50 protein-coding genes, 8 tRNA genes, 6 rRNA genes and 2 pseudogenes (2 of these 66 only partly in view) are annotated in these 57,671 nt (G+C 43.1%); 38 read left to right on the forward strand and 28 right to left on the reverse strand.

Annotation, left to right across the window (positions count from 1 at the left end):
- The 8 genes from C3Y93_RS12175 to rrf (C3Y93_RS12210) form a co-directional block, all read left to right on the forward strand.
- Positions 1–517, forward strand: partial view of a 23S rRNA (adenine(2030)-N(6))-methyltransferase RlmJ gene (locus C3Y93_RS12175; protein ID WP_026438537.1) — the 3' portion only. Its footprint begins 341 nt before the window's first position; only the last 517 of its 858 coding nucleotides appear in the window; the start codon falls outside the window, past its left edge; it ends in the stop codon at positions 515–517.
- Between the two features lie 43 nt (positions 518–560).
- A complete protein-coding gene (gene pssA / locus C3Y93_RS12180) occupies positions 561–1,385 on the forward strand; it encodes a CDP-diacylglycerol--serine O-phosphatidyltransferase (RefSeq protein ID WP_104853048.1) in 825 nt (274 codons plus the stop codon).
- Positions 1,386–1,425: 40 nt separating this feature from the next.
- Positions 1,426–2,508, forward strand: coding sequence for a DUF6670 family protein (locus tag C3Y93_RS12185; RefSeq protein WP_104853049.1), 1,083 nt, complete (start codon positions 1,426–1,428; stop codon positions 2,506–2,508).
- Positions 2,509–2,966: 458 nt separating this feature from the next.
- Positions 2,967–4,504, forward strand: a 16S ribosomal RNA gene (locus C3Y93_RS12190).
- 61 nt (positions 4,505–4,565) lie between these two features.
- Positions 4,566–4,642 (forward strand) — tRNA-Ile (locus C3Y93_RS12195).
- 55 nt (positions 4,643–4,697) lie between these two features.
- A tRNA-Ala gene (locus C3Y93_RS12200) sits at positions 4,698–4,773 on the forward strand.
- A gap of 406 nt (positions 4,774–5,179) precedes the next feature.
- Positions 5,180–8,073, forward strand: a 23S ribosomal RNA gene (locus C3Y93_RS12205).
- Positions 8,074–8,273: 200 nt separating this feature from the next.
- Positions 8,274–8,388, forward strand: a 5S ribosomal RNA gene (gene rrf / locus C3Y93_RS12210).
- Together the 16S, 23S and 5S rRNA genes with 2 tRNA genes alongside form the textbook arrangement of a ribosomal RNA operon.
- 164 nt (positions 8,389–8,552) lie before the next feature.
- On the opposite strand, the gene C3Y93_RS12215 is transcribed toward rrf (C3Y93_RS12210), so the two are convergent.
- Positions 8,553–9,932, reverse strand: a complete 1,380-nt coding sequence (locus C3Y93_RS12215; protein WP_104853050.1) for a dihydrolipoyl dehydrogenase — start codon at positions 9,930–9,932, stop codon at positions 8,553–8,555.
- A 153-nt stretch (positions 9,933–10,085) separates the two neighbouring features.
- Here C3Y93_RS12215 and C3Y93_RS14595 point away from each other — a divergent pair.
- Positions 10,086–10,178, forward strand: a pseudogene (locus C3Y93_RS14595) (hypothetical protein); the annotation flags it as partial.
- A gap of 2,060 nt (positions 10,179–12,238) precedes the next feature.
- On the opposite strand, the pseudogene C3Y93_RS12225 reads toward C3Y93_RS14595, so the two are convergent.
- A pseudogene (locus tag C3Y93_RS12225) lies at positions 12,239–12,656 on the reverse strand (beta-lactamase hydrolase domain-containing protein).
- Positions 12,649–12,984, reverse strand: coding sequence for a TIGR01244 family sulfur transferase (locus tag C3Y93_RS12230; RefSeq protein ID WP_019838040.1), 336 nt, complete (start codon positions 12,982–12,984; stop codon positions 12,649–12,651). Before C3Y93_RS12230 ends, C3Y93_RS12225 begins: the two are co-directional and overlap by 8 nt.
- A 124-nt stretch (positions 12,985–13,108) precedes the next feature.
- Between C3Y93_RS12230 and C3Y93_RS12235 the strand changes: the two genes are divergently transcribed.
- The 3 genes from C3Y93_RS12235 to C3Y93_RS12245 are packed head-to-tail and all read left to right on the forward strand — an operon-like array spanning position 13,109 to position 14,911.
- Positions 13,109–14,005, forward strand: coding sequence for an alpha/beta hydrolase (locus tag C3Y93_RS12235; RefSeq protein WP_104853052.1), 897 nt, complete (start codon positions 13,109–13,111; stop codon positions 14,003–14,005).
- Positions 14,006–14,437 (forward strand): thioredoxin TrxC, encoded by a 432-nt coding sequence (gene trxC / locus C3Y93_RS12240; RefSeq protein WP_104853053.1) that lies wholly within the window; start codon positions 14,006–14,008, stop codon positions 14,435–14,437. It begins immediately after the preceding gene.
- Between the two features lie 27 nt (positions 14,438–14,464).
- Positions 14,465–14,911, forward strand: a complete 447-nt coding sequence (locus C3Y93_RS12245) for an acyl-CoA thioesterase (RefSeq protein WP_218618957.1) — start codon at positions 14,465–14,467, stop codon at positions 14,909–14,911.
- 79 nt (positions 14,912–14,990) lie between these two features.
- On the opposite strand, the gene C3Y93_RS12250 is transcribed toward C3Y93_RS12245, so the two are convergent.
- Positions 14,991–15,500 carry a DUF4442 domain-containing protein gene (locus tag C3Y93_RS12250; RefSeq protein WP_104853054.1) on the reverse strand — a complete coding sequence of 170 codons (510 nt, stop codon included), beginning with the start codon at positions 15,498–15,500 and terminating at the stop codon, positions 14,991–14,993.
- Positions 15,501–15,512: 12 nt separating this feature from the next.
- On the reverse strand, positions 15,513–16,001 hold the full coding sequence (locus C3Y93_RS12255; protein WP_004976234.1) for a YajQ family cyclic di-GMP-binding protein: 489 nt from the start codon (positions 15,999–16,001) through the stop codon (positions 15,513–15,515).
- A gap of 92 nt (positions 16,002–16,093) precedes the next feature.
- On the opposite strand from C3Y93_RS12255, the gene C3Y93_RS12260 reads away from it, so the two are divergent.
- A complete protein-coding gene (locus tag C3Y93_RS12260; protein ID WP_004976235.1) occupies positions 16,094–16,408 on the forward strand; it encodes a rhodanese-like domain-containing protein in 315 nt (104 codons plus the stop codon).
- A 79-nt stretch (positions 16,409–16,487) separates the two neighbouring features.
- Here the strand turns inward: C3Y93_RS12260 and mnmC are convergent, their stop codons facing one another.
- The 4 genes from mnmC to C3Y93_RS12280 are packed head-to-tail and all read right to left on the reverse strand — an operon-like array spanning position 16,488 to position 19,837.
- Entirely contained in the window at positions 16,488–18,395 is a 1,908-nt protein-coding gene (gene mnmC, locus C3Y93_RS12265; RefSeq protein ID WP_104853055.1) for an FAD-dependent 5-carboxymethylaminomethyl-2-thiouridine(34) oxidoreductase MnmC, read from the reverse strand.
- 37 nt (positions 18,396–18,432) lie between these two features.
- Positions 18,433–18,888, reverse strand: coding sequence for a hypothetical protein (locus C3Y93_RS12270; RefSeq protein ID WP_104853056.1), 456 nt, complete (start codon positions 18,886–18,888; stop codon positions 18,433–18,435).
- 5 nt (positions 18,889–18,893) lie between these two features.
- Positions 18,894–19,196 (reverse strand): YciI family protein, encoded by a 303-nt coding sequence (locus tag C3Y93_RS12275; protein WP_004976238.1) that lies wholly within the window; start codon positions 19,194–19,196, stop codon positions 18,894–18,896.
- A 29-nt stretch (positions 19,197–19,225) separates the two neighbouring features.
- The gene (locus C3Y93_RS12280) at positions 19,226–19,837 is read right to left on the reverse strand and encodes a septation protein IspZ (protein WP_004976239.1); all 612 of its coding nucleotides are present in this window, start codon (positions 19,835–19,837) and stop codon (positions 19,226–19,228) included.
- 45 nt (positions 19,838–19,882) lie between these two features.
- Between C3Y93_RS12280 and C3Y93_RS12285 the strand changes: the two genes are divergently transcribed.
- Positions 19,883–20,737, forward strand: coding sequence for a PHP domain-containing protein (locus C3Y93_RS12285; RefSeq protein WP_104853057.1), 855 nt, complete (start codon positions 19,883–19,885; stop codon positions 20,735–20,737).
- Between the two features lie 51 nt (positions 20,738–20,788).
- Here the strand turns inward: C3Y93_RS12285 and C3Y93_RS12290 are convergent, their stop codons facing one another.
- Positions 20,789–21,697, reverse strand: coding sequence for a bestrophin family protein (locus tag C3Y93_RS12290; protein ID WP_070153846.1), 909 nt, complete (start codon positions 21,695–21,697; stop codon positions 20,789–20,791).
- 68 nt (positions 21,698–21,765) lie between these two features.
- Positions 21,766–22,464, reverse strand: a complete 699-nt coding sequence (gene radC, locus C3Y93_RS12295; RefSeq protein ID WP_104853058.1) for a RadC family protein — start codon at positions 22,462–22,464, stop codon at positions 21,766–21,768.
- A 113-nt stretch (positions 22,465–22,577) separates the two neighbouring features.
- On the opposite strand from radC, the gene coaBC reads away from it, so the two are divergent.
- Positions 22,578–23,852, forward strand: a complete 1,275-nt coding sequence (coaBC, locus tag C3Y93_RS12300) for a bifunctional phosphopantothenoylcysteine decarboxylase/phosphopantothenate--cysteine ligase CoaBC (protein ID WP_004976244.1) — start codon at positions 22,578–22,580, stop codon at positions 23,850–23,852.
- 76 nt (positions 23,853–23,928) lie between these two features.
- On the opposite strand, the gene secB is transcribed toward coaBC, so the two are convergent.
- The 4 genes from secB to rsgA all read right to left on the reverse strand — a co-directional run bounded on the left by secB (position 23,929) and on the right by rsgA (position 26,270).
- Positions 23,929–24,387 (reverse strand): protein-export chaperone SecB, encoded by a 459-nt coding sequence (gene secB / locus C3Y93_RS12305; RefSeq protein WP_004976246.1) that lies wholly within the window; start codon positions 24,385–24,387, stop codon positions 23,929–23,931.
- Positions 24,388–24,421: 34 nt separating this feature from the next.
- Entirely contained in the window at positions 24,422–24,676 is a 255-nt protein-coding gene (gene grxC / locus C3Y93_RS12310) for a glutaredoxin 3 (RefSeq protein ID WP_004976247.1), read from the reverse strand.
- Positions 24,677–24,709: 33 nt separating this feature from the next.
- Positions 24,710–25,117 (reverse strand): rhodanese-like domain-containing protein, encoded by a 408-nt coding sequence (locus C3Y93_RS12315; protein ID WP_004976250.1) that lies wholly within the window; start codon positions 25,115–25,117, stop codon positions 24,710–24,712.
- Between the two features lie 94 nt (positions 25,118–25,211).
- Positions 25,212–26,270 carry a small ribosomal subunit biogenesis GTPase RsgA gene (gene rsgA / locus C3Y93_RS12320; protein ID WP_096902409.1) on the reverse strand — a complete coding sequence of 353 codons (1,059 nt, stop codon included), beginning with the start codon at positions 26,268–26,270 and terminating at the stop codon, positions 25,212–25,214.
- 123 nt (positions 26,271–26,393) lie between these two features.
- On the opposite strand from rsgA, the gene orn reads away from it, so the two are divergent.
- Positions 26,394–26,951: an oligoribonuclease gene (orn, locus tag C3Y93_RS12325; RefSeq protein WP_004976254.1), complete on the forward strand. Its 558-nt coding sequence runs from the start codon at positions 26,394–26,396 to the stop codon at positions 26,949–26,951.
- Between the two features lie 204 nt (positions 26,952–27,155).
- Here the strand turns inward: orn and C3Y93_RS12330 are convergent, their stop codons facing one another.
- The gene (locus C3Y93_RS12330; protein ID WP_004976256.1) at positions 27,156–28,031 is read right to left on the reverse strand and encodes a metal-dependent hydrolase; all 876 of its coding nucleotides are present in this window, start codon (positions 28,029–28,031) and stop codon (positions 27,156–27,158) included.
- Positions 28,032–28,163: 132 nt separating this feature from the next.
- On the opposite strand from C3Y93_RS12330, the gene C3Y93_RS12335 reads away from it, so the two are divergent.
- The 5 genes from C3Y93_RS12335 (at position 28,164) to C3Y93_RS12355 (ending at position 33,648) form a co-directional block, all read left to right on the forward strand.
- Positions 28,164–29,228, forward strand: a complete 1,065-nt coding sequence (locus tag C3Y93_RS12335; protein ID WP_104853059.1) for an AraC family transcriptional regulator — start codon at positions 28,164–28,166, stop codon at positions 29,226–29,228.
- 406 nt (positions 29,229–29,634) lie between these two features.
- A complete protein-coding gene (gene trpA, locus C3Y93_RS12340; RefSeq protein WP_004976260.1) occupies positions 29,635–30,438 on the forward strand; it encodes a tryptophan synthase subunit alpha in 804 nt (267 codons plus the stop codon).
- Entirely contained in the window at positions 30,435–31,331 is an 897-nt protein-coding gene (gene accD / locus C3Y93_RS12345; protein ID WP_004976262.1) for an acetyl-CoA carboxylase, carboxyltransferase subunit beta, read from the forward strand. The genes trpA and accD overlap by 4 nt, the downstream gene beginning before the upstream one ends.
- Positions 31,328–32,611 (forward strand): bifunctional tetrahydrofolate synthase/dihydrofolate synthase, encoded by a 1,284-nt coding sequence (gene folC / locus C3Y93_RS12350; protein WP_104853060.1) that lies wholly within the window; start codon positions 31,328–31,330, stop codon positions 32,609–32,611. Before accD ends, folC begins: the two co-directional genes overlap by 4 nt.
- The gene (locus tag C3Y93_RS12355) at positions 32,602–33,648 is read left to right on the forward strand and encodes an SPOR domain-containing protein (RefSeq protein ID WP_373685414.1); all 1,047 of its coding nucleotides are present in this window, start codon (positions 32,602–32,604) and stop codon (positions 33,646–33,648) included. Before folC ends, C3Y93_RS12355 begins: the two co-directional genes overlap by 10 nt.
- Before the next feature lie 62 nt (positions 33,649–33,710).
- On the opposite strand, the gene C3Y93_RS12360 is transcribed toward C3Y93_RS12355, so the two are convergent.
- Together C3Y93_RS12360 and C3Y93_RS12365 are read right to left on the reverse strand one after the other, a co-directional pair.
- Positions 33,711–34,535, reverse strand: coding sequence for an MBL fold metallo-hydrolase (locus C3Y93_RS12360; protein WP_104853062.1), 825 nt, complete (start codon positions 34,533–34,535; stop codon positions 33,711–33,713).
- Between the two features lie 132 nt (positions 34,536–34,667).
- Positions 34,668–35,309 carry a peroxiredoxin gene (locus tag C3Y93_RS12365; protein WP_104853063.1) on the reverse strand — a complete coding sequence of 214 codons (642 nt, stop codon included), beginning with the start codon at positions 35,307–35,309 and terminating at the stop codon, positions 34,668–34,670.
- A 338-nt stretch (positions 35,310–35,647) separates the two neighbouring features.
- Here C3Y93_RS12365 and secA point away from each other — a divergent pair, with 338 nt between their 5' ends.
- From secA to C3Y93_RS12405, 8 genes are all read left to right on the forward strand, one after another.
- Entirely contained in the window at positions 35,648–38,362 is a 2,715-nt protein-coding gene (gene secA / locus C3Y93_RS12370; RefSeq protein ID WP_096902402.1) for a preprotein translocase subunit SecA, read from the forward strand.
- 163 nt (positions 38,363–38,525) lie between these two features.
- On the forward strand, positions 38,526–38,882 hold the full coding sequence (locus tag C3Y93_RS12375; protein WP_104853293.1) for a hypothetical protein: 357 nt from the start codon (positions 38,526–38,528) through the stop codon (positions 38,880–38,882).
- A 195-nt stretch (positions 38,883–39,077) separates the two neighbouring features.
- Positions 39,078–40,298, forward strand: coding sequence for a bifunctional glutamate N-acetyltransferase/amino-acid acetyltransferase ArgJ (gene argJ, locus C3Y93_RS12380; protein WP_104853064.1), 1,221 nt, complete (start codon positions 39,078–39,080; stop codon positions 40,296–40,298).
- Positions 40,299–40,448: 150 nt separating this feature from the next.
- The gene (gene nadA, locus C3Y93_RS12385) at positions 40,449–41,516 is read left to right on the forward strand and encodes a quinolinate synthase NadA (protein ID WP_104853065.1); all 1,068 of its coding nucleotides are present in this window, start codon (positions 40,449–40,451) and stop codon (positions 41,514–41,516) included.
- Between the two features lie 153 nt (positions 41,517–41,669).
- Positions 41,670–41,746, forward strand: a tRNA-Pro gene (locus C3Y93_RS12390).
- A gap of 46 nt (positions 41,747–41,792) precedes the next feature.
- Positions 41,793–41,869: transfer RNA gene (locus tag C3Y93_RS12395), tRNA-Arg, on the forward strand.
- Positions 41,870–41,907: 38 nt separating this feature from the next.
- Positions 41,908–41,983, forward strand: a tRNA-His gene (locus tag C3Y93_RS12400).
- Between the two features lie 18 nt (positions 41,984–42,001).
- A tRNA-Pro gene (locus C3Y93_RS12405) sits at positions 42,002–42,078 on the forward strand.
- Between the two features lie 161 nt (positions 42,079–42,239).
- Here the strand turns inward: C3Y93_RS12405 and C3Y93_RS12410 are convergent.
- From C3Y93_RS12410 to C3Y93_RS12420, 3 genes are read right to left on the reverse strand one after another with little or no spacing between them, the layout of a single operon-like run.
- A complete protein-coding gene (locus C3Y93_RS12410; RefSeq protein WP_104853066.1) occupies positions 42,240–42,716 on the reverse strand; it encodes an OmpA family protein in 477 nt (158 codons plus the stop codon).
- Positions 42,709–43,944 (reverse strand): diguanylate cyclase domain-containing protein, encoded by a 1,236-nt coding sequence (locus C3Y93_RS12415; protein WP_104853067.1) that lies wholly within the window; start codon positions 43,942–43,944, stop codon positions 42,709–42,711. Before C3Y93_RS12415 ends, C3Y93_RS12410 begins: the two co-directional genes overlap by 8 nt.
- Entirely contained in the window at positions 43,941–44,444 is a 504-nt protein-coding gene (locus C3Y93_RS12420; protein ID WP_096902398.1) for a YfiR family protein, read from the reverse strand. Before C3Y93_RS12420 ends, C3Y93_RS12415 begins: the two co-directional genes overlap by 4 nt.
- 529 nt (positions 44,445–44,973) lie before the next feature.
- Between C3Y93_RS12420 and C3Y93_RS12430 the strand changes: the two genes are divergently transcribed.
- The 5 genes from C3Y93_RS12430 (at position 44,974) to rrf (C3Y93_RS12450) (ending at position 50,453) form a co-directional block, all read left to right on the forward strand.
- Positions 44,974–46,511: ribosomal RNA gene (locus C3Y93_RS12430) — 16S ribosomal RNA — on the forward strand.
- A 59-nt stretch (positions 46,512–46,570) separates the two neighbouring features.
- Positions 46,571–46,647, forward strand: a tRNA-Ile gene (locus tag C3Y93_RS12435).
- A gap of 55 nt (positions 46,648–46,702) precedes the next feature.
- A tRNA-Ala gene (locus tag C3Y93_RS12440) sits at positions 46,703–46,778 on the forward strand.
- 452 nt (positions 46,779–47,230) lie between these two features.
- Positions 47,231–50,118 (forward strand): 23S ribosomal RNA (locus tag C3Y93_RS12445).
- A gap of 220 nt (positions 50,119–50,338) precedes the next feature.
- A 5S ribosomal RNA gene (gene rrf, locus C3Y93_RS12450) occupies positions 50,339–50,453 on the forward strand.
- Positions 50,454–50,592: 139 nt separating this feature from the next.
- Here the strand turns inward: rrf (C3Y93_RS12450) and C3Y93_RS12455 are convergent.
- From C3Y93_RS12455 to rplM, 5 genes are all read right to left on the reverse strand, one after another.
- Positions 50,593–51,243 (reverse strand): hypothetical protein, encoded by a 651-nt coding sequence (locus C3Y93_RS12455; protein WP_104853068.1) that lies wholly within the window; start codon positions 51,241–51,243, stop codon positions 50,593–50,595.
- Positions 51,244–51,259: 16 nt separating this feature from the next.
- Entirely contained in the window at positions 51,260–51,688 is a 429-nt protein-coding gene (locus C3Y93_RS12460; RefSeq protein WP_004972487.1) for a ClpXP protease specificity-enhancing factor, read from the reverse strand.
- Between the two features lie 10 nt (positions 51,689–51,698).
- Complete coding sequence (locus C3Y93_RS12465) at positions 51,699–52,352, reverse strand: glutathione S-transferase N-terminal domain-containing protein (protein ID WP_004972486.1); 654 nt, start codon at positions 52,350–52,352, stop codon at positions 51,699–51,701.
- 250 nt (positions 52,353–52,602) lie between these two features.
- Entirely contained in the window at positions 52,603–52,989 is a 387-nt protein-coding gene (gene rpsI, locus C3Y93_RS12470) for a 30S ribosomal protein S9 (protein WP_004972483.1), read from the reverse strand.
- 12 nt (positions 52,990–53,001) lie between these two features.
- Positions 53,002–53,430, reverse strand: a complete 429-nt coding sequence (rplM, locus tag C3Y93_RS12475) for a 50S ribosomal protein L13 (RefSeq protein ID WP_004909012.1) — start codon at positions 53,428–53,430, stop codon at positions 53,002–53,004.
- Positions 53,431–53,695: 265 nt separating this feature from the next.
- Here rplM and C3Y93_RS12480 point away from each other — a divergent pair, with 265 nt between their 5' ends.
- The 4 genes from C3Y93_RS12480 (at position 53,696) to C3Y93_RS12495 (ending at position 56,817) form a co-directional block, all read left to right on the forward strand.
- Entirely contained in the window at positions 53,696–54,106 is a 411-nt protein-coding gene (locus C3Y93_RS12480; protein ID WP_104853069.1) for a hypothetical protein, read from the forward strand.
- A 62-nt stretch (positions 54,107–54,168) separates the two neighbouring features.
- Positions 54,169–55,137, forward strand: coding sequence for a 4-hydroxythreonine-4-phosphate dehydrogenase PdxA (pdxA, locus tag C3Y93_RS12485; protein ID WP_104853070.1), 969 nt, complete (start codon positions 54,169–54,171; stop codon positions 55,135–55,137).
- 19 nt (positions 55,138–55,156) lie between these two features.
- Positions 55,157–55,969: a 16S rRNA (adenine(1518)-N(6)/adenine(1519)-N(6))-dimethyltransferase RsmA gene (rsmA, locus tag C3Y93_RS12490; RefSeq protein ID WP_104853071.1), complete on the forward strand. Its 813-nt coding sequence runs from the start codon at positions 55,157–55,159 to the stop codon at positions 55,967–55,969.
- On the forward strand, positions 55,969–56,817 hold the full coding sequence (locus C3Y93_RS12495; RefSeq protein WP_104853072.1) for a symmetrical bis(5'-nucleosyl)-tetraphosphatase: 849 nt from the start codon (positions 55,969–55,971) through the stop codon (positions 56,815–56,817). Before rsmA ends, C3Y93_RS12495 begins: the two co-directional genes overlap by 1 nt.
- An 85-nt stretch (positions 56,818–56,902) precedes the next feature.
- On the opposite strand, the gene C3Y93_RS12500 is transcribed toward C3Y93_RS12495, so the two are convergent.
- Both C3Y93_RS12500 and C3Y93_RS12505 read right to left on the reverse strand, forming a co-directional pair.
- Entirely contained in the window at positions 56,903–57,355 is a 453-nt protein-coding gene (locus C3Y93_RS12500; RefSeq protein ID WP_019837803.1) for a DUF2147 domain-containing protein, read from the reverse strand.
- Positions 57,356–57,458: 103 nt separating this feature from the next.
- Positions 57,459–57,671, reverse strand: partial view of a DUF2147 domain-containing protein gene (locus C3Y93_RS12505; protein WP_019837802.1) — the 3' end only. Its footprint extends 234 nt past the window's final position; the window shows 213 of its 447 coding nt (coding positions 235–447); the start codon falls outside the window, past its right edge; its stop codon occupies positions 57,459–57,461.

The raw sequence follows: 57,671 nt of genomic DNA on the forward strand, positions 1-57,671 counted from the left end.
CATCGACAAAGCAACTATTTTTGAAATGCAGCGCGATGTATTCCAGCAATTGCGTCATAACATTCGTGACAAACGCGCAGGTTTACATGAGCGTGATGCTTACGAAGGTTTATTGGGCGTCATTCCACCAAAAGAAAAACGCGGTTTGGTGATGATTGATCCACCGTATGAATTGGAACGTAAAGATTTCCCTCAGTTGGTTGAATTATTGGCAGCTGCACATAAAAAATGGCCAACAGGCGTATTTGCGGTGTGGTATCCAATTAAAGACCGCGCCATGATTGAACGTTTTGAAAAGAAAATGTTTAAAACAGGTATTCGCCGTCAACTCATTTGTGAAATTTGTGTGTGGCCTGACGATACTCCTGTGGGCTTAAACGGTTGTGGTTTATTGGTGATTAATCCACCATGGAAATTCTCTGAAGATGCAGATGAAGCCCTGCAATGGTTGTTCCCGCACTTGCGTATGCAAGAACATGGTGGACATGCTGCAGTGCGTTGGTTAGTTGGCGAATAAAAAATTTAAATAGACGTTCAGGTTACAGTTAGGACACAAAATAATGACAAACACATCCAAACCCGAAGGAGAATATAGTTCCCGTGATCTTGAGCATGACGGAATTACATTTGAAGTGGTGGAAGAAGAACATACCCGTGAAGGGCAAAAGGTGAAACGTCGTGGTATCTATCTGTGGCCAAACCTGATTACCACGGCAGCCTTGCTGTCGGGTTTTTACTCCATTATTGCCAGTATGAATGGCGAATTTAGCCAAGCGATTTATGCCATTTTTCTAGCAGCATTGTTTGATGGTTTAGATGGTCGTGTGGCACGTGCGATTGGTGCGCAAAGTCCATTTGGCGAACAGTTTGATTCATTATCCGATATGCTCGCCTTTGGTGTTGCACCTGCGATTTTGATGTATAGCTGGAGTTTGCATGATTTAGGTCGTATCGGCTTGGCGGCTTGCTTTGTTTATACGGCTTGTGCCGCATTCCGTTTGGCGCGTTTTAATGTGCAAATTGGTGTGGTCGATAAACGCTACTTTATTGGTGTTGCAAGTCCTTTGGCTGCGCTGATTATCGTGTCGCTGGTTTGGGTAGGACGGGATTTTCCTGAACTGTATGATATTCGTGAAATTGGTCTACAAATCCTCAATGCTGTGATTATTATTGCAGTAGGATTGTTGATGATTTCCAATATTAAATATTATTCATTTAAAACCTTTGACCGTAAGCGTGTGCCGTTTTTTGTATTGCCAATCGCAGTATTTATCCTTGCAGCCATGACTTATAATATTCCTGTTGGAATTTTAGTGATTTCAATTATTTATGCACTTTCAGGTTTTGTGACCACTTGTATGGCAAGAAAAAATGCAGTGAGTTAATTAAGCTTTCATAAAAGCATCAACTCACAAGGAGTTTGATATGCAGCTGTTTCAAGATTTTCTCGATCGTTCCAAACAACTCAATCAAACTCCTGCGGCAACCGCCAAACTGCCTTATCACGCCCCAAAACATCATTATAAATTTATCTATCAGGGCTTAATTCTTCCTAATTTGCCTGCACCCTTACATTATCTCAACTTTATTGGTTTATTGGGCAGCCTAAATACCGCAATGCTGCGCCCTGAAAATGTGATTACAACCTCAGCTTTAGACACAGCCAGTATTCTTTGTAGTAGCAGCCCACACATGGTGGGGCAGTCCAATCATTATTCAATACAACATGATTGCGTATTTACTGCAGAGTATTTTCAGTTTGCCAATAAAGAGCGCATTACTGGACACTTTCCGCAATTTCATATTCAACGTGAAGATAGCGAACTTAGCTTTGATTTAAAGATCACCACAAGCTCTACAATTTCATATTTCACTAAATTGCGAATGAATTTGGCAGAACATTGGTCTTTGTTGTGTCAGTGTCAGGGTAGTGTGCGCTATAAAGATCAGCATTTTCAGATTGAGCAATTGGGTAGTTTTGAGTTTGCCCGCTCAATCCAGTTTCCTTATTTCGCTGTGGCATTTTTTTGCTATCAAGTGATTAATCTGAATCATCAGCAACAAATGATATTGCTACAAAGTCGTGATGTGTTGAATCGAATTTTGCAATCTCGAATCTATCTGCGAAATGCGAACACGGAGCAAACTCGGGTATTTGATGGGCAAGTACAATTTAATATTCAACGGGTTTATCCAAAAGTAAAAACGCCAACAGGTCAGTGTATGTATTTGCCACGTGAGTTTGAATGGCGTTATCAAGATGAAGATGGCACCTCAATTCATTTACAGGCGCAGAGTCGTGGTGATTTTAAATTTGGGGCTGCAGCAGGTTATGTCGGAAGTTTTCAATATCAGTTGGCTATAAATGGAGATCAACAACAAGGAGAAGGAGGCTATTGTGAATATATCGACTGCCGCGCACTGAAATGGCAGGAACATGATCAGCCAGAAAAAATGCCAGATGTAGTTATGAATCCTGAACCTTTTATGATCAAGAAAAAGAAATAAACAGTATTTTGTGGAAAAGTGAAGTATTTTGCTGAATAATTAACCATTCGGACTAAAAAACTTATAAAACTTAAAAAGAGGGGTTGCAAGGCGAAATATTTGCCCTATAATGCACATCCATCGGCGGTGATGCGGATTAAAACTTCTGATAAAACAATGACTTGGTTAAGAGTGATTGAGTTGGGTTTTAGAAAGAAAGTTTAAAATAATTTAAATTACCAGTTGACACTTTAGAAATAAAGCGTAATATAGCCGACCTAGCTTGATGCTGACGAAGCATCGAGAAGATCATTAAGAGATTATGAAGAACAACTTGTGTGGATTTTTACTGATTGATTGATCGAAGATATTTCATTGATTGATTGGTTTAAATTACTCGAAGTTTATTTGAGCGAAATTTAAGTCAGAAAATTGATGAGCCAGATTTGGAAGTTTAGATTAAAACTTCAAAATGATTTTAACTGAAGAGTTTGATCATGGCTCAGATTGAACGCTGGCGGCAGGCTTAACACATGCAAGTCGAGCGGGCGAGGTTGCTTCGGTAACTGAGCTAGCGGCGGACGGGTGAGTAATGCTTAGGAATCTGCCTATTAGTGGGGGACAACATTCCGAAAGGGATGCTAATACCGCATACGTCCTACGGGAGAAAGCAGGGGCTCTTTATGACCTTGCGCTAATAGATGAGCCTAAGTCGGATTAGCTAGTTGGTGGGGTAAAGGCCTACCAAGGCGACGATCTGTAGCGGGTCTGAGAGGATGATCCGCCACACTGGGACTGAGACACGGCCCAGACTCCTACGGGAGGCAGCAGTGGGGAATATTGGACAATGGGGGGAACCCTGATCCAGCCATGCCGCGTGTGTGAAGAAGGCCTTTTGGTTGTAAAGCACTTTAAGTGGGGAGGAGGCTTACCTGGTTAATACCTGGGCTAAGTGGACGTTACCCACAGAATAAGCACCGGCTAACTCTGTGCCAGCAGCCGCGGTAATACAGAGGGTGCGAGCGTTAATCGGATTTACTGGGCGTAAAGCGCGCGTAGGTGGTTAATTAAGTCAAATGTGAAATCCCCGAGCTTAACTTGGGAATTGCATTCGATACTGGTTAGCTAGAGTATGGGAGAGGATGGTAGAATTCCAGGTGTAGCGGTGAAATGCGTAGAGATCTGGAGGAATACCGATGGCGAAGGCAGCCATCTGGCCTAATACTGACACTGAGGTGCGAAAGCATGGGGAGCAAACAGGATTAGATACCCTGGTAGTCCATGCCGTAAACGATGTCTACTAGCCGTTGGGGGATTTGATCCTTTAGTGGCGCAGCTAACGCGATAAGTAGACCGCCTGGGGAGTACGGTCGCAAGACTAAAACTCAAATGAATTGACGGGGGCCCGCACAAGCGGTGGAGCATGTGGTTTAATTCGATGCAACGCGAAGAACCTTACCTGGCCTTGACATAGTAGAAACTTTCCAGAGATGGAAAGGTGCCTTCGGGAATCTACATACAGGTGCTGCATGGCTGTCGTCAGCTCGTGTCGTGAGATGTTGGGTTAAGTCCCGCAACGAGCGCAACCCTTTTCCTTACTTGCCAGCATTTCGGATGGGAACTTTAAGGATACTGCCAGTGACAAACTGGAGGAAGGCGGGGACGACGTCAAGTCATCATGGCCCTTACGGCCAGGGCTACACACGTGCTACAATGGTCGGTACAAAGGGTTGCTACACAGCGATGTGATGCTAATCTCAAAAAGCCGATCGTAGTCCGGATCGCAGTCTGCAACTCGACTGCGTGAAGTCGGAATCGCTAGTAATCGCGGATCAGAATGCCGCGGTGAATACGTTCCCGGGCCTTGTACACACCGCCCGTCACACCATGGGAGTTTGTTGCACCAGAAGTAGGTAGTCTAACCGCAAGGAGGACGCTTACCACGGTGTGGCCGATGACTGGGGTGAAGTCGTAACAAGGTAGCCGTAGGGGAACCTGCGGCTGGATCACCTCCTTAACGAAAGATTGACGATTGGTAAGAATCCACAACAAGTTGTTCTTCATGACGATGTATCTGAGGGTCTGTAGCTCAGTTGGTTAGAGCACACGCTTGATAAGCGTGGGGTCACAAGTTCAAGTCTTGTCAGACCCACCACTACTGACGAAGCAATTATGCAGAAGAAGATACATCGAATCACAGATGATAAGCTGGGGACTTAGCTTAGTTGGTAGAGCGCCTGCTTTGCACGCAGGAGGTCAGGAGTTCGACTCTCCTAGTCTCCACCACGTACTTTTTAAGTACGGGATAAGCTAAAGATTACAGAATTTAGTAAATAGGTTAAATCGTAAAGATTTAATGATTTATTAAATTCTGTGATTTATCACAGTGAACTACTCGCTGACGAGGCGGTAGGAAATCATTAACAGATTGGCAAAAATTGAGTCTGAAATAAATTGTACAACTCATTTAATTCAAGATTGACAGTAATACTTCGGTGTTACGGTTTAATTACGAATTGAAATGAGAACTAGCAAATTAACTGAATCAAGCGTTTTGGTATATGAATTTAGATTGAAGCTGTACAGTGCTTAAGTGCACGAGACTTTGAACTGTAGATTAAATAAATCATTGATTATTTATTTAATTGTCTTAATCCTACTTGTAGGGATTAACGACTGTTTGGGGTTGTATAGTCAAGTAATTAAGTGCATGTGGTGGATGCCTTGGCAGTCAGAGGCGAAGAAAGACGTGATAGCCTGCGAAAAGCTCCGGGGAGGCGGCAAATATCCTTTGATCCGGAGATTTCTGAATGGGGAAACCCACCTACCTTAAGGTAGGTATCGTATGATGAATACATAGTCATACGAAGCGAACGCGGGGAAGTGAAACATCTCAGTACCCGTAGGAAAAGAAATCAATTGAGATTCCCTCAGTAGCGGCGAGCGAAAGGGGAAAAGCCCATTAAGTTATGTGTGTTTTAGTGGAATGCTCTGGGAAGTGCAACCATAGTGGGTGATAGTCCTGTACACGAAAGGGCACACATAATGATGACGAGTAGGGCGAGGCACGTGAAACCTTGTCTGAATATGGGGGGACCATCCTCCAAGGCTAAATACTCCTGACTGACCGATAGTGAACCAGTACCGTGAGGGAAAGGCGAAAAGAACCCCTGTGAGGGGAGTGAAATAGATCCTGAAACCGCATGCATACAAGCAGTGGGAGCCAACTTGTTTGGTGACTGCGTACCTTTTGTATAATGGGTCAGCGACTTATATTCAGTAGCAAGGTTAACCGAATAGGGGAGCCGTAGAGAAATCGAGTCTTAATAGGGCGTTTAGTTGCTGGGTATAGACCCGAAACCGGGTGATCTATCCATGAGCAGGTTGAAGGTTGGGTAACACTAACTGGAGGACCGAACCCACTGTCGTTGAAAAGCCAGGGGATGACTTGTGGATAGGGGTGAAAGGCTAATCAAACTCGGTGATAGCTGGTTCTCCCCGAAAGCTATTTAGGTAGCGCCTCGGACGAATACCATTGGGGGTAGAGCACTGTTTCGGCTAGGGGGTCATCCCGACTTACCAAACCGATGCAAACTCCGAATACCAATGAGTACTATCCGGGAGACAGACTGCGGGTGCTAACGTCCGTAGTCAAGAGGAAAACAATCCAGACCGCCAGCTAAGGCCCCAAAATCATAGTTAAGTGGGAAACGATGTGGGAAGGCATAGACAGCTAGGAGGTTGGCTTAGAAGCAGCCACCCTTTAAAGAAAGCGTAATAGCTCACTAGTCGAGTCGGCCTGCGCGGAAGATGTAACGGGGCTAAAACTATGTGCCGAAGCTGCGGATGCATAATTTATTATGCGTGGTAGGGGAGCGTTCTGTAAGCCGAAGAAGGTGGATTGAGAAGTCTGCTGGAGGTATCAGAAGTGCGAATGCTGACGTGAGTAACGACAAAACGGGTGAAAAACCCGTTCGCTGAAAGACCAAGGGTTCCAGTCCAACGTTAATCGGGGCTGGGTGAGTCGACCCCTAAGGCGAGGCCGAGAGGCGTAGTCGATGGGAAATTGGTTAATATTCCAATACTTCAGTGTAATGCGATGAGAGGACGGAGAAGGTTAAGTCAGCCTGGCGTTGGTTGTCCAGGTGAAAGGAAGTAGGCATGCATCTTAGGCAAATCCGGGGTGCTCTATGCTGAGATCTGATAGCAAGCTGTACTTGTACAGTGAAGTGGCTGATACCCTGCTTCCAGGAAAAGTCTCTAAGCTTCAGTTACACTGGAATCGTACCCGAAACCGACACAGGTGGTCAGGTCGAGTAGACCAAAGCGCTTGAGAGAACTCTGCTGAAGGAACTAGGCAAAATGGTACCGTAACTTCGGGAGAAGGTACGCTGTTGATGGTGATAGGACTTGCTCCTTGAGCTGTCGACAGCCTCAGAAACCAGGCCGCTGCAACTGTTTATTAAAAACATAGCACTCTGCAAACACGAAAGTGGACGTATAGGGTGTGATGCCTGCCCGGTGCTGGAAGGTTAATTGATGGGGTTAGCGTAAGCGAAGCTCTTGATCGAAGCCCCAGTAAACGGCGGCCGTAACTATAACGGTCCTAAGGTAGCGAAATTCCTTGTCGGGTAAGTTCCGACCTGCACGAATGGCATAATGATGGCGGCGCTGTCTCCAGCAGAGGCTCAGTGAAATCGAATTCGCCGTGAAGATGCGGTGTACCCGCGGCTAGACGGAAAGACCCCGTGAACCTTTACTGCAGCTTGACATTGAACTTTGACCTTACTTGTGTAGGATAGGTGGGAGGCTTTGAAACTCGGACGCTAGTTCGAGTGGAGCCGTCCTTGAAATACCACCCTGGTAATGTTGAGGTTCTAACTCTGTCCCGTTATCCGGGACGAGGACCATGTCTGGTGGGTAGTTTGACTGGGGCGGTCTCCTCCTAAAGAGTAACGGAGGAGTACGAAGGTGCGCTCAGCGTGGTCGGAAATCACGCGTAGAGTATAAAGGCAAAAGCGCGCTTAACTGCGAGACCCACAAGTCGAGCAGGTACGAAAGTAGGTCTTAGTGATCCGGTGGTTCTGTATGGAAGGGCCATCGCTCAACGGATAAAAGGTACTCTGGGGATAACAGGCTGATACCGCCCAAGAGTTCATATCGACGGCGGTGTTTGGCACCTCGATGTCGGCTCATCTCATCCTGGGGCTGAAGCAGGTCCCAAGGGTATGGCTGTTCGCCATTTAAAGAGGTACGCGAGCTGGGTTTAGAACGTCGTGAGACAGTTCGGTCCCTATCTACCGTGGGCGCTGGAAATTTGAGAGGATCTGCTCCTAGTACGAGAGGACCAGAGTGGACGAACCTCTGGTGTACCGGTTGTGACGCCAGTCGCATCGCCGGGTAGCTATGTTCGGAAGGGATAACCGCTGAAAGCATCTAAGCGGGAAGCCTACCTCAAGATAAGATTTCCCCGAGGCTTTATGCCTCCTAAAGAGCCGTTGAAGACTACGACGTTGATAGGTTGGATGTGGAAGCATAGCGATATGTGAAGCTGACCAATACTAATTGCTCGTGAGGCTTGACTATACAACACCCAAACAGTTGGGGTTGTATGCTCAATCGATTCAAATCCAATCAGTCAATTCAGACTGATCTTGATTTAGTTAACGCTAAACAATAAAATTCAGACCCAATAGCCAACCTGTTAATAACTCATTTGGAACAAAGTAAGGCATTACATGCAAAAGCAGAGTAACTAAGACCCGAACAAGTCCATAAACAGTTGTGCTGGCGACCATAGCAAGAGTGAACCACCTGATCCCTTCCCGAACTCAGAAGTGAAACCTCTTCGCGCTGATGGTAGTGTGGGGTTACCCATGTGAGAGTAAGTCATCGCCAGCTCATTATTCTAAACACCCTCAACTAACGTTGAGGGTGTTTTTTTATGCAAAAAGAAAATAAAGTTAGAAAAATAAAATTATAAAAAGAAAGGAAACATAAAAGTGAAGGCAAAATAAAACCATCTGAGGATGGTTTTAAATAGTAAGCATATTTTCCAAATTTGATTAGACTTCACGTAGTTGTCGACGTGCATGTTTAAGTGCTGTTCTTAAACCCTCTTCTAGTGTTGGATGGTAGAACGGTTTATCTAAAATATCCTCAAGTGTGAGTTCTTCATCAATCATCCAAGCCAATAAGTGCGCCATGTGCTCAGCAGCATCCACAAATAATTCAGCACCTAATAACTTTTGACTTTTATTATCAATATAAACTTCAATCGCACCTTTATTTTTTCCTAGCACCAAGGCGCGACCTTGTTTTTCATAAGAAACAAAGCCTGTTGTAAATGCAATATTTTGATCTTTCAGTTGTTTATAGTTTTGTCCTACAGATGCCATTTCAGGTGAGCTAAACACAATACCCATGGGTGTTAATGTTTTAATATTTTCAATGTTTGGAAAGCTTAAACAATTATGCACGGCTGCACGCCCTTCATGTGCTGCTTCATGTTGAATGGGAGTATTCGTGTGTGCATCACCCACAATAAAAATAGCATGCTGTCCGAGTTGTTTGGTATGAGGATCAATTGGGAGTTGTTTGATGTTGTTGAAACTTGTATCAATATTTTCAAGATGAAGCTGATCTAAATAGCTGCGTCTACCCGTAGCAACCAATACATAATCGGCAGTTAAGCTTTGTATTTGTCCATTTTCTTGATATTCAATTTTCACGCCTTGTTCTGTTTTTTGTAGTTGTGTAGGCAAGGTTTCAAATTTGATATTCAATTCTCGACTGAGTGTATCTTGTGCAATGGTTTGTAGTTCTGGGCTGCGGAGTGAACCAACTTTACGACTACGGGCAAAAATAGTGGTATCTACCCCTAAGCGTTGCATAGCTTGAGCCAATTCGATTGCAATTACACCACTGCCAATGACGGCCAAAGATTGGGGTAAGTTCTCTAATTCAAAGATTTGATCTGATGTGATTAAGCGTTCGCCTAAGTTTTCTTTCCAGGCTTGGTCATAAGCAGGAGTAGAACCGACTGCAACAATAAAAGCTTTTGCCTGATATTGCTGTCCATTCACTTGAATTGTATGGGCATCTATGAAAGTCGCAAAGCCTGAAATCTTATGGGATGCTTCCCAACGATCTACATCTTTTTGTGTGGCACGGGTAAAACGATCACGTAATTGGCGTACGTGCGTCATGATTTGGGATGTATCAATTTTTGCATCTACCGTGAGTGCAACTTCTTGTGCATGTTGTATGTCGTGCATGCGATTGGCACTAGAGATGAGAACTTTGCTGGGCATACAACCAACGCGGGCACAGGTGGTGTCCCATGGACCGTGATTGATGATGAGTAGGTTTTGGGTGTATTTAATCGCTTCTTTATAGGCGCTAATGCCTGCGGTGCCTGCACCAATAATAATGAGGTCGTACATTTGTGAGCTACTTCATGTAATAAATAAATTTAGGCTAACACAAGCAAAACATTTATCATGCTTTTATTTACATAAAGCTATAACTATGGTTACATAGCACCCAATAAATATTTATAAAAACTCTCTATATATTGAGAGTTCTAGGGGGATTTCATGTTTAATAAACAAACACCTTTAAAGTTGTCTGCCATTGCTATTTCTATTTTACTTGCAAGCTGTGGTGGCGGTGGTAGTGACGGGTATTATAACCAAAATGAAAATACTACTGGTGGAGGTTCGGGTACTGATAACGGTATTGAAACACCAGTAGTTGCTAAATTAAATATCACTAATGTTGAAGTTTTTGACAACAATAATCAAAAAACTACAGCTTTAACAATTCTTGGTGCAAGTGCGAGTGTAAAAGTAACTGACCAAAATGGTCAGCCAGTAAGTGGTGCATTAGTAACATTCACGGGCGAAAATATTAGTTTTGAAACTTCAAATGCTACAGTGCTCTCAAATGCTGATGGAATTGCAAAAATTGGAATTAAGCCTGTAGATGAAACTAAAACTGGTATTTTTAAAATTGCTGCAAATGCAGAAATTGGTGGTAATACTGCCAATACAAGCGATACCTTTGTATCTGTTGAAGCTCTGAAAACTAAGTTTGATAATCTTGTATTTGATAATTCAACTATTGATGCAGGTGGTTCTGTTAAAATTAGTCTAAAAACTGTCGATAGCTCGACAGATATTGCACAAAATAATGTGCAAGTAACTTTTAGCTCAGATTGTGGAACGTTTACGAATAACACAGTAAACTCAAATCAAGGTTTAGTTGAAACAACTTATACTGCCATATCTAACGGAGGCCAATTATGTAATGGCACTCAAGTTATTAATATTAGTGCAAATAATGGTGCAACGACGGCTACTAAGAATATTACAATTAATCCGATTAAAGCCAATTCACTTGTATATAGTTCAGGTGAAGTTAAGTTAGGTGCCGCTAATAGTGGTTCTAGTGCATCTGGTAAGGTTGAATTTACAGTATATTCAAATAATCTGCCTGCTAAGGACCAAGCTGTATTGGTTGAGCTGATTAATGCGCCAAATGATCTTAGTTTTATTACATTGCATAACAAAAAAGAAAAAACAATTCAATCTAATGATGAAGGTAAGATTGTCGTAGATATCTTCCCTGGTAGCATACCAGGACCTGTGGAGCTTAAAGCCACCCTTGCTAGTGATACAAGTGTTACAGCATTGACAAAAGGTGTTTCTGTTGCAACAGGACGTGTTACACAAGATGGTTTGAGTCTATCCGTAACTAAGAATGCATTACAATGGGATATTGATGGCGACAAAGCTACGATTGTTGCGCGTTTACGAGATCGTGTTGGTAATAAAGTCCCTGATGGTACAGTTGTAAGTTTTGTTACAGAGGGCGGAAGTATTACGCCGAATTGTTCAACAACTGATGGCGAATGTAGTGTTGTTTTACAGACTCAGAACCCACGTCCAGCTGATAATCGCGTAACCGTTTTAGCTTATGTTGAAGGCGATAAATCTTATATTGATAAGAACTCTGATAATTTATATACAGCGGGTATTGATGAGCTCAAGAGCAATATTGGTGACTTCTTCCGTGATGATAATGAGAATACGATTTTTGAAGCAGCTTTAGGTGAGTTTTTATATAAACGTGGGGCAGTGGGGAATACCTGTGCAGTCAGTACTTTTGCTCAACCAAATATCTCAGGAACATGTAATTCAGAACTTTCTGCAGTAATACGTCAACAGTTAGTCTTCTCATTTAGTAATGATGTGCCAACAATTAAAGATGTAGCTGTGACTACAAGCAAAACAAACTTTACGTTCAAGCTATTTGGTAATAGCGCGCAATCTGTTCCTATGCCGACTGGAACAACAGTTGCCGTACAAGCAGAAGATAATACTAAAGATAATGAAAAATCATGTTCAGCAGAGTTATGGAGTGGTAATGCAACCGTTCCAGCTCAGTTTAATTTACTAACGCCATCAACATTTGCATCGAGTACACAAGTAAATTATTCATACCGCTTAAAAGAATGTGATTCGGGGGATAGTTTAATCTTGACTGTAACAGCTCCGACAGGACAAATTACAAAACAAGAATACACGATTAGTTAAAATAAAAAAACAGCGCTTCGGCGCTGTTTTTTTTATGGGGATTTTAATTTAAAAATTAAAGCGAAGTCCCCACACTCACACCCACCGTCGGGCGCACTTGCATAGAACTACAAGCACTCAGAGCCAAGACACATATCACCACCAATAAAACTTTATTCATGCAACAAACCTTGAATTTTGCCTGATGAAATAACGCACTAGAACGAGAGCCACTACGACAAATCATCAGAATGGGTTTTGGAAGCTCATTATAATATTTGGCGAATTCAAGAATGTCTGTTTGATAAATTTTACCGCTGTTGACAGGTTGATAAATCACACTGATCTGGGATTTTCAGCAATATTGCGTAATTCGCTGACCTTGACCACATTGCCTATCTCTTGATCAGGACGGTTCACAATCACCGATTTAAAACCTTGTCGCATCAACTGTGAAAATTTAGCAGTATTCATCTGACCTGCAACGCTGACTTTATTTGTTAGCATCTGTGTATTGTTTGCGTAACTCAACGAGATACTGCTGCAGATCAGAATACAGCAAAACACATGTTTGAGGATGTGTTTAGTCATCCAACAAATCCATTTGTTTAGCTAACTGAAATAAGTTGTTTGAGCGGTTACCTGTACGGCAGAACATCAACACAGGTTTTGGCAATTCATTATAGTGATTGGCAAATGCACGAACATCTAACTCGGTAATTTGACCAGATACTACAGGCTGATAAACATAATCCAAACCTGCAGCACGTGCTGCTTCTTCAATTTGTGCACTAGTGGGCTGTTCAGGACCACCTTCCATATCTGGGCGGTTATTAATAATTGACTTAAAACCTTTCTCAAGTACCTGAGTTACATGCTCAGGACCAATTTGACCTGCAAAACCGACTTGTTCAGACATGGGGAACACTCCATCATTTTATTCATGACAATATGCTTTATGATAGCATTAAGCAGATTCATGAGCTGAATGTTCTGAAATATTTATAACGACGATAACGATAAAATAACGCAATGGAGCGCTTATGCATTCCTATACGGTCGAGCCTTTATATGTCAAAAGTGATCACGAGGTGATTGCTGCAGACTTTTATCGCCCTAAATCTATAGAAAAACCCGCGGTGATTCTGATGGCGCATGGTCTGGCGGCCTTGCGTCATTTTAAATTGGTGCAATACGCACAGCATTTTGCTCAGGCAGGCTATGCGGTGGTGCTATTCGATTATCGCTATTGGGGCGGGAGTACGGGGCGTCCACGTGAGTTGGTATCCATAGAGGCGCAGTTAGACGACTGGCGCAGCATGATTTCACATATCGCGGAACGTAAGTCGATTGATGCCAAACGTATGATTCTGTGGGGAACTTCACTAAGTGGGGGATATGTGCTGAGTTTGGCCTCACGCTTACACAATATTGCCGCGGTCATGGTACAAGTGCCTTTTGTAGATGGTGCGGAAAGTGCCAAGTTATATCCTTTGCAGCAACTTCCGAAAGCCCTAAAAATCTCCAGTCAGGACTATATGGGAGCAAAGGTGGGGATGTCACCTAAAACACTGGCAGTGGTGGCGCAAAAAGAACTGTGTTTTTTACCGACTGCAGACAGTTATGCAGGTTATATGTCAATTGTGAACCCCGATCATTACTGGAGTGGAGAAATTCCTGCTCGGGTATTTTTTAATTTGATTCGTTATCGTCCCATTCAAGAAGTGCGGCAAATCAACATTCCAGTGTTATTTATTGCCGCACAGCGCGACAGCCTGATTCCAATTGAGTCGAGTCGTGAAGCGGCCACCAATATTGCACCTTATGTACAATATGAGGAGTGGGATATGCAACATTTTGATATTTATCATGGTGAATGGTTTAAAAAAGTCATTCAGACCCAATTAGAGTTTTTACAGCAACTGTTTGGAGTTCAGTAAATGATTATTGTATGCCCTGAATGCGGTGCAAAAAACCGTGTACCTGAAGATAAATTATCTGCCAATCCTGCATGTGGGCAGTGTCATCAAGCGCTGATTCCGCTTGCACCCATTGAATTGAATGAGCAAAATTTCAGTAATTTTATTCAAAATAGTGACTTACCTATTCTGATTGATCTTTGGGCGGACTGGTGTGGCCCTTGCAAAATGATGGCACCACATTTTGCAACAGTTGCCAAGCAAAATCCGCAGGTGGTGTTTGCCAAAATTGATACCGAGGCCAATCCACGCTTAAGCAGTGCATTCCATGTGCGCAGTATTCCAACACTGGTATTGATGAATAAAAGCAATGAAATTGCTAGAATAAGCGGCGCGCTACGAGCGACTGAATTACAACAGTGGTTGGATCAGCAACTCAACGCCCAGTCTTAATGCACTGTTCGTGCTAATTTAATGCAAATGTCCGGAGTGAACGTGTCAGATTCTCATGCAAAACCAGAGGGAGTGCTTTCCCTACAAACAATTGCCATGCCAGCAGATACCAACTGGAGTGGAGATGTCTTTGGAGGCTGGATCGTTTCACAGATGGATTTGGCTGGTGCGATTCATGCCGAGCGTTTTAGTAAAGGACGTTGTGCCACGATTTCCATTAACCAAATGACTTTTTTGGTGCCTGTAAAAGTGGGCGATGTGATCAGTTGCTACACCAAAATTTTGAAAGTGGGCAATACTTCAATTCAAATGCAAATTGAAGTGTGGGACAGCCATGATGATTCACGTGAAGCTGTGCGTGTTACCGAAGGGGTATTTACCTTTGTTGCGGTTGATGTCAAAGGCTCAAAACGTCAGATTCCTGAAGAAGCCAAACAGAAGTTTTTAGAAGCTCAGGCTAGTCAAGCATCATAAGTATCAAGCTAGTCAAACATCGTAATGAAAAAAATCCCAGCACAGTAGCTGGGATTTTTTCTTGGAGAGGAAACAGGCGTTAGGCTTGTTTCTGCTTTAAATGTGCTTTTGACACCCATGCCCACAACATTTCACACTGAATCGGAGCTTCGCCTGATTCATCAATCACACTGACATTGACCAGTGTTTCACCTTTGTCGGTGCTGTGCATGAGTTGTTGCTGTTCTGGGCTGAGTGTGGCAATGGCTGTCATTGCACCTTGAGTTGGACGTTTAAAGTCCACTTTCAGGCTTTTAATCAGCACAATGGCACTATCAGGCACATTCATGGCAGTTACAAAACCTGTGGCAGTTTCAGCCAACAGCGCCATAGCACAGGCATGTACCTGTCCAATATGATTCTGCATGGCTTTATGATTGGCAAGACTGACCACCACTTGCGATGGGGTTACTTCTTGATAGCGAATTTTCGCAGTGCCCACCATCGGCACGACACGACCAAAGGCTTGACTCAAAAGGCGGCTTTGAATGCCTTTCGGCAATTTTGATGTTGCTTTGACCAGTTTGTTTAAGCGATTGGTTGGTGTCATGACATCCCCAAATTAATCTTTAAAGTTGTTAAATTGCAGTGGCAGACCAAATTGTTGCTCTTTCAAGAACGCCATTACTTGTTGCAATGTGTCGCGTTTCTTGTCGGTCACACGAATTTTGTCACCCTGAATAGAAGATTGCACTTTAATGCCACTGTCTTTAATGGCTTTGTTAATTTTTTTTGCGGTATCTGAGTCAAGACCATCTTTAAGTTTGATCACTTGAATCACATTTTTACCTGATGCGGTCATTTTTTGTGGGTCAAGCGCCTGAATGTCGACTTTACGCTTATAGAAGTGATTTTCGAGCATGGTATACACTTGCTCACATTGGAAATCACTTTCAGTGGAGATTTTAATCTCTTTGTTTTTTTCATTGAGGTCGATAGACACATCTTGACCACGAAAATCGAAACGAGTACCGATTTCTTTTTGTGTGTTTTGAACCGCATGATTCACTTCAAAAAGTTCTAATTCAGAAACAATATCGAAAGAAGGCATAATGAAGACCTTTGCAAATGGAAACAATATCTGAGATGCTAGGGATGTTTTCTTCATTTGCCAAGTGTTGTTTTACATCAAAGGAGTGCGCAATGATCCGTAAACAAGAAATTACAACATTTGAGTTCCCAGCTGACGCGATTATCTGGGATGTACGTGATGCAAGTGCTTATGCAGAAGCTCATGTTAAAGGTGCTGTGAATCAGCCAATTAACGATCTATCAGCAGAGAGTCTTACTCAGGTGTCGGCGGATCAACCCATTTACATTTTATGTGGTGGCGGAAGTAAAGCCCCACGTGCAGCGGAAAAACTAGAAGGTTTGGACAGCTCACGTGAATATGTGGTTTTAATGGGTGGTACACGTGCTGCGCGCGACGCAGGCATGCCTTTGGAACAAGGTCACTAAGTATCATCAATATGAAGAAAGCGCCGTAAGGCGCTTTTTTGTTGGGTATCGTTTTATTTCTATTTTCTCTAAGCGAGCGTTAGCTTGAAGGTGGAGGAGCTTTAAAATAAGGCTTCTTGGTTTTCACCTTTTTCTGAAAACGTGTAGCTGCCAGTTTTTGTACTAAGTTTTTAGGTACAGCGCAGGCTTCTGCTAAAACTTGTGCCGCCAGTATTTCACTGCACAACGGGGCAAATAAAAAGCCTTTAGAACCGAGTCCTGCAAAGCTGTAAATTTCCTGATCATCACGCATTTTGCCAAGTAGGGGAAAATAATCCTTACTTTGGGCGCGTAGCGAAGCGCGACCTTGCCAAGTATCTACGGGTGCTAAGTTTTCGGCATACGCAGGAAAGACACTGTGGATAAGTTCGTAGTTATGCACATGGTCTTCTGCCAAGACGTCACAATCTTCCCGATTTGGATAAAACGATGCGCCTAAAATGAGCTGCTCAGCATTGAGCTGCATGCAATAGCCGCCATAGCTATAGGCTTGTGATAATGGCAAGGCTTGATTGGCATTATTTAACCAGCTGACTTGCCCACGAATAGGTTTAAGTACAGGATAGTTTTCAAAAAAAGCACCGCTTTGCAGCGCTGCACAGACGATGACATGATCAAACACTCCAAGTTCAGTATCTACGCTGTGTAAGATCAGTTGCTGTGCTGTCGTGGTGATTTGTTTAATTTGAGCTTGCTGAAACTGAATGTGCGGATGCGCAAGAATTTCATCACGCAGTTGATGTGGAGAAACTGCTCCTGCTTGCAATAAGTTCAAACTGGCAAAATTACTTTGTGGCGTGAATTCTGCAGCGGTGTGCGCTGTTAAAATATCTGGTGGATATTGTGTGGCTAAATCTAGTAATTCATCGGCATGTTTAAGCGCCAATTGATGAATCTGTAACGGACGAAATGCTTTGAATGCGGCATAGTGATTCAAGGCATATTGCCATGCCAGCGTCATTAAGTGATCGGCAGTTTGATGAGCTGGGCAAAGTTTTGGGTTTAACAATGCCAAGGGATTGCCTGAACCACCTGCAAGGGGCGCTGTTTGATCGTAGAGCGTGACTTGATGCCCACGTTGTGCAAATGCCCAAGCACAGCTTAAACCTGCAATTCCTGCGCCTACAATCGCAATATGGCGCTGTTTGGTGGCTGCATTGCGGTTTGTGGCTGAAATTTGTGCCGTTTCAGTCTGATTTGATGTTTGCGGCATGTCCGGCGCTTGCCAAACGGCTTTCAGCATTTCCCGTTTATGTCCAAAACCACGTGGGCGAGTAATCTGAATACCGTGTTGTTTTAAGCCACGTTTAAGTACACCTGCCACACTGAATGAGGCAAAGGTCGTACCATAGTCAGATAAGGCCACAATGGGGTTCAGTACCGTTTCTTGCCACATATCTGGGTTGCAAGAGGGGGCAAAGCCATCTAAAAACCAAGCGTTTACAGGTGTAGTTTTGGCAATTGCAGGGAACACTTCTTGTGCATCACCTAACCATAAATCGAGGCTAAAGCGTTCATCTGGAAAATTTAAACGATGACAGCCTGCTATGGCTGCAGGGTATTGCTGAATCAGCTGTTCAGACAGATGACTCAGTTCTGGCCAAGCGGCTAAGGCACGAATTAGATCGGCTTTGCGGAGTGGAAATTTTTCTACAGAAATGGCGTGCAAGTGACTGTGATTATTAGGACGTACCTGTTGCCACAATTGCCACAGCGCTAAAATATTTAAGCCTGTTCCAAAGCCTGTTTCACCTACGCAAAAATATTCAAAATCGTTGAGTGCTGCCAAGCGGGTGGGTAAGTCGTTGCCCTGTAAAAACACATGCCGCGTTTCGAGCAGGCCATTGTCTTTAGAGAAATACACATCACCAAACTGTTTGGAAATGGGCACATCAATGCCATCGACCAGTTGCCAATCCAGCTCGGCAGTTTGAATAGGCTGAAACAAAACAAAAGTCCTTTAAATGAAAAGGTGCGCAGTCAGATTACCATTGACGACGACGCTTGGTATAAACATAACTGGCAATTAGAAAGCCGAGCAATACGCCTACTGCCAGTGTCGCTGCACCATATAAAAACATTTGCGCACTGCGTTCACTTTGCAGTACTTGAACTTGCACGCCTAAATTATCGTTTTTAAGTTGCAGTTCCTGATTCTGTGCCAAAGCATCGAGGTTTGCCTGTTCAAGTTGTTGCAAACGTGTGCTCTGATCTTTAATCAAGGCTTTGGTTTTAGCTTCCTGAAGGGCTTTATTTTTGGCAATTTGTTCTGCAGTCAGGGGCTTATCTTGTGCAGGAGTAACCCCATTGGCTGTTGCTACAGCTGCCGTGTTGGTCACAGCAGCAGGAGCAGGTGCAGTAGGTGTGGTTGTGGCTGGCTCAACTGCATATACAGGTGAACTGAGCAGAACAGCAACAATACTGGCAACAACGAAACGCATAGCGCTTATCCTTGAGGGAATGCTTTATTGAATGGCTTAACGTCAATGTGGCTATATACGCCTTCTTTTAAGAAAGGTTCATCTTGTAGCCAAGCATCGAGTGCTTCACGACTGTCAAAATCGACAATCATGGTGCTGCCATAAAAGCCTGCTTGTGGATTGCTTGGGTCTTTTGGCATTGCCCCCGCCACAATTAAGCGACCTTCGGCATCGAGTTGTTGCAAACGTGCAAGATGTGCAGGACGGGTCGCAAGACGTTTTTCCAGTGTACCTTCACGGTCAGTACAACTCAGAACAAATAAAGGCATAGTTACTCTCGAATATCGCAGATCAGAAATTATTCAGATGTTTTAAAGTATTTGCGCAATACAATAAACTGCACAATGATAAAGGAAAACATCACAATCATGTCACCAAAAGCAGTGAATTCGCCCCAATATTTTCCGTCCATAAATAAAAATGCAAAAAATACGTGTAGGAAAGACATGACTGCAAACATGGCTGCCCAAGTATAATTCAGGTTTTTCCAGCCAGCTTCGGTCAAGTTGAACACAGGCCCAAATAAGCGTTGAATCAGTGGTTTACGGTCTTTGCTGAACCATGGTGATAGCAAAAAAGCACCTGCAAATACAATGTTTAAAATGGCAGCTTTCAGGCGAATATAAAAGTCATCGCTTAACATTAAAGTAACGCCACCAAAAATTACGGTCATAAACAGCACAATCCACTGTTGTTTATCTAAACGGAATTTTTGCATGATGAACAATGCGCCGTACACCACTAACATCGAGATGATCAGACCTGTGGTGGCCACCAAAATATGGTTGTTATCGACACCGCCTGCAGAGCCGATGAGTTGTAGTAATTGATGATTAGTGTCTTTTGGATCTACAGTTTTGTATAAATAAAAGAAAATAATGAGGGGCACAAAGTCTAAAAGTGCTTTCATGTTAGAGTATCTAAATCTGATCAAATAAATGACATAGTATAAGTGATGCACGGCGTAGATTTACATACACACAGTAATATTTCTGATGGAACTTTGTCACCTGGAGAATTGGTGTCTGCGGCAATTCAGCAGGGCATTCATACCTTGGCATTGACTGATCATGACACAATGGATGGGCTGGCTTTGGCAGAGCAAGCGGCTCAGGGGCAAGATTTAAAGATTATTTCGGGAGTGGAAATTTCCAGTCAATGGTCACGTCCTGCCACTAAAAAAAGCTATAGCGTGCATGTGGTGGCGCTAAACATGCAAAATCCTGCACCTTTACAGGCGCTGCTGGAACAGCAAAAACAAATTCGTGCAGAACGTGCCAAACAAATTTGTGATTTACTCACTCCGCTGATTGGACAAGATATTTATAATGATGTACTTCTTAAAGTCGAAGGCGTAGCAGATCGGATTACCCGTACGCACATTGCCAAAACCTTACAAGAAAAAGGCATTGTAACGCGTGTGCAGCAAGCATTTGATAAATACATCAAAGAAGGCAAAAAGGCTTATGTGAAATTTGATGGCTTGAGTTTGGAAGATACGATTCGGGTAATTCATGACAGTCAGGGTTTTGCCGTGTTGGCGCATCCAACCCGTTATGATTTATCTGCGACCAATATTCGTTATTTGATTGAAATTTTTGCCAAATATGGGGGTGATGCAGTGGAATTGCCGCCTAATATTGACCCTGCATCGACCCGTCAAATGGTGGATCGCATGATTGCTGAACAGGGTCTAAAAGTATCTGTTGGCAGCGATTTTCATGGTGAAAATATGCCGTGGATTAAATTAGGTAATATTCCGCGGGTCAAAGAAGGGCAAGTGGGCATTTGGGAAAGTTTTGTTGAGTGATTCCCTCATCCCAACCTTCGCCATAGAAAAGAGCTAGGGAGAAGTAATAAATTAAAGCAAATTATGGTCGTGTGCTTGAATTGGTGGTGGCGTTGGTTTACCCAACGTACCCAATAATTCAATTTCAATGGTTCTTACCATGGCATCTAAAGGTAAGTCATTGCTTTGCGTGCCAAAAGGTTCTTCAATTTCAGAACTGAGCGCATCCAGACCTAAAAAAGTATAAGCCAAAATACCGACCAAAAGCGGAGTCGCCAATCCGAGTGTAGACCCTAAACTAAAGGGCAACATAAAACAGAAAAAGTACACTGTTCGGTTAAGTAGGACTGAATACGCAAAAGGGAGCGGTGTGGTAGCAATACGGTCACAACCCGTGAGTACCAAACTCAGCTCTGTGACGTGTTGATTCATTTGTGTGTAAATAATATCGGAAATTTCGCCCTCTTTAAGTGCTTGCATTAACTCCCATTGAATCAAACTGAGCGTGTATTGCGGCGCATTGGCTTGTTGATACAGTTGGGTAATTGCTTGCTGACTCATGCCACTGGTTTGAATTAACTCGGTTGGATTGGCAGTTTGATGACGCAGGCGGTCGCGCAAGACATTGGCAAATACAATGACGTGCTGAATGACGCGTTCACGTCGTGCTTGACTAAGTATACGGCAGTCGCGGTCAAAGTGGCGCGCGTTGGCAATCAGCATGCCCCAAAGTTTACGTGCCTCCCACCAACGGTCATAACAGGCAGAGTTTTTAAAGCCCAAAAAAATCGACAGCACCACTCCAATTAAAGTAAAGCCAACCAAAGGCAATTCTGGAAAATGAAAATAACCAATATAAGACAAACCGCCAATAATGGTGGAGATCAACATCACCACGCCCAAAGGCGGTAAGACCTTCGGTAAAATCGTGCCCCGCCAAGAAAACAGTAAGTTAAATACACTGGGTTGATCGACTATCATTTTATTAGAATCATCACAATTTTTTGATGATCTTCTGTGCTTGTGCAGGCTTTGTCAATATGCAAATTTTAAGTGTGCTCAAATTTAAGCAGTTGTTGTTCGGCAAAGGAAAAATTACCTTCACTTGAGATGATACAGTGATCGATCAAACGCAGCTCTAGCAACTGACAGGCTTGCTGAATCTGCTGCGTCAGGATTAAATCTGCACGTGAGGGATGTGGCAATCCGAAAGGATGATTGTGTGCAATCACAATCGCCGTAGCGTGTTGGCTAATTGCAAAACGCAGCAATTGATTAATAGAAATTTCACACGAATTCACTGCGCCATAAAATAACTTTTTAAAGCTGATTTTGCGTAAACAGGCATCTAGACAAAGTACCGCAAACACTTCTTGGGTTTCGCCCAAAAGTTCAAAACGCAAATACTCCATCAAACGTTTGGAGTTGCTAAGCTCTAGCGCATCTTGTTTTAAATGTTCAGCCACATAACGCCGTCCGAGTTCTTTAACTGCCATGAGCTGTGAATATTTACTGTTACCCATGCCGTGAAATTGACACAACTCGGCAATGGGTGCATCGAGTAAAGTAGTGAGATTGCCAAAATGCTGAATTAGCAATCGTGCCAACTCCACCGCAGAATGTTGTTGCGAGCCTGAGCGCAGGAAAATAGCCAGTAGTTCGGCATCGGACAAACTTGCAGCACCATTTTGAATCAGACGCTCACGTGGCCGTTCTTGTTCAGGCCAATGTTTAATAGATAAATGCATTGTTATTTGACTTTTTTATTCTAAATTTGAAACTTAAATCCCAACAGATCTCTTGGGAATGACATTATTTAATGCTATTGTGAGCGCCACTGCAACAAAAAGGTGGCTTATTTGTGAGCTTCGATTTAAGCGTCCTCCCTCATAAAAACATTATTTTAGCTGTGACAGGCGGCATTGCGGCCTATAAAAGTGCGATTTTAGTGCGTCGTTTAAAGGATGCGGGGTTTAGTGTTCGCGTGGTCATGACCAAGGGGGCGCAAGCTTTTATTACACCGCTGACCTTTCAAGCACTGTCAGGCAATCCAGTACATACCGAATTATTAGATACCGAAGCCGAAGCAGGCATGGGGCATATTGAATTGGCACGGTGGGCCGATTTAATTTTGGTTGCGCCCGCCAGTTGCGACACCTTAGCCAAATTTGCTGCAGGTCTGGCCGATGATTTGCTCAGTACTTTATATTTAGCCACCACTGCACCAGTTTGGGTTGCACCTGCCATGAATCAGCAAATGTGGGCAGCCAAAGCCACACAGCGTAACTTAACCACTTTGGTGGAAGATGGCGTGCATGTAATTATGCCCGATGCGGGCGAACAAGCCTGTGGAGATGTTGGTTTAGGGCGTATGCCAGAACCTGAAGATTTGGCGCATCAGGTGACGCAGTATTTTCATCAGGCACAGCGTGCTTTGGTGGAAAAATTTGGCATGTTGGCAGGCAAAAATGTCACCATTACAGCAGGCCCAACCCGCGAAGCTTTAGACCCTGTGCGTTATATTTCTAACCATAGTACAGGCAAAATGGGTTTTTCTTTGGCTGCAGCCTGTTATGCAGCAGGGGCAAAAGTCACGCTTATTGCAGGCCCAGTTAGTTTAGATACGCCAAATGGGGTACAGCGAATTAATGTGTCTTCTGCAATTCAAATGCTAGATACCAGTTTGCAGATGCTTGAACAAGGCTGTGATATTTTCATCGCTACAGCCGCGGTGGCAGATTACCGCGTGGCAGAAATTGCGGAACACAAAATTAAAAAATTAGGCGATGAGCTGAATGTGGCGTTGGTCAAAAACCCTGATATTGTTGCGACCATTGCGCAACAGGAAAAACGTCCGTTTATGGTTGGCTTTGCTGCAGAAACCCGCAATGTAGAAGAGTATGCAGCAGGCAAGTTGGTGGCGAAAAAGCTAGATATGATTGCCTGCAATGACGTTTCCCGTGCCGATATTGGTTTTGCTTCCGATGAAAATGCCATGACGGTATTTTTTGCCGAAAGCTACCGTATGGAAAAACGCGATTTGGAAAAAGCCTCGAAACAGGAAATTGCGCAGCAATTGGTCGAAGCGATACACGATGCCTTGTATCGAGATCCATCTCAGGATGATGATTTTTAATTTTGATCGTCCATCAGCAAACGGATGACATAAAAAACCGCTGAAATTTCAGCAGTTTTTTATATCCAATCGCGAATTAAGCTTGACCTTCAGCTGCAGCGGCTTGAGCACGTTGCATATTGGCTTCAAACTCGGCATCGAAGTTGATTGGCGTTAACAATAATTGTGGGAAGCTGCCTTTGGTAACCATATCATTCACTGCTTCACGCAAGAATGGGAACAAAATGTTCGGGCAGTATGCGCCAAGAATGTACGGTAAACGCTCTTCTTCAACGCCATCAATCAGGAAAATACCAGCTTGGGTAACATCCACAATAAATGCAGTATCGCCGGCGTTGTTGGCTTGAACCACAACTTTTAATGCTACTTCAAAGTGGGTTGGATCAATTTTTTCTGCAGAAGATGACAGGTTGATGTTCAATTCAGGCTGCCATTCTTTGGTAAATACTTGTGCCCCAGGAACTTCAAAAGAAATGTCTTTGGTATAAATACGCTCTAATGCCAATTGTGGTTGAGCTTGTTGTTCTTCACTCATGTTAAATCCTTAAGAGTTGGTTATCGTGTTATGTTTATGCCAATAATTGATCAAGCTTGCCTTCGCGATCTAACGCATATAATTGGTCAAAGCCGCCAATAAATTGGTCATTGATGAAAATTTGTGGAACGGTACGATGATTGGTACGTTGCATTAATTCAACACGTACTTCAGGCGCTTCATTCGACAAATTAATTTCTTTATAGGCAACGCCTTTACGCTCAAGGAGTTGTTTTGCACGAATGCAGTATGGACATACAGTCGTTGAATAAATAGTGACTTCAGCCATGATTGTTCTCCTTGCGAAAAATATTGGGTAAAACTATTTGCTTTTTACTAAAGGTAAACCTTGTGCTTTCCAGTTGCTAATACCGCCATCTAAACGATAGGCATCGGTATGTGCGACCTGTTGTAAAGCACTGCCTGCAACCTGACCCAAGTTACAGATAAAGACCAATGGACGATCTGAGGTTTTTAACTCTTCAACATGCTTGGTAATTTGGCTATAGGGAATATTGCGGCTACCACTGATATGACCTTCACGGAAATCTTTGGCATCACGTAAATCAATCAACATGGCATTTTTAGCTTTGACTAAAATACCCAAAGATTGTGGGGAAATTTTGCGACCATTGCGTTGACCCTCTAACACAAAGAACAACACTACCAATACAGCCAGCGTCCCAAATAAGAAGGGATGATTCCCCATAAATTCGAACCAACGTTCCACAAGTCACCTAATTACAATGTCAAAATTGTTCAAGAGTATAGCGTATAAATATGGCGATCAAAAACACCGCTTCAAGGGCAGCGCCACAATAAAATTAATTTTTTTGTTGCGCTTCGGCAATTTCATCACACAGTCTTAAATAACTGTCTAAACGACGCGATAATATTTCACCTTCTGCAGCAGCCAGTCGCAGCGCACATTGCTTTTCATGTTTATGGGTACAGTTGCGGAATTGGCAATGCCCCAGCAGGTTTTCAATTTCAGGAAAACCATTTTGAATTTTATCTTGGCTTAAGTGCCATAAACCAAATTCACGAATCCCCGGTGAGTCAATTAAGGCTGCACCATCTCCAAAGCCAATTAAGCGGGTAGAGGTTGTGGTGTGTTGTCCAAGTGCTGAGTTTTCTGAAATGATATTGGTCTTTTGCGCCGCTTCAGGCACGATGGCATTAATCAGCGAGCTTTTCCCCACACCCGATTGTCCAACAAAAGCCACCGTTTCACCTGCCAAACGTGCCGCCAAATGCTCTAAATTCGCATCGGACTGGGTTTGCATGACTTCATACCCCAAGTCTTGATATTCCTTAAGCAAGTCTAAAATCGGGTCGTTTTCTTTGAGCAAATCAGATTTGTTTAAGACCAATAAGGCGGGAATATCGGCATCGGCACAAGCAACCAAATAGCGGTCAATCAAGCCCGGTGCAGGTTCAGGCAAAGGCGCAAAAACAATCACAATCAAACTGATATTGGCGGCAACAGGTTTAACTTTGTGATAACGATCAGGTCGGGTCAATAAAGATTGGCGTGGATGAATCGCGGTAATAATCCCTAAACCTGTATTCGGATCGGCTTGCCATTTGACCCGATCTCCCGTCACCAATAATTCTAAATTGGTGCGAGTATGACAACGCCAAATGCTGCCTATTTCGATAGGTTTCCAAAACGGTTCAGGCTCACCTGCGTGCACCACAGGTTTTTCAGGATGAATTTCAGGAACAGATAAAGCCTGCACTTCTAATTGACGACCATAGTGTTGTACCACCAAGCCTTCTAAATCATGTGAAGTGTCAATGTCTGCCTGACGTGACTTGTGTTGTTTTTCAATTCGACGTTGCTGTTGTTCAGTCAATCGACGCTTACGAATTAAAGCCATTCATATCCTAAAAAACCATGAACTCAGGATGGCAAAAATAGCATGAAGCGGGGGCACAGTTACAGCCAAGAAGCAAGAAATTTGCTACTATGTTGTTTTTAAGCCGAATAAGATTGCACATTTATGAGCAGCACGCCTGATACTCGCCTCATTTGGATTGATTTGGAAATGACAGGTTTAGATACCGATAACGACCAAATTATTGAAGTGGCTACCATTGTGACCGATGATCATTTAAATATTTTGGCAGAAGGTCCTGTGCTGGCTGTGCATCAACCTGATCGTATTTTAAATGCCATGGATGAGTGGAATACACGTCAGCATGGACAATCGGGCTTAATTGAGCGTGTGCGTCGCAGCAAACTCACTGCGCAGGATGCAGAACAGCAAACTATTGAGTTTCTGAAAAAATGGGTTAATCCTAAAACATCGCCAATGTGTGGCAACTCAATTTGCCAAGACCGCCGTTTTTTACACCGTTTAATGCCTGAATTGGAACAGTACTTCCATTATCGTAATTTGGATGTTTCATCAGTGAAAGAGTTGGCAAAGCGCTGGCGTCCAGAAATTATGAGCGGTTTGAAAAAGAATGCGTCGCATTTGGCGATGGATGATATTCGTGATTCGATTGCCGAGCTGAAATATTATCGCCAATACTTTTTTATTATGAATCAGGACTAAAACCTTTTTCTGCGTAGGAGATGGAGCTGTAACAGCGATCTCTTACGCTTAAACTGTGTTGGTCACTCATAAATAAGAAATAATAAGATATGACGCAGCATTGCCTTATGCCTTACTTTATATAAAGATATTAGAGGCAAGTTTGTATAAAGCTAAGCAATGCTTAGGTGTTCATTGGTTAAAAGCCAAGCAAAACCAAAAGCTTTATTTTCCTGCCTGCCAAAATGCTTCACCTGCCTGAATTGGGTCGCCTGTTTGCGCCAAAGTCTCAAGCCAGACATCATATTGCGCGATGATTGGATGTTGGCTAGGGTGAAAGTCAGGTTTAAACCAATCACGATATTGTGATTGCATTTTGCGTAATTTCCCTTGTTTGCCAAACAGCCATTGCAAGCCACGTACATTCATTTTAAGGCGCTGGGTACGATTAAACCCATCGCATCTCAGCATGACATTGGCGCGGTACAGGGTAAATCCGAACATTAAACCTGTGGTCAGCACCAACGCCATTTTTCGAGTCACTTCAGGCACATTGCCCACCTGTTGCATCACATCAAACGCCACATCACGATGTTCCATTTCTTCAATCGCATGCCATGCAAATAAAGCACGGACATAAGGATGTGCATCTTGCAGCGTGTCTTTTTCGCCATAAAAAGTTTCTGCCATAAGTGCGGTTAAATGTTCCGCAGCTGCTGTCATGGCGATGTTGTATTGGGGCGAGCGATATTTCAGTTCAAACTTAAACACTTTGTTTAGACGCTGAATAAACTGATCTACAGGCATGCCTTGATCTTTCATGACCTGATTCATTTTGTCGTGTGCAATGCCGTGCTGAGCTTCTTGTCGAATAAAATCGGCAACACGCTGTTTTAAGTCAGGGTCTTGAATTTGATCACGGAACAAACGTACCGATTGAATGAAATAACGCTCGCCATCAGGAAAAGTCAGGCTTAAAGCATCAAACATGCGGGTCAAAAACGGGTCACCTGCAAACCAGTAACGCGGCACATCGGCTAATTTAAAATCGAGATTGCTGCGTACTATGGGCGCAACATGATATTGGACAAGTGCATTCATTTTATTTTATTTCACTCTGGTCAATCCTGTTTGCAGTATGTCGGGCTTTGGCAGATTTGTTTTGACAGTATTTGCCAGTTTTTATACATTAAACGACAAAAGAAAATGATGCATGTCAAAATGAGCAAGCACATGAGCGAAATTCAAATTCCAAATGGCTATTATCAACTTTGGTTACGCTATTTATCTGCACAGGGCAGAGTTCCTGAGCAGCTTGGATTTTCGCCTGCACAATTGCAGCATTTACAGCATGTGTTGGCATTGCCTATGGATACCCAATCGTCTTATCAATTTTTTAATGAGATCATCCAACACAGTATTCAGTTTTTAGATTGTCCAACGCTTGTTTTTGAATTGGCGCGTTATATTCAGCCTGAACATTTTGGTGTGCTCGGCTATATGGCATCGCGTAGTAATAGTGTTGCAGAAGCCCTTCAATATATGATGCGTTTTAGTCGTTTGGTGGTAGATGGTACGGCAGCCGTACCGATGCGACTGGAACAACAACCAGATGCTTTATATTTATCATGGCCGTTGGTGGATGAAAAATACAGCTTGGTTCATGAAATGACTTTTGCCTGTATGACTCAATTGGCCATGCAAATTTTTGATTTTCAACACTCTCCGATACGGGAGATTCATTTTGCCCATGCACCGCGTATGGCGATGCTGCATTATGAAAAGTTTTATGGTTGTAAGGTTTTATTTAAGCAAGCGGAATATCAAATTGTTTTAAATTTAGAAAGCCTCAGTTTAAAACCACAGCAAGCCGATCCCTCTTTAATTCATTTACTCACCAAACAAGCTGAAGATGCGATTGCGTTAAAACCACAATTAGAAACCGTGCAGCAGCAAGTCCAAGAGCAGGTGGCGCATTATTTACGTTATGAACAGCAAGTGCCGAGCATTGAATGGGTGGCGCAGCGTTTATTTCGTTCAGGGCGTACGTTACAGCGTCAGCTTAAACAGGAAGGTACGGGTTTTAAACAGATTCTTGAAATAGAACGGATGCAGCGCTGTGAAAACTTACTGCGACAAAATGTGAGCCTAAGCGATATTGCACAGTTGTTGGGTTATTCAGACCAATCGGCTTTGGCGCGTGCCTATAAAGCCTGCACAGGACAGACCTTGCTAAAACGTAAACAGCAGTTGCAGCAAGCTGAGGATGCGCTTTCTCTACAGCAAAATACGCCATAAATAGTATGGATTGGCTCATTATCAACAGGTGATTTCGCGCTAAGAGATTGAAAATAAGCTGTGTGTAGCCATGACCGAATCAGCTTTTGCAAGGTTGATAAAGCCTAAGATAAAACCTGAAGTTGTTTATTTTTATCAATATTTTTAAATTTAAAAGCACGATTGAGCAAGTTTCAAAAACCGATAAGCAGGCAAAATTAGGCATCTTTGATCATTGAGAAAAAAGCGCAAATATCAGTAAATGTAGCCTCGCGGTTGTTCTGAATAAATCGTTTTGCAAACAGAAATGCAGCAACCCATGCCTGTGCGCTATTCATTGAGTAAAAAATAGCGTTACAATGGGTCAATTTGTATTTCTACAATAGCAAATGTCTCAGTTTTAATCATTCAAGGAAAATACAACCCTATGTCACGTTTAGCCACACGATTTGCACAGCTTGAATCTCAACAGCGTAAGGCCTTGGTTTCTTATGTTATGGCAGGTGACCCTCATCCAGAAGTCACAGTTCCGTTGTTACATCAAATGGTCGAGGCAGGGGTAGATGTCGTTGAATTAGGTTTGCCGTTTTCAGACCCAATGGCTGATGGTCCAGTAATTGCCCTCGCTGCAGAGCGAGCGTTGGCAGGTGGAACCAATACGCTAGATGCTTTAAACATGGTCAAAGAGTTCCGTCAAAAAGATCAGGAAACTCCTGTGGTATTGATGGGATATTTAAACCCTGTAGAAGTCATTGGTTATGAAAAGTTTGTTGAATATGCACATGACTGTGGTGTCGATGGTGTACTTCTGGTCGATTTACCACCTGAAGAAGCCCAAGAATTTGATGAAGTCCTGAATAAATATGGGATGAATCAAATTTTCTTGTTAGCGCCAACTTCTACACCAGAGCGTATTCAATTTGTTGCAAACCAAGCCAGTGGCTTTATTTATTATGTTTCTTTGAAAGGCGTGACGGGTGCAGCAACACTTGATGTTGCAGAAGCAGCAACCCGCATCCAACAGATTAAAGCTGTAACCAACGTGCCTGTGGGTGTGGGTTTTGGCATCAGTGATGCTGCATCTGCCAAAGCAATGGGCGCGGCTGCCGACGCAGTCATTGTCGGAAGTGCTTTTGTAAAACAATTTGCGAGCTTAGCACCAGAACAAGCCGTCATTGCAACGGTTAATAAAGTGAAGGAGCTTCGAGCTGCGCTCGATGAGTTAGTATGAGTCAAGAAGTGAAAACAGGGAAAATTCTAAGCCCATCGACGCCGTGGACTGCACGTGGTGTACCTGGTATTGAAACACCAGATGAGCAACAAGCGTTAAAAGCGATCTTTACTGAACCAACGATTGAATGTCCAGAATGTCATGCCTTGGTGACACGTACGGCAATGTCATTCAACGCTTATGTATGCCCACAATGTGATGAACATTTACGCATGAAAGCGCGTGAGCGTTTAACTTGGTTCTTTGACCAAGTACAAAACGAATTAGGTCAAGAATTCTCTGCCAAAGACCCACTCAAATTTGTAGACAGCAAAGCTTATCCTGAGCGTATGACTGAAGCGCAAAAGAAAACGGGTGAAACCGAAGCGTTAGTGGTTATGCAGGGCTTATTAAAAGATATGCCAGTCATTGCTTGTGCATTTGAGTTTGATTTTATGGGCGGCTCAATGGGTACTGTCGTTGGTGACCGTTTTGTGCAAGCTGCTGAACGTGCGATTCAGCAAAAACAACCGTTAATTTGCTTTGCAGCATCTGGCGGTGCGCGTATGCAAGAAGGCATGTTGTCATTAATGCAAATGGCGCGTACTTCTGCAGCAATTCAACGCATGAAAGAAGCAGGCTTGCCGTACATCGTAGTATTAACTCATCCTGTATACGGTGGTGTAACTGCATCATTGGCGATGCTGGGTGATGTACACATTGCAGAACCTAAAGCGATGATTGGTTTTGCGGGTAAACGTGTCATTGAGCAAACTGTACGTGAAAAACTGGAAGAACCGTTCCAACGTGCAGAATACTTACTTGATCATGGTGTGGTCGATCAAATTGTCCATCGTCATGCATTACGTGATACAGTTTATCGTATTCTTGCGAAACTGATGAACTTGCCTTGAACACAGCACCTCTTGCAACCGATGATTTAAACACATGGCTCAATTATTGGAGCCATGTTCACGTTACGGGTATTGATTTAGGTTTGGAACGGGTCATTCCCGTTGCAGAAAAATTGGGTGTAACCCATCCTAAAGCTAAAGTCATTACGGTTGCGGGAACCAATGGCAAAGGCTCAACCACAACCACTTTAGCGGCTATTTTAAATGCGCAGGGCTATCGGGTTGGGTTGTACCAATCGCCGCATATTTACCGTTTTAATGAACGGGTCAAATTAGCAGGTGTCGAGGTCGATGACCAAAGTTTGATTGATGCTTTTGTGCAAGTCGATCAAGCACGACGTGATTGCGATCTGAGTTTATCTTTCTTTGAAGCCACGACTTTGGCAGCCTTTGTGATTTTTAAAGCACGTGACTGCGATGTGTGGGTGCTTGAAGTCGGTTTAGGCGGACGCTTAGATGTGGTCAATGTCGTTAATCCAGATGTGGCGGTTATTACCAATATCGGTTTAGACCATGTCGATTGGTTAGGCGATAGCATCGAAAAAATTGCCTATGAAAAAGCAGGCATTATTCGTCCTAACATTCCTGTCATTTTTGCAGGTCAGCAAGATTTGCCTCAAGCTATTCAAGATAAGGCAGCAGCTTGTAATGCACCATTGTTTACCCTGAATCGTGATTATTTTTATCGGGACATGCAAGATGGTCAGTCATGGATGTTTGCTGCATCGGGCTGCACCTTAAAACTTCCCGCAGGCAGCTTGGCACTTGATAATATTTCAACGGCTGTGGCAGCAGTCTTGCACAGTGGTTTAGAAATCACCCAAGATGCAATTGCACAAGGTATTCAAACGGCCAAATTGGCGGGACGTTTTGAAATTCGTCAAATTCAGGGCAAAACCGTGATTTTTGATGCAGGACATAACCCGCATGGCGTTGAATTTTTGTTAAAGCAATTGCGCAATTTCTTAAATTACAATAAACAGTACACTGAAGTGGTCAGTGTTTTTTCAATGCTTGCAGATAAAGATATAAATTCTGTGGTTGAGTTATTGAAAGATAGTGTCGTAATGTGGAAAATTGCCACATTAAATGTGCCTCGTGCGGCAGAGATCACGGTTTTGGATCAGGCTTTGCAAGGCGAAACAATACAACACTTCGACAGTATACAATTGGCTTTTAAATCAGCACTGGATGAAACAAAAAATAATCAGCTGATTTTGGTATGTGGATCATTTCATACCTTAGAAGCGGTATGGGAGTATTTGGAAGAATGTCAATGAATAACAAACAGCGCTGGATGGGTGGCGTTGTTTTATTAGGTGGTGGTGTTTTATTGGCAGCATTGCTTTTAAAAGGGCAAGAAGAAATACATCAAAATAATGTGAAAACCCCAAGCCAAGCCGAACAAGTTCAACATAAAAATGCCAATCAGGCAGAAATGGTGCAATTGCAACCTTTAACTGTCGATGTGCAAACCGAGCAGCGTCTGCTTGAAGAGCAGCGCCGTGCGCGTGAAAAAGCAGTAGCGGAGCAAGAAGCACGTGCAGCTGAGTTTTTAGCGATGCAACAACAGGCAGAAGCTGAAGCAGCGCGTAAAGCTGCAGAAGAATATGCTGCCTTAAATGCATTGCGTTCTGGTCAGCAGCAAAGTTCTGACAATATTCCACCGGAATTGGTCGAAGATGAACAAGCCAAGCAAAAGCGTTTGGCTGAAGAAAAAGCTGCCCAGCAAAAGAAGTTAGAGCAGCAAAAGGCAACGGATGCCAAGAAAGCTGCTGAGTTAAAAGCCGCGCAAGAGCGTAGTGCTGCAGAGAAAAAAGCAGCAGATGAAAAGCGTTTAGCGGAAGAAAAACGTATTGCAGAAGAGAAGCGCAAAGCGGAAGAACAACGCCAAGCCGATGCAAAACGTAAAGCTGAACAAGAGCGCAAAGCAGCAGAAGCGAAAAAAGAAGCAGAACGTAAGGCTGCCGAAGAAAAACGTAAAGCTGAGGAAAAACGCAAAGCTGAAGAAGCTGCCAAGAAAAAGGCTGAAGCTGAAAAAGCACGTAAGTTATTGGAAGAAGGCGATAAGCAGTGGATGGTACAAGTGGCTTTGGCTGCTAACCAAGCCAATGCCGATGCTTTGGCGGCAAAACTGAAAGCCAAAGGTTATAAAGTCACCCAAAGTCCAACGTCTAAAGGGGTTCGGATTATGGTTGGGCCATCTAAAGACCGTGATGCTGCAGATGCAACCCGTAAGAAAATTACCGCAGACCCAAGTTTGAATATGAAATCTGCATGGGTGATTGATTGGGTGCCGTTAGATAAACGTGACTAGATCATTCGATCAAGATGTTTATTAAAAAAGGATTTAATCTTTCAGGTTAAATCCTTTTTTATTTAGGCTTTTGGTATTTGATATTGCGCTAAGGCAATTGGATCATGTGCGCAAATAATCTCAACTTGTGGTGCAGTTTGAGCCAAATGCTGAATATTCGCTAAAGTCTTTAAACGCATTAAATTATTTTCTGCAAACAAATACTCAACTGTATGTAGTGCTGGGAAGCATTGTTTAGGGTCTAGCTGTGCTTGCGCATAATAAGCATCGCCACAGAAAAATAACCAGCCCTGTGCCTGCCGAATGGCAATGCCACAATGACCAGCGGAGTGTCCAGGCAAAGGAATCAGTAAAATTTCATCCTTAAAAATTGTTAAACCTTGCACACGATTAAAATTAAACCAAGCTTCACCTCGGGTTGGTTCTAAAAAATCCCAATGAGTATGTTGCTGAAATTGCTTAGGTTTATAACGCATGCGATTTTTTAAAGACTTTAAATTGCAGGCTGCCTTGTATTCACTCGCGAAGATATGCACAGTCGCGTTTGGAAAATCAGCAATCCCACCCGCATGATCAAAGTCCAAATGCGATACCAAAATATGTTGCACATCACTGGCCTGATAACCAAGTTGCTGGATTTGCTTGAGTGCGGTCTGGCTTAAGTCGTGTTGAATCCGACCGGTATGGGTCAGTAATGTGCCTAAACGCTGTTTGGGATGTAAATAATCCTCAACGCCTAAGCCTGTATCGACCAAGACCAAGCCTTGATCTGTTTCTAATAATAGACAATGGCAGACCAATTTTACCTGCCAACCTTGTTGTCCAAATAAAGGCGCACAGATTGGGCAAAACGTGCCGCAATGTAAATGATGAATGTTGTAGATCACAAAATGACGTTTTTTTATGAATGTTATTTTGCTTATACCTGATCTGTTGTGTGTCGCCAATCACAATTGGATTAACGGAATTGGAGCATAAAAAAGCCTATCCGAAGATAGGCTTGCTCATGTAACACTTAATTAAGTGCGGTTCGGTTGTTTGGTCAAACGTAAATAAGGCTTGATGGCTTTATATCCACTTGGGAAGCGTTCTTTAAGCTCTGCTTCGTCCTGAATGGCAGGCACAATGACCACATCTTCACCATCTTGCCAGTTAGCAGGGGTTGCAACTTTGTAATTGTCAGTCAGTTGTAATGAGTCAATCACACGTAAAATTTCATGGAAATTACGCCCTGTAGATGCAGGATAAGTGATGATCAAACGTACTTTTTTATTCGGATCAATAATGATCAGTGAGCGTACAGTCAGTGTTTCGCTGGCATTCGGGTGAATAAAATCGTACAGGGTAGACACTTTACGATCTTGGTCAGCAAGAATTGGGAAATTAACTGTCGTATTTTGAGTTTCGTTAATATCTTGAATCCAGCCTTTGTGAGATTCTGCATCATCTACAGAAAGTGCAATCGCTTTAACATTACGTTTACTGAACTCATCTTTCAGTTTTGCGGTATAGCCTAGCTCGGTGGTGCAGACAGGTGTGTAATCGGCAGGATGCGAAAATAGAATGCCCCAGCTGTCACCTAAAAATTCATAAAAATCAATTGGGCCTTCATTTGAATCTTGTGTGAAGTTGGGTGCGATGTCACCTAAGCGAATAGTCATTGTGTACCTCTGTCTTGTTTTGTTGTGTGATGTATGCGTACTACTATGCGCCATTCCTTTTGCAGAATTAAATAGTGTTTTTGTATGTGCTTATGAATAATTTGAATATGGTGTGTCATTTTTATTGCATTTTCAAAATAGATTGATGTGTGATTGCTATATATCGTCCGCTCGAAATTTGTTACATTAACTGCTACTTAGCAGCGAGAAGTGGCAAGTAGAGATTGGAATTTTTAATAGGTTTTTGTGCAAAACCCTTGTACTTCAAATTTCTAGCACCATAATAACCACTAAGAAAAACCTATTTATTTGACAAGCAAGATTTAGAGAGTTTATTCATGTTGGCAAGTCTGATCGGAGGAATCTTCGGTACTAAAAATGAGCGCGAACTCAAACGCATGCGTAAAATCGTAGACAAGATTAATGCGCTCGAGCCGACGATATCTGCCTTAAGCGATGCAGACTTATCTGCAAAAACCGAAGAATTCAAACAACGTTATAACAAAGGCGAAAGTTTAGATAAATTATTACCAGAAGCATTTGCAGTATGTCGTGAAGCCGCCAAACGTGTCATGAGCATGCGTCACTATGACGTGCAGTTGATTGGTGGTATTACCTTGCATGAAGGTAAAATTGCAGAAATGCGTACAGGTGAAGGTAAAACCCTAATGGGAACTTTGGCCTGTTATTTAAATGCTTTAAGCGGTCAGGGCGTGCACGTCATTACTGTGAACGACTACTTGGCACAGCGTGATGCCGAACTCAACCGCCCTTTATTTGAGTTTTTAGGTTTAAGCATTGGCATTATCTATTCCATGCAAGACCCGACTGAAAAAGCACAGGCTTATCGCGCAGACATTACCTACGGTACCAATAACGAATTTGGTTTCGACTACTTGCGTGACAACATGGTGTTCTCGCTGAGTGAGAAAAAACAGCGTGGTCTGACTTATGCCATTATTGATGAAGTGGACTCGATCTTAATTGATGAAGCACGTACCCCATTAATCATTTCTGGTCAAAGTGATGACTCATCGCAGTTATATGCAGCAATCAACACCATTCCGCCAAAATTGCATGCACAAAAAGAAGAAAAAGTAGCCGATGGTGGACATTTCTGGATTGATGAAAAACAACGCACTGTAGAAATGACCGAAATTGGTTATGAAACGGTAGAAAATGAATTAATTCAAATGGGTTTATTGGCAGAAGGAGAAAGTCTGTATTCTGCATCTAACCTAAATTTGGTGCATCACGTATCTGCAGCTATTCGTGCGCACTTCTTGTATCAACGCAACGTGCATTACATCATCCATGATGGTGAAGTGATTATTGTCGATGAAAACACAGGTCGTACCATGCCTGGCCGTCGCTGGTCAGAAGGTTTGCACCAAGCGGTAGAAGCGAAAGAAGGTCTAGAAATTCAGCCCGAAAACCAGACTTTAGCGACCACAACCTTCCAGAACTATTTCCGTTTATACAAAAAGCTTTCGGGAATGACGGGTACTGCAGACACTGAAGCTGCAGAAATGAAAGAAATTTATGGTCTTGATGTGGTCATCATTCCAACCCACCGACCAATGATTCGTAATGACCAAAACGATTTAATTTATTTAAACCGTACTGGTAAATACAACGCGATTATTCAAGAAATTCAACGCGTGCATGAAGCGGGTGTCGCACCAATTCTGATTGGTACAGCGACCATTGAAGCTTCAGAAATTTTATCGGATAAACTGCGTGAAGCAGGTATTCAGCACGAAGTATTGAATGCGAAGCAACACGAACGCGAAGCTGACATCATTGCGCAAGCAGGCTCACCACGTGCGGTGACTATTGCCACGAACATGGCGGGTCGTGGTACAGATATTTTGCTAGGTGGTAACTGGAAAGCTTTGCTAGCCAAAATTGAAAACCCAACTCCTGAAGATGAAGCGCGTTTAAAGGCAGAGTGGGAACAAAACCATGACATGGTGTTAAGTTCAGGTGGCTTACACATTATTGGTTCAGAACGTCACGAATCGCGCCGTATTGACAACCAGTTGCGTGGTCGTGCAGGTCGTCAGGGTGACCCAGGCGTGTCACGTTTCTATCTGTCACTCGAAGATGACTTAATGCGTATTTTCGCAGGTGATCGTGTTGTAGCAATGATGCGTGCTATGGGCTTGCAGGAAGATGAAGCGATTGAACACAAAATGGTGTCACGCTCTATCGAAAATGCACAGCGTAAAGTTGAGGCACGTAACTTCGACATCCGTAAAAACTTGTTGAAATACGATGACGTAAACAACGAACAACGTAAGATCATTTATTCACAGCGTGATGATATTCTGGCAGAAAGCACGCTGCAAGACTATATTGAAGAAATGCACCGTGAAGTGGTCACAGGTATGATCGCCAATTATATTCCACCAGAATCAATTCATGACCAATGGGATATTGATGGTTTAGAGCGTGCCTTGCGTGATGATTTAGGTATCGAATTACCAATTAACCAATGGCTTGAAGATGATCGTCGCCTAGATGAAGAAGCTTTGGTTGAACGTATTGCCGATGAAATTGTGACACGTTACCGTGCACGTCGTCAGCAAATGGGTGATGAATCTGCTGCGATGCTAGAACGCCACTTTATGCTCAGTTCACTTGATCGTCACTGGAAAGATCATTTGGCGGCTATGGACTATTTGCGTCAAGGGATTCATTTACGTGGTTATGCACAAAAGAACCCTGAGCAAGAGTACAAAAAAGAAGCCTTTAACTTATTTGTGAATATGTTGGGTGTGATTAAAGCTGATGTCGTTACCGATCTTTCGCGTGTGCATGTACCAACACCTGAAGAACTGGCAGCGATGGAAGCTCAACAGCAAGCGCAAGCAGAAGCGATGCAGCTTAATCTTTCACATGCTGATGTAGATGGTTTAACGGGCGAAACCTTTGAATCAGAACCACAGTACAGTGCTGCTGAGCAAACGGTTGTTCCACCTGCAAGCCGTAACTCGCCATGCCCATGTGGTTCAGGACTGAAATATAAACAGTGTCACGGTAAAATCTAAACCTGACTTGTTACAACTTAAGCAGAACTTTGGTTCTGCTTTTTTGTATTTTGGGGTGCAAAATCTTTGTGGTAATAGTTTTGCAAGATGTGTATAGCATTTGCAGATTTTGGAATTAAATGCTATTTAGTTGCACATGCAATATCCACGTGTGGAACAAAAAATGAAAAAAGTATTACAACCTTTAATGATTGTTGCCTTGAGCTTGCCTACTTTCGCATTTGCAAATGCGGCAACAACGACAACTCCTGCAAAAGTTCAAGCTGCTGTGGGTGCGACCACTGCACAGGTACAAGTGGATAATGGTCACGTGACTGTGGCAAGCCCACGCACAGGTATTCGTTATACCTTTGCTAATCCAGATCAGCGTCCAATCGTGTTGCAGACTGCAGCGATTGCACCTGCGAATGCTGCCAATGTAAATCGTATTGTGGCTACAAATCCTGCTTTATCTGCAGCAAGTCAAGAACGTGCAAAACAGGCTTTATTGGGTGAAACCGTGGTTGCGACTACGCCATAATCCAAATAGGCTCAATCAGTATAATTTTAGTTGCTGATGCATTACATTGAAGATTAAAACCAGTCCATACGGGCTGGTTTTTTATATATGACCTTGTGTATTAACAAAAGTTGAATCAAGCAGGGAGGATGCTCGATTTTTTCTTCAATTTCCACTAAGCTGTGACATTCTCAAATTTGTACTGGAAATTTCAAAATGGCAGTTGGTGACGTCTCTATGCCACACATGCATGTGGTCAAAGGTGTAAAAATTGGTTCAGCAGAGGCTTATGTGCGTTATCAGAACCGACGTGACCTGGTTATTTTTGAATTTGCAGCAGGCTCAAATGTGGCGGGTGTCTTTACTCAAAACGCATTTTGCGCTGCACCTGTGTATGTGTCCAAAGCACATTTAGCTCAGGGCAATCCGCGTTACTTGGTCATTAATACAGGCAATGCCAATGCGGGTACAGGCAAATTGGGTATGCAAAATGCAGAAATTACCTGTGCCAAATTGGCTGAATTGGCAGGTGTATCTATCCAAGAAGTTTTGCCATTTTCTACAGGTGTGATTGGCGAGCAATTGCCGATTGAACGCTTGGTTGCTGGTTTAGCACCTGCGCTGGCATCGTTACGTGAGGATGCTTGGCATGATGCTGCGACAGGTATTATGACCACAGATACCACACCCAAAGGTGCATCTGAGCAGTTTGAGTTAGATGGCATTACTTATAGTATGACAGGCATTTCTAAAGGCGCAGGTATGATTCGCCCAAATATGGCGACCATGCTTAGCTATGTTGCAACCGATGCACCAATTCAACGTGACATCTTGCAGCAATTGCTCAAACGCAGCGTAGAACAATCATTTAACCGTATTACTGTAGATGGCGATACCTCGACCAATGATTCATGTATCTTGGTGGCGACAGGTCAGGCGGGTGGCACTGAAATTTGCAGTGAAAATGACCCGCGTTATGCTGTGGTATTAGATGTTTTGAATCGTGTGATGTTGCGTTTGGCACAACTGATTATCCGTGATGGTGAAGGTGCAACAAAATTCATCACGGTACGTGTTGAAGATGGTGACAATACCCAAGAATGTTGTGATATTGCGTACAGCATTGCACATTCACCATTGGTAAAAACGGCCATTTTTGCCTCAGATCCAAACTGGGGGCGTATTCTTGCTGCAATTGGTTATGCAGGCGTGCCAAATTTAGACGTTGAAAAAATTCAGGTTTGGTTGGATGATGTGCAAATTTGCAAAGATGGCGGTGCTGCTACCGACTATACCGAAGCAGCGGGCGCGCGAGTCATGGCACAAACCGAAATGACCATTCGTGTAAATTTAGGACGTGGTCAAGCGATAGATACAGTCTATACTTGTGACTTGTCTTACGATTATGTCAAGATCAACGCGGATTACCGTTCGTAAAAATTCAAATTGAGTGATAAAGCCTCCGTTGTGAGGCTTTTTTAGCATTCAATCGGCAAAGGGCTGGTGAATGAGTAAATTGCCCCCATATCATCAGTGACTTGAGTAAGCTTGTGTTCGGGCAAGCATGAAGATAGAGAAGACGTTGTTATGAATGATGCGACCAATTTAATTGCCAATGAAGCCAAATCAATTGTGCAGGCGCATTTAGATCGCTTGGGTGAAACCAAAGAACATCATTTGAGTGAGCAAGCCAAGCAGGAAAAATTTGCGCAAATTAAAGCAGAACTCGAAAAGCACAATGCTGTCTTGGTTGCCCATTATTACTGCGATCCTGAAGTACAGGAACTGGCTGAATTAACAGGTGGCTGTGTTTCGGATTCACTGGAAATGGCACGTTTTGGTCGTGATCATGCGGCAACCACGTTGGTCGTAGCTGGTGTAAAATTTATGGGCGAAACTGCCAAAATTTTATCGCCAGAAAAAACCATTCTTATGCCAACTTTAGAAGCAACTTGCTCACTGGACTTGGGTTGTCCTGTCGATGAGTTTAGCCGCTTCTGTGATGCGCATCCTGATCATACAGTCGTGGTTTATGCCAATACATCGGCTGCGGTAAAAGCACGTGCAGATTGGGTCGTTACCTCAAGCTGTGCGGTAGAAATTATTGAACACCTCGATAGCTTAGGTGAAAAAATCATTTGGGCGCCAGATCAGCACTTAGGACGCTATATTCAAAAGAAAACTGGCGCAGATATGCTGCTTTGGGATGGTTCGTGTATTGTGCATGAAGAATTCCGTTCACGCGGTATAGCCAATATGAAAGCCATGTATCCGGATGCAGCAGTTTTGGTGCATCCAGAATCACCAGAATCAGTTGTTGATGTAGCTGATGCGGTGGGCAGTACCTCGCAACTTATTCAAGCGGCAAAAACTTTGCCACACGAGCGTTTAATTGTGGCAACAGACCGCGGTATTTTCTATAAGATGCAGCAAGCTGTACCTAATAAAATTCTAATTGAAGCGCCAACTGCAGGTGAGGGGGCAACTTGTCGCTCATGTGCACATTGTCCGTGGATGGCAATGAATGAATTAGATGGAATTTTGCATGTGTTGCAAACAGGTGATCAAGAAATATTCGTTGAGCCAGCGCTTGCAGAACGTGCTAAATTACCGTTAGATCGTATGTTGAATTTCAGTGCGAGTCTGAAACGCTAAAATTGATTGAAAAATATCAAAAATGCTTGATAAATATACGGTTGAAGCTTTTTTTTAATTTTTTTTAAATATAGGTGTTGACGTCTTCGGGCGTCGCGCCTAGAATGCACACCGTACCGCACGATGTGCGATACACAAAAAGCTGAGATGAATCGGAGCATAGCACAGCCTGGTAGTGCACCTGGTTTGGGACCAGGGGGTCGTAGGTTCGAATCCTACTGCTCCGACCAATTCTTCAAGGCAACGTATCGCATGATATTATGTATCATCGGTCATGCGCCTGTAGCTCAGTTGGATAGAGCATCCGCCTTCTAAGCGGATGGTCACAGGTTCGAATCCTGTCAGGCGCGCCATTTTTGGGTGGCTTGGTATATAAGAACCAAATATGATGGTGGATGTAGCTCAGTTGGTAGAGCCCTGGATTGTGATTCCAGTTGTCGCGGGTTCGAATCCCGTCATTCACCCCAATCTCTTTAAGAGATAAACGGAGCATAGCACAGCCTGGTAGTGCACCTGGTTTGGGACCAGGGGGTCGTAGGTTCGAATCCTACTGCTCCGACCATTTTCTAAAATAGAAATGGTCAAATAGATAAAGATACCGCGTTAAGCGGTTTTTTTATGCCTGAAATTTAGAAAAATACTTTTGTTGATTACATCTTTTAGTTGAAATAAAAAAGCCTCAATGACTGAGGTTTGATGATCCGTTGAAATTTCTGTAGGGCTTTAAGGTACTATCGTCACATTTACACGTCGGTTAATCGCGCGATTTGCTGGTGTATCGTTGCTCACCATCGGTTGAGATGCTCCACGACCAATCACCTGAATATTGTTTCGTTCAAAACCCTGATCTAAAAAGATCTGAGCCACATTTTGGGCGCGTTTTTCCGATAGGGTTTGATTGTAGCTGGCTAAACCTACGTTGTCTGTGTGACCAATAAACTTGAGTTTATCCAAGTCATATTTATGCAGCTGTTGTGCCAATTGGTTGAGGCGTTCTTTTTGGCTATTTTGAATGGCGTATTCATCAAAACCAAATAACAAGCGTTCAGGCAGGGCTAAGGTCCAGCCATCATCACTTAAAATAAAGCCTTCTTGTTTTAGCATGCGCGCCTGCTTATAGCTGACATTCCCCAAACTCATGCAAGCACTGAGTGAAACCATAACAAGAATAAGTGTGCCGATCAGAACTTTTTTAAGCATAAGGAACCTGTTTATTGTTTGATTGAGGTGAAATATACCATTTTGATTGATCACGTTTGGCTTTGAGCATTGCGCGATCGACATCGGCAATTAAATTTTCAGGAGTTTTTGCATATTCAATCAATGCTACGCCAATACTGACATTTAAGGAAACTTGTTGCTGTTCATACTTAAATGTAGAGGTATAGCAAGCATGAATCTTTTGACAATAATCCTCTAATTCTGCAGTGGAGTGTGAGCCAGTTAAGATTACTGCAAACTCATCGCCACCTAAACGCGCAACAAACGCATGTGAGGGCAAAATCTGAATTAGACAATGTGATGAATCACGTAAAATATTATCGCCCGTCAAATGCCCAAATTGGTTATTGATTTGGTTAAAGTTATTAATGTCTAAAAAAAATACTGCAGCCGTAGCAGAAGGCTGGGTAAATAGCTTAAACAGTGTTTCATAAAAATAATTACGATTTGGCAACTGCGTTAAATTGTCGTATTGCGACTGAAATTGCAGTTTATGATTTTCAACCAATAAATTCTTATGGGATTGTTCAATCTCATTGAGTAAGCCATTAAAGGCATAACTCAGTTCATGAAGTTCTTGAATATCTGAACTTGAAACGCGCAGCTTATAATTTTTTTGTGCACTGATCTCCTGTGCCGAGCTGACAATAGAACTTAAAGATTGCATGAGATATTGATAAATTGAATTAATTGACCAAAACACAGCAATTAAAAGCAAAATAAAACCGAAAATTAATCCTAAAACGATTTTATAAAAAAAACTGACCAAGTCACTAGAGTTTCCATACACCACCAACTCACCATAGTTTTGCTGATCATGGTCAATACTCAGCCGAACAGGATGATTAAAAAACAGATAGTCCAATAAAGCCTGAATTGAAAAATGCTCTAGACCTTGCTGTTCAATAAAGGCAATACGTGTCTGTTTAGGTGAGCGTACTTCAATTGAACGAATAGAATAACGCTGCGTATGTTCAGACAGAATTTCGTTCAGTGTTATTTGGTCATTGAATACAACAGCCGGTTGAATACGTTCATTTAATGCTGCAGATAAACTTTGCAAACTATTTTTTGCGAAGGTGTTCATGGTGTAGGTTGAAATGACCAGAAAAATCATTGAACAAATTGTAAAAGTCAGAGCAAAGATAGTGAGTTGTGCGCGTGTGAATAATTGATGCAAGGTAATTGGAGTGTATAACTGCTTCATGAGTTTGACTCCGATGTTTTTGCAAGCAGTAATACACGCGGATCAATATGCACTTGAGATTGAGTCAAGCTTTCCATGTTGACTTTAAAAGCATAGTTATCATTTTTTTTATAAAGACAAAAAGCGCTGCCAGTTTCACATTCCAGATTGTTTAAACTAATAGATAGGGCTGGAAATCGAACTTGAGTATTTAAGGTATGTTGTTCTTGTGCAGCAGAAAGCGTAGAAAAAATTAATATTTGACAATTACTTTTAGATATTTCATGGCTTTGAATGGGTTGAATGTCATATTTATTATGTAATGGGGCATGTTTTTTGAATTGTTGTGCAATATTATCTTGATTTACGACACAAAGTTTGGGCGTGCTAGCTTGCCATTTTGCATACGCTAAAATGGAGAATGTAGTGTTATAAAGATTTGATGCAGGTGCAGCATACAAAATAGGTGTTTGCATTGCTACAAATGACAGCAAGGTTATTATTTTTAAATTTTGAGTCATTTCAACACAACACGAATGAACATAAAAATAGTGTAGCTAAAATTTGAAAATAAGCATACTGCTAATTTTGAGCAAGAATGATACAGATTTAAAATATTTTGCCGAATAAATAACCGTTCGGACTAAAAAACTCATAAAACTTAAAAATAGGGGTTGCAAGGCGAAATATTTCACCTATAATGCACATCCATCGGCGGTGATGAAGATTAAAACTTCTGGTAAAACAATGACTTGGTTAAGAATGATTGAGTTGGGTTTTAGAAAGAAAGTTTAAAATAATTTAAATTACCAGTTGACACTTTAGAAATAAAGCGTAATATAGCCGACCTAGCTTGATGCTGACGAAGCATCGAGAAGATCATTAAGAGATTATGAAGAACAACTTGTGTGGATTTTTACTGATTGATTGATCGAAATTATTTTCATTGATTGATTGGTTTAAATTACTCGAAGTTTATTTGAGCGAAATTTAAGTCAGAAAATTGATGAGCCAGATTTGGAAGTTTAGATTAAAGCTTCAAAATGATTTTAACTGAAGAGTTTGATCATGGCTCAGATTGAACGCTGGCGGCAGGCTTAACACATGCAAGTCGAGCGGGCGAGGTTGCTTCGGTAACTGAGCTAGCGGCGGACGGGTGAGTAATGCTTAGGAATCTGCCTATTAGTGGGGGACAACATTCCGAAAGGGATGCTAATACCGCATACGTCCTACGGGAGAAAGCAGGGGCTCTTTATGACCTTGCGCTAATAGATGAGCCTAAGTCGGATTAGCTAGTTGGTGGGGTAAAGGCCTACCAAGGCGACGATCTGTAGCGGGTCTGAGAGGATGATCCGCCACACTGGGACTGAGACACGGCCCAGACTCCTACGGGAGGCAGCAGTGGGGAATATTGGACAATGGGGGGAACCCTGATCCAGCCATGCCGCGTGTGTGAAGAAGGCCTTTTGGTTGTAAAGCACTTTAAGTGGGGAGGAGGCTTACCTGGTTAATACCTGGGCTAAGTGGACGTTACCCACAGAATAAGCACCGGCTAACTCTGTGCCAGCAGCCGCGGTAATACAGAGGGTGCGAGCGTTAATCGGATTTACTGGGCGTAAAGCGCGCGTAGGTGGTTAATTAAGTCAAATGTGAAATCCCCGAGCTTAACTTGGGAATTGCATTCGATACTGGTTAGCTAGAGTATGGGAGAGGATGGTAGAATTCCAGGTGTAGCGGTGAAATGCGTAGAGATCTGGAGGAATACCGATGGCGAAGGCAGCCATCTGGCCTAATACTGACACTGAGGTGCGAAAGCATGGGGAGCAAACAGGATTAGATACCCTGGTAGTCCATGCCGTAAACGATGTCTACTAGCCGTTGGGGGATTTGATCCTTTAGTGGCGCAGCTAACGCGATAAGTAGACCGCCTGGGGAGTACGGTCGCAAGACTAAAACTCAAATGAATTGACGGGGGCCCGCACAAGCGGTGGAGCATGTGGTTTAATTCGATGCAACGCGAAGAACCTTACCTGGCCTTGACATAGTAGAAACTTTCCAGAGATGGAAAGGTGCCTTCGGGAATCTACATACAGGTGCTGCATGGCTGTCGTCAGCTCGTGTCGTGAGATGTTGGGTTAAGTCCCGCAACGAGCGCAACCCTTTTCCTTACTTGCCAGCATTTCGGATGGGAACTTTAAGGATACTGCCAGTGACAAACTGGAGGAAGGCGGGGACGACGTCAAGTCATCATGGCCCTTACGGCCAGGGCTACACACGTGCTACAATGGTCGGTACAAAGGGTTGCTACACAGCGATGTGATGCTAATCTCAAAAAGCCGATCGTAGTCCGGATCGCAGTCTGCAACTCGACTGCGTGAAGTCGGAATCGCTAGTAATCGCGGATCAGAATGCCGCGGTGAATACGTTCCCGGGCCTTGTACACACCGCCCGTCACACCATGGGAGTTTGTTGCACCAGAAGTAGGTAGTCTAACCGCAAGGAGGACGCTTACCACGGTGTGGCCGATGACTGGGGTGAAGTCGTAACAAGGTAGCCGTAGGGGAACCTGCGGCTGGATCACCTCCTTAACGAAAGATTGACGATTGGTAAGAATCCACAACAAGTTGTTCTTCATTGATGTATCTGAGGGTCTGTAGCTCAGTTGGTTAGAGCACACGCTTGATAAGCGTGGGGTCACAAGTTCAAGTCTTGTCAGACCCACCACTACTGACGAAGCAATTATGCAGAAGAAGATACATCGAATCACAGATGATAAGCTGGGGACTTAGCTTAGTTGGTAGAGCGCCTGCTTTGCACGCAGGAGGTCAGGAGTTCGACTCTCCTAGTCTCCACCAAATTTTAAGATCAGAAAACTTAAAGCACTGCTTTAAGGCTTTTCCTTAAAATTTAAGCAAACAGCTATGCTGTGCGCAGGCACACATATACTGGAGCTTTAAGCTAAAGATTACAGAATTTAGTAAGTATAAGCTTATTAAGTTCTGTGATTTAAATATCACAGTATTTAGTGCGATCTGACGAAGACGCATTAATTCATTAATAGATTGGCAAAAATTGAGTCTGAAATAAATTGTTCAACTCATTTAATTCAAGATTGACAGTAATACTTCGGTGTTACGGTTTAATTACGAATTGAAATGAGAACTAGCAAATTAACTGAATCAAGCGTTTTGGTATATGAATTTTAGATTGAAGCTGTACAGTGTTTAAGTGCACAAAGCAACAAACTGTGGGCGCAAGCCTGTTGTTACACTCACTTGTAAGTGTTAACGACTGTTTGGGGTTGTATAGTCAAGTAATTAAGTGCATGTGGTGGATGCCTTGGCAGTCAGAGGCGATGAAAGACGTGATAGCCTGCGAAAAGCTCCGGGGAGGCGGCAAATATCCTTTGATCCGGAGATTTCTGAATGGGGGAACCCACCTACCTTATGGTAGGTATCGTATGATGAATACATAGTCATACGAAGCGAACGCGGGGAAGTGAAACATCTCAGTACCCGTAGGAAAAGAAATCAATTGAGATTCCCTCAGTAGCGGCGAGCGAAAGGGGAAAAGCCCATTAAGTTATGTGTGTTTTAGTGGAATGCTCTGGGAAGTGCAACCATAGTGGGTGATAGTCCTGTACACGAAAGGGCACACATAATGATGACGAGTAGGGCGAGGCACGTGAAACCTTGTCTGAATATGGGGGGACCATCCTCCAAGGCTAAATACTCCTGACTGACCGATAGTGAACCAGTACCGTGAGGGAAAGGCGAAAAGAACCCCTGTGAGGGGAGTGAAATAGATCCTGAAACCGCATGCATACAAGCAGTGGGAGCCAACTTGTTTGGTGACTGCGTACCTTTTGTATAATGGGTCAGCGACTTATATTCAGTAGCGAGGTTAACCGCATAGGGGAGCCGTAGAGAAATCGAGTCTTAATAGGGCGTATAGTTGCTGGGTATAGACCCGAAACCGGTGATCTATCCATGAGCAGGTTGAAGGTTGGGTAACACTAACTGGAGGACCGAACCCACTGTCGTTGAAAAGCCAGGGGATGACTTGTGGATAGGGGTGAAAGGCTAATCAAACTCGGTGATAGCTGGTTCTCCCCGAAAGCTATTTAGGTAGCGCCTCGGACGAATACCATTGGGGGTAGAGCACTGTTTCGGCTAGGGGGTCATCCCGACTTACCAAACCGATGCAAACTCCGAATACCAATGAGTACTATCCGGGAGACAGACTGCGGGTGCTAACGTCCGTAGTCAAGAGGAAAACAATCCAGACCGCCAGCTAAGGCCCCAAAATCATAGTTAAGTGGGAAACGATGTGGGAAGGCATAGACAGCTAGGAGGTTGGCTTAGAAGCAGCCACCCTTTAAAGAAAGCGTAATAGCTCACTAGTCGAGTCGGCCTGCGCGGAAGATGTAACGGGGCTAAAACTATGTGCCGAAGCTGCGGATGCATAATTTATTATGCGTGGTAGGGAGTTCTGTAAGCCGAAGAAGGTGGATTGAGAAGTCTGCTGGAGGTATCAGAAGTGCGAATGCTGACGTGAGTAACGACAAAACGGGTGAAAAACCCGTTCGCTGAAAGACCAAGGGTTCCAGTCCAACGTTAATCGGGGCTGGGTGAGTCGACCCCTAAGGCGAGGCCGAGAGGCGTAGTCGATGGGAAATTGGTTAATATTCCAATACTTCAGTGTAATGCGATGAGAGGACGGAGAAGGTTAAGTCAGCCTGGCGTTGGTTGTCCAGGTGAAAGGAAGTAGGCATGCATCTTAGGCAAATCCGGGTGCTCTATGCTGAGATCTGATAGCAAGCTGTACTTGTACATGAAGTGGCTGATACCCTGCTTCCAGGAAAAGTCTCTAAGCTTCAGTTACACTGGAATCGTACCCGAAACCGACACAGGTGGTCAGGTCGAGTAGACCAAAGCGCTTGAGAGAACTCTGCTGAAGGAACTAGGCAAAATGGTACCGTAACTTCGGGAGAAGGTACGCTGTTGATGGTGATAGGACTCGCTCCTTGAGCTGTCGACAGCCTCAGAAACCAGGCCGCTGCAACTGTTTATTAAAAACATAGCACTCTGCAAACACGAAAGTGGACGTATAGGGTGTGATGCCTGCCCGGTGCTGGAAGGTTAATTGATGGGGTTAGCGTAAGCGAAGCTCTTGATCGAAGCCCCAGTAAACGGCGGCCGTAACTATAACGGTCCTAAGGTAGCGAAATTCCTTGTCGGGTAAGTTCCGACCTGCACGAATGGCATAATGATGGCGGCGCTGTCTCCAGCAGAGGCTCAGTGAAATCGAATTCGCCGTGAAGATGCGGTGTACCCGCGGCTAGACGGAAAGACCCCGTGAACCTTTACTGCAGCTTGACATTGAACTTTGACCTTACTTGTGTAGGATAGGTGGGAGGCTTTGAAACTTAGACGCTAGTCCGAGTGGAGCCGTCCTTGAAATACCACCCTGGTAATGTTGAGGTTCTAACTCTGTCCCGTTATCCGGGACGAGGACCATGTCTGGTGGGTAGTTTGACTGGGGCGGTCTCCTCCTAAAGAGTAACGGAGGAGTACGAAGGTGCGCTCAGCGTGGTCGGAAATCACGCGTAGAGTATAAAGGCAAAAGCGCGCTTAACTGCGAGACCCACAAGTCGAGCAGGTACGAAAGTAGGTCTTAGTGATCCGGTGGTTCTGTATGGAAGGGCCATCGCTCAACGGATAAAAGGTACTCTGGGGATAACAGGCTGATACCGCCCAAGAGTTCATATCGACGGCGGTGTTTGGCACCTCGATGTCGGCTCATCTCATCCTGGGGCTGAAGCAGGTCCCAAGGGTATGGCTGTTCGCCATTTAAAGAGGTACGCGAGCTGGGTTTAGAACGTCGTGAGACAGTTCGGTCCCTATCTACCGTGGGCGCTGGAAATTTGAGAGGATCTGCTCCTAGTACGAGAGGACCAGAGTGGACGAACCTCTGGTGTACCGGTTGTGACGCCAGTCGCATCGCCGGGTAGCTATGTTCGGAAGGGATAACCGCTGAAAGCATCTAAGCGGGAAGCCTACCTCAAGATAAGATTTCCCCGAGGCTTTATGCCTCCTAAAGAGCCGTTGAAGACTACGACGTTGATAGGTTGGATGTGGAAGCATAGCGATATGTGAAGCTGACCAATACTAATTGCTCGTGAGGCTTGACTATACAACACCCAAACAGTTGTATATAAAGCATCGATCGATTCATAAAAGATCACTTAAACCTGATCAGATCAAATATCTTGATTCAGCCCTTGCTGAACATGAAATTTCAGATACAATAGCCAACCTGTTAATAACTCATTTGGAACCAAGTAAGGCATTACAAGCGAAAGCATGGAGCTTAAGCAAAGTAACTAAGACCTGAACAAGTCCATAACAGTTGTGCTGGCGACAATAGCAAGAGTGAACCACCTGATCCCTTCCCGAACTCAGAAGTGAAACCTCTTCGCGCTGATGGTAGTGTGGGGTTACCCATGTGAGAGTAAGTCATCGCCAGCTCATTATTCGAAACACCCTCAACTAGCGTTGAGGGTGTTTTTTTATGTAGAAAAGAAAATATTAAAAACTATAAAAAGTGAAGGCAAAATAAAACCATCAGATGATGATGGTTTTATTACGGCTTAGATAGAAGATTGATTTAAGCGAATAATTGAGTAACGGAACACCATAGAATTGCTAAAATCGCAATCGCAACGATAGGTTCTAGTACTTTAGACCAAGTGGGTACAATTGCTTCTACAGGCTCAATATTTTGATGATCATCGTGGGTATGTTGTTGTACCATTTGATTAAACTCCTTCATTGATGCCTCTAATGATAGCTCTTCTTGAGGAATTGGTTTAGAACCTTTTAACTCTATTAGATCGTTTGTTGACCAAACCCAATCATCCGCTTGACCAGATAAATGTTCAATTTGACCTAGCAATAATTCACCTAGACCTTTATTGCCAAAATTACCGGTTTGATCCAATTGCTTGAGCTCTGTGAGTTGTAAGGCTAAGACTTCACTAATATTCTGTTCAAGCTCAGTTTTGGAGAGAGATGACTGATTGTGTGGAGTTGTGGTGAGTCGACGTGCAATTTCCTGAATATATAATTCATCTTGATGATCAATTTCTTGATAAAGTTTTTGGTTGTCTTCTCGCCACAGACTGACCAGTTTGCCTAAGCTCAGCGCATTGATTTCTTGAATATATTGGTCGCGATCAACAGCATTATATTGTTTCAAAAGCGAGGGCTTTTGAAGTTTAATCTGCGCTGCAAAATATTGTACTAAATCAAAAGCCATTCACTACTCCATTGTTTTAATCTAATAATCTAAGGCTTGGTTTTTTCTTAGTTTGTTCGGTTTTTTCTTCAGTCTTTGATTCTAAAGCATCTTGATCATTTTGGATATGTGCATACTCACTTGGATCAAAGAATAAGCCTTGTCCATTCTCTCTTGCATAGATACCTACGACGGCATTCATAGGTACATATAAGTCGCGTGATACGCCACCAAAGCGTGCAGAGAAGGTGATTGCATCATTGCTCATGTGTAAGGCATGCACTGCATGTGGAACGATATTTAGGACAATCTGACCATCCTGAATAAATTGTTCAGGAACAAGCGTATTCGGCTGTGTAGCATCGACCAATAAATGTGGTGTGAGTTGGTTATCACAAATCCATTCATAAATTGCGCGGGCTAAATAAGGACGGGTTGGACTTAAATTGATTTCAGATTCAGACATAATATGCTCTTTAAGTATGAATTAAAAATTCTTGATAGCGATTTTTTTCTTGCAAAGTCATTGCTTGAGTGAAGGCAGGGCGTGAAAAAATCCGCTGACAATACAGGAAAATTGGACGACAGTGTTGTTGGGGTAATTCTATGCCCATGGCTTTTAGCCGTATAAATAAGGGTGCCAGCATGCAATCTAAAATACTGAAATTTTCTGACATGAAATAAGGATAATGCTGAAATAATGGTGTCAGTGAAATGAGTGTATCACGTAATTTTTTTTGTGCAGCGCGCTGTGTTGTGTAATCTAAGCTATCAGGATGACGTAGCATCTGATCGGCAAGTTTGAACCAGTCTTGTTCAAAGCGCCAAATATATTGTCTTTGTTCTGCACGTGGCATAGGTGCATCTGCATAGAGTTTATTTTGTCGATAACGATCATCCAGATATTCGGAAATAATCGCAGTATTAAAGAGTTTTAAATCGTTTTCTAGCAGCATTGGAAGTTGATTATACGGATTCAGGCTTGCAAGATCTTCATCTTCATAATCGACCAAAATCAGTTGATATTTGATTTGTTTTTCGGCCAGAACGTAACGAATCCAATGTGAGCGAAAGTCGTCCGCATGACTGTAGAGGGTAATGCCTTGTAAGGGTGCGTTCTCGACTGACATAATCCGAAATAAAACCAAATGAATAGAATAGGATACTAAACTTAGCCACTAAAATCACCCAGCAAAGCTGATAAAAGTGTATGAGATATTTGTTGATTGGTTTTCAATTTTTGGACTGTATTGAATTTTGATTTTTGGTGTATGTGAATCCGAATTGTTTATCTGACTTAAAATGCTCAGCTCGTTGATTTGCATAAAAAAAAGCCTTGGAAAATCCAAGGCTTTTTTTGTGTCCGATTCGGTAAACGAATTAACGTTTAGAGAATTGTGGACGTTTACGCGCTTTACGTAAACCAAGTTTCTTACGTTCAACTTCACGAGCATCACGAGTAACGAAACCAGCTTGACGAAGAGCAGGTTTTAAAGTGTCGTCAGATGCGATCAATGCACGAGTAATACCGTGACGGATTGCACCAGCTTGACCACCAATACCACCACCAGCAACAGTGATGTAAAGGTCATATTTTTCAGTAGCTTCAAGAAGCTCTAATGGTTGACGTACGATCATACGAGCAGTTTCACGACCGAAATATTGCTCAAGAGTACGGTTGTTAATTACGAGTTTACCTGTACCAGCTGATAAGAAAACACGTGCAGTTGCGGTCTTACGGCGACCTGTACCATAGTTAGTAGCCATGTGCTGTATCCCTTAGATGTCCAAAACTTGTGGCTGTTGAGCTGTGTGAGGATGCTCAGCACCAGCGTACACTTTCATTTTCTTGATCATAGCATAACCAAGAGGACCTTTTGGCAACATGCCTTTTACAGCGCGTTGGAAGATTTCTTCTGGTTTGTGAGCAACTAATTTCTCGAAATTAGTTTCACGGATACCACCAGGGAAACCAGTGTGGCGATAGTATTTCTTGTCAAGTGATTTGTTACCAGTCACTTGAACTTGCTCAGCATTGATGACAACGATGTAGTCGCCAGTGTCAACGTGAGGAGTATAAGAAGTTTTGTGCTTACCGCGTAAACGACGAGCGATTTCTGTCGCAAGGCGACCTAGAGTTTTGCCAGAAGCATCAACAACGTACCAGTCGTGTTGAACTTCAGCTGGCTTAGCGCTGAGAGTTTTCATTAAACCACTACCTATTATAGTTGGTTTGGACTATGGAAGCTGTCCAAACAAAAAGGAGTCCGAATTCTACCTGAGAATGGGTAGAACTACAATGGAAAAGTCACATTTTAAGCGCTATATTTTATCAAGTTTGGTTATAAAAGCAAAATCACCTCTAGCGACCATTTCACGACAGTAAAAATCAGGTATTGATCTTCTTTATCTAGTGCTGTTTTAGCTTTTTCTGTGTGGTCGCAGCTAATAATAATGATGAGGACGGATCACTATGTCTGATGATTTAGAACGCGTCGCTACAACGACAAAAGCATTAACGACAGAAGCATTAAAGCCGAAACCAAATAAACTGCTAAAATTTATAGCAGGTTTTTTCATCACATTAATTGCTCTGTATGAACTGGCATTTTTGTTGGTAGGTGCAGCTTATGGTACTGATGTATTTGCTTTTATCTTAATCTATTCTGTATTTATGCACATCACCTTGCTCCCTTTTATGTTATATGGCATCGGTGGCTTCATCATCTTGAGTCTATCTGATCAAAACTATCGAGCAGTCACTCAACAAGCGCCCAAAATACTATTTATAGGTTTGTTGTTATGTATGGTCGTGATTGGCATTTCGGAATGGGCGCATCAGATGGGCATCTTAGATAGCCGATTTAGATTAGATTGGAGATAAAACAATTTTGCTCAGGATGGCGCTATAATTCAGCTACACCTAGCTATAGTGGATGAAGCTGCATGCGCCCTTTATATGTCACCAGTGGTGAACCTGCAGGTATTGGACCTGATATTTGTCTAAGTCTGGCAGCTCGACAAGATGAGCGTCCAATTGTGGTATTGGCAGATCATCAATTATTACAACAACGCACCGAAATTCTAAAGCAACAAGTCGAATTGATTGAATATTCAGGTCAGCAACAGCCTGCAGCGCTTGGGCAGTTATATGTTGAGCATGTGCCTTTGGCTGTAGATGTTGAGTTGGGGCATTTAAATGCACAAAATGCAGCTTACGTTTTGGAGCAATTACGTCGCTCAGCTTCTTATGCAATGACAGGTAAGAGTGTGGGCGTGGCGACAGCACCCGTGCAAAAATCTATTATTAATGAAGCTGGTATTTCTTTTAGTGGGCACACTGAATATTATCAGGAGTTTGCAGGTGTTGCGCGTGTGGTGATGATGTTAGCCACCAAAACCTTACGCGTTGCCTTGGCGACCACGCATCTCCCTTTACGTGCCGTGGCAGATGCCATTACCAAAACACGTTTAGAACAAGTGATTGATATTTTGCTGCACGATCTCAAAAGCAAATTTAAAATTGAACATCCTAAAGTGTTGGTCTGTGGTTTGAACCCACATGCGGGTGAAGATGGTTATTTAGGCACGGAAGAAATTGAGGTGATCAATCCTATGCTGCAAAATTACCGTAATCGTGGTGAAAATCTCAGTTTAAGTTTGCCTGCAGATACTTTATTTACCCCGGAAAATTTAAAAGATGCCGATGCAGTTTTAGCGATGTATCACGATCAGGGTTTACCTGTGTTAAAATCTCAGGGCTTTGGTGAAGCAATCAATATTACTTTAGGCTTACCGTTTATTCGCACTTCAGTCGATCACGGCACAGCGCTCTCCCTCGCAGGTACGGGACTTGCGAAAAGTTCTAGCTTGCATGTTGCTGTCGATTTAGCGCTGGATTTAGCACGTTCATAATTTCAGCTTGGAAATCTTTATGTATCAAATTAATGCCCTAAACCCAAAAGAAGAAGGGCATCAGGCTCGTAAACGTTTTGGTCAAAACTTTTTACATGATCAAGGTGTGATTGCCAAAATTGTTCGCTCAGTGAACCCGCGTCCAGGCGATAATATTGTCGAGATTGGGCCTGGTTTAGCGGCATTGACATCGCCTTTGATTGGTGAGTGTGATGCTTTGACGGTGGTGGAATTAGACCGTGATTTGGCTGCAGGTTTACCAGGACGTGTGCCACATCCTGAGCGTTTAACCATTGTGGAAAGTGATGCGCTGAAATATGACTTTACCGAGTTATTTCAGGAAGGGCGTCCGCTACGTGTAGTTGGAAACTTGCCGTATAACATTTCGACACCGCTTTTGTTTCATCTCTTGGAGTTTGGCGACAAAGTTAAAGACATGCACTTTATGCTTCAAAAAGAAGTGGTAGATCGCATCACGGCTGAACCGAATACCAAAGAATATGGGCGTTTATCGGTCATGATGCAGTATTACTGTAAGCCAACTTTCTTATTTGAAGTGCCACCAGGAGCATTTAATCCACCGCCTAAAGTGACTTCTGCGGTATTTCGTTTAGAGCCTTATGTAAGCAAACCGATTATTGCCAAAGATGAAAAAGCATTGGCACGTTTGGTGTCGCATGTATTTACCCAACGTCGTAAAACATTGCGCAATAGCTTAAAAGGTATGTTGGCTGAAGATGCGTTTGAGCGAGCAGGGGTAGACCCGATGGCACGTCCTGAAACTTTAAGTTTGGCCGCATTTGTCGCATTGGCAGATCAGATGGTGAATTAATGACAGCAATTCGATACAACTATGTCATTGGTGATGTGCAAGGCTGCTTTGAAGCCTTAAAGCTGCTATTAAAAGAAATTCAGTTCGATCCCGATCAAGATTTTATCTGGTTTGCTGGCGACTTGGTTGCGCGGGGTGAAAACTCGGTAGGTGCTTTGCGTTTTATTAAAAAACTGGTAGATCGTGGCGTTGCAGCAACAGTGTTAGGCAATCACGATTTAACCTTGTTGGCAGGCGCTCGTGGCTTAAAGAAAATCAAAGCGCAAGACAATACCCGTGACGTGATTGATGCAATTGACAGTGATGATTTGATTGACTGGTTACGTAAACAACCTTTGTGTCTTTTTCCCAATGAAAACACCATTTTGACTCATGCAGGCATTCCACATATTTGGGATGCACAACAAACCGCAGCTTTGGCAAAAGAAGTTGAAGCAGTGATTGGGCATGAGGACTTTGAGGTGGTGGATGCATTTTTAAAGGAAATGTATGGGGCAGAACCTGCAGTTTGGTCGGATGATTTAACGGGACATGCGCGTTTACGTTGTATTACTAATTATTTGACTCGTATGCGTTTAGCCAATGCGCAGGGTGGCTTGGAATTCAGCTTTAAAGATGCCTTAGATGACCCGATGCCAGAATGCTTTAAACCCTGGTTTGAATATCCATCTTTAGCTGCGCAAACACATCAAATCGTATTTGGTCATTGGGCGGCATTGCAAGGGCAAACGGTAGCCGACAATATTCAAAATGTGGATGGCGGTTGTGTGTGGGGTAATCAGCTCATGGCGTATCGTTTGGAAGATCAGCAATTGTTTGCAGTAGATAATCCGCTGGAAGAATGGTAACAATATTTCATCTTTATAATTTAAAAATGAGATGTTGAAATAAAAAACAGCCACCTATTAAAGTGGCTGTTTTTTATCTTGAATTTTATTGAATTCGAATCCAAGTTTGGCTGCGACCTAGTGTAGATACACCCATGTAAGCACGTAAAGTCAAACGCTTACCTGTCGAGTTGAGGCGGATTTTTGCATCGTAAATACGACCTGCTAATGGATCAATCACGCGTCCTTTTTCGTAATTGTTGCTATCTTTGACTTGTTTTAAGCCTTTTAAAATATCCATCCCTAAAATAGGTTGATCAGTATAAGGTGCAGGACATTTATTACAAAGTTCACGTGGGGTATAACCTGGACGTGGAGTTACTTTAATAATTTTACCCGTATAGGTTTGATTGGCTTCTTTACGAATTTCGATGACAGCTTTAGGTGAACCTGTTTTATCATCAATTTGTTGCCAAGTCCCTACTAAATCTTGTGCCATCGCCAAAGTGCTTAGACTGCCGAAGATGACGGCTATTCCTAAAGCCAATTTCTGAATCATTTTATTTCCCTTACTCGGTCTTTGCTCTAGTCTAATCTGTGAATTGACTGACACAAAGTCCCGAGTATCTAGAAAAAATGACCGATGCGACACAATTACTCGCTTATTGTTGGCGAATCCACGTTTGTGTCCGACCAATGGCTGAAATTCCGACGTAACCACGTAAAGTTAGACGTTTATTATTAGACGCTAAACGGCCTTTCAGGCTATACATTTTGCCTGTAAGTGGATCTAAAATACGTCCATCTGCATAGTTGTTATTTTCCACATGCTTTAAGCCATGAATAACTTCCAAACCCACCAAAGGTTTGTTGGT

It is taken from the genome of Acinetobacter sp. SWBY1, assembly GCF_002946595.1.
GTDB lineage: Bacteria > Pseudomonadota > Gammaproteobacteria > Pseudomonadales > Moraxellaceae > Acinetobacter > Acinetobacter towneri.

Excerpts from the sequence above, each read along its gene's own strand:
- pssA (WP_104853048.1), top strand. The coding sequence starts at position 561 with ATGACAAACACATCCAAACCCGAAGGAGAATATAGTTCCCGTGATCTT.
- C3Y93_RS12185 (WP_104853049.1), top strand. The coding sequence starts at position 1,426 with ATGCAGCTGTTTCAAGATTTTCTCGATCGTTCCAAACAACTCAATCAA.
- C3Y93_RS12215 (WP_104853050.1), bottom strand. The coding sequence starts at position 9,932 with ATGTACGACCTCATTATTATTGGTGCAGGCACCGCAGGCATTAGCGCC.
- C3Y93_RS12230 (WP_019838040.1), bottom strand. The coding sequence starts at position 12,984 with ATGTCTGAACAAGTCGGTTTTGCAGGTCAAATTGGTCCTGAGCATGTA.
- C3Y93_RS12235 (WP_104853052.1), top strand. The coding sequence starts at position 13,109 with ATGCATTCCTATACGGTCGAGCCTTTATATGTCAAAAGTGATCACGAG.
- trxC (WP_104853053.1), top strand. The coding sequence starts at position 14,006 with ATGATTATTGTATGCCCTGAATGCGGTGCAAAAAACCGTGTACCTGAA.
- C3Y93_RS12245 (WP_218618957.1), top strand. The coding sequence starts at position 14,465 with ATGTCCGGAGTGAACGTGTCAGATTCTCATGCAAAACCAGAGGGAGTG.
- C3Y93_RS12250 (WP_104853054.1), bottom strand. The coding sequence starts at position 15,500 with ATGACACCAACCAATCGCTTAAACAAACTGGTCAAAGCAACATCAAAA.
- C3Y93_RS12255 (WP_004976234.1), bottom strand. The coding sequence starts at position 16,001 with ATGCCTTCTTTCGATATTGTTTCTGAATTAGAACTTTTTGAAGTGAAT.
- C3Y93_RS12260 (WP_004976235.1), top strand. The coding sequence starts at position 16,094 with ATGATCCGTAAACAAGAAATTACAACATTTGAGTTCCCAGCTGACGCG.
- C3Y93_RS12270 (WP_104853056.1), bottom strand. The coding sequence starts at position 18,888 with ATGCGTTTCGTTGTTGCCAGTATTGTTGCTGTTCTGCTCAGTTCACCT.
- C3Y93_RS12275 (WP_004976238.1), bottom strand. The coding sequence starts at position 19,196 with ATGCCTTTATTTGTTCTGAGTTGTACTGACCGTGAAGGTACACTGGAA.
- C3Y93_RS12280 (WP_004976239.1), bottom strand. The coding sequence starts at position 19,837 with ATGAAAGCACTTTTAGACTTTGTGCCCCTCATTATTTTCTTTTATTTA.
- C3Y93_RS12285 (WP_104853057.1), top strand. The coding sequence starts at position 19,883 with ATGCACGGCGTAGATTTACATACACACAGTAATATTTCTGATGGAACT.
- C3Y93_RS12290 (WP_070153846.1), bottom strand. The coding sequence starts at position 21,697 with ATGATAGTCGATCAACCCAGTGTATTTAACTTACTGTTTTCTTGGCGG.
- radC (WP_104853058.1), bottom strand. The coding sequence starts at position 22,464 with ATGCATTTATCTATTAAACATTGGCCTGAACAAGAACGGCCACGTGAG.
- secB (WP_004976246.1), bottom strand. The coding sequence starts at position 24,387 with ATGAGTGAAGAACAACAAGCTCAACCACAATTGGCATTAGAGCGTATT.
- grxC (WP_004976247.1), bottom strand. The coding sequence starts at position 24,676 with ATGGCTGAAGTCACTATTTATTCAACGACTGTATGTCCATACTGCATT.
- rsgA (WP_096902409.1), bottom strand. The coding sequence starts at position 26,270 with ATGGCTTTAATTCGTAAGCGTCGATTGACTGAACAACAGCAACGTCGA.
- orn (WP_004976254.1), top strand. The coding sequence starts at position 26,394 with ATGAGCAGCACGCCTGATACTCGCCTCATTTGGATTGATTTGGAAATG.
- C3Y93_RS12330 (WP_004976256.1), bottom strand. The coding sequence starts at position 28,031 with ATGAATGCACTTGTCCAATATCATGTTGCGCCCATAGTACGCAGCAAT.
- C3Y93_RS12335 (WP_104853059.1), top strand. The coding sequence starts at position 28,164 with ATGAGCGAAATTCAAATTCCAAATGGCTATTATCAACTTTGGTTACGC.
- trpA (WP_004976260.1), top strand. The coding sequence starts at position 29,635 with ATGTCACGTTTAGCCACACGATTTGCACAGCTTGAATCTCAACAGCGT.
- accD (WP_004976262.1), top strand. The coding sequence starts at position 30,435 with ATGAGTCAAGAAGTGAAAACAGGGAAAATTCTAAGCCCATCGACGCCG.
- C3Y93_RS12355 (WP_373685414.1), top strand. The coding sequence starts at position 32,602 with ATGTCAATGAATAACAAACAGCGCTGGATGGGTGGCGTTGTTTTATTA.
- C3Y93_RS12365 (WP_104853063.1), bottom strand. The coding sequence starts at position 35,309 with ATGACTATTCGCTTAGGTGACATCGCACCCAACTTCACACAAGATTCA.
- secA (WP_096902402.1), top strand. The coding sequence starts at position 35,648 with ATGTTGGCAAGTCTGATCGGAGGAATCTTCGGTACTAAAAATGAGCGC.
- C3Y93_RS12375 (WP_104853293.1), top strand. The coding sequence starts at position 38,526 with ATGAAAAAAGTATTACAACCTTTAATGATTGTTGCCTTGAGCTTGCCT.
- argJ (WP_104853064.1), top strand. The coding sequence starts at position 39,078 with ATGGCAGTTGGTGACGTCTCTATGCCACACATGCATGTGGTCAAAGGT.
- nadA (WP_104853065.1), top strand. The coding sequence starts at position 40,449 with ATGAATGATGCGACCAATTTAATTGCCAATGAAGCCAAATCAATTGTG.
- C3Y93_RS12410 (WP_104853066.1), bottom strand. The coding sequence starts at position 42,716 with ATGCTTAAAAAAGTTCTGATCGGCACACTTATTCTTGTTATGGTTTCA.
- C3Y93_RS12415 (WP_104853067.1), bottom strand. The coding sequence starts at position 43,944 with ATGAAGCAGTTATACACTCCAATTACCTTGCATCAATTATTCACACGC.
- C3Y93_RS12420 (WP_096902398.1), bottom strand. The coding sequence starts at position 44,444 with ATGACTCAAAATTTAAAAATAATAACCTTGCTGTCATTTGTAGCAATG.
- C3Y93_RS12455 (WP_104853068.1), bottom strand. The coding sequence starts at position 51,243 with ATGGCTTTTGATTTAGTACAATATTTTGCAGCGCAGATTAAACTTCAA.
- C3Y93_RS12460 (WP_004972487.1), bottom strand. The coding sequence starts at position 51,688 with ATGTCTGAATCTGAAATCAATTTAAGTCCAACCCGTCCTTATTTAGCC.
- C3Y93_RS12465 (WP_004972486.1), bottom strand. The coding sequence starts at position 52,352 with ATGTCAGTCGAGAACGCACCCTTACAAGGCATTACCCTCTACAGTCAT.
- rpsI (WP_004972483.1), bottom strand. The coding sequence starts at position 52,989 with ATGGCTACTAACTATGGTACAGGTCGCCGTAAGACCGCAACTGCACGT.
- rplM (WP_004909012.1), bottom strand. The coding sequence starts at position 53,430 with ATGAAAACTCTCAGCGCTAAGCCAGCTGAAGTTCAACACGACTGGTAC.
- C3Y93_RS12480 (WP_104853069.1), top strand. The coding sequence starts at position 53,696 with ATGTCTGATGATTTAGAACGCGTCGCTACAACGACAAAAGCATTAACG.
- pdxA (WP_104853070.1), top strand. The coding sequence starts at position 54,169 with ATGCGCCCTTTATATGTCACCAGTGGTGAACCTGCAGGTATTGGACCT.
- rsmA (WP_104853071.1), top strand. The coding sequence starts at position 55,157 with ATGTATCAAATTAATGCCCTAAACCCAAAAGAAGAAGGGCATCAGGCT.
- C3Y93_RS12495 (WP_104853072.1), top strand. The coding sequence starts at position 55,969 with ATGACAGCAATTCGATACAACTATGTCATTGGTGATGTGCAAGGCTGC.
- C3Y93_RS12500 (WP_019837803.1), bottom strand. The coding sequence starts at position 57,355 with ATGATTCAGAAATTGGCTTTAGGAATAGCCGTCATCTTCGGCAGTCTA.